Raw genomic sequence first — 55,275 nt, 5'->3', positions numbered from 1 at the left:
GTAGGTATGGTAAAAGAAGGGTATGCGATATTAAATATTTATGGTGAAAATCCTGATCTATTGCAAAATATTGATGGTAAACGGATGGCTGCCGTAACGAAAGCAAGCTCGATTGCGCTTAAAGAATATCGTGATTACTTGATGAACGATCGGGCACGTTGGTCGATTGTTGGTTATCCTACGACAGCGTGGGCACAAAAGATCTTTCCATATTTAAATGCAAAAGAAGCGAAGCAAAAACTATGGCAGGAAATTTACCGCATCGCCCGAGTTGATCAGGAAGATCCAATTGCGGAATGGAAAAAGCATAACGAATTATTACGAAACGCTCGTGAATACTTGAATGAAAGAAATTATACGAAACTCCACTTTCAAGCAGAAGGAACGGATTTAACAATTGAATTGCCGGAAGGACATATTTGGCATGGTGGAGCAGCAAAATCAACAGATGGAATTGCGTTTAACCCGAATATTCCGACAGAAGAAGTATTTACGATGCCACATAAATACGGAGTCAATGGTCATGTTGCAAGTACAAAACCGTTAAGTTTTCAAGGCCAGTTGATTGACAACTTCACGTTAACGTTTAAGGACGGTAAGGTGATTGATTATACATGCGAGACAGGGGAAGAGGCGTTAAAACAGCTATTAAAAGCGGATGATGATGGTGCATCTCGCTTAGGTGAAGTGGCATTAGTACCACACGAATCTCCTGTCTCACAAGCAGGGATTATTTTCTTTAATACACTTTTTGATGAAAATGCATCTTGTCATATTGCATTGGGTAAAGCATATCCAACAAATATAGAAGGCGGTTCTCATATGACAGAGAAGGAGATGGATCAACATGGTGTCAATGACAGTATTGTCCATGAAGACTTTATGATTGGTTCTGCAAATATGAATATTGATGGAATTACAAAAAATGGGCAAAAAGAAGCAATCTTCCGAGACGGTGCATGGGCCATTTCGTTTTAATTGCAATATTTTGACATAGCGATTACAAATTGTTAACAATAAACGGAATTACTTTTTGTTCTGCCTTAAAGAGGGTAATATGGAGTAAAAGCACAAAAAGGGAGAATAAAGAAGATGCAACGTGAAGCTTATTTTGATAATGCCAAGCTCTTGTTTATATTTTTAGTTGTGTTTGGTCATCTAATTCAACCTTTAAAAGAAAACATTGAATTAGTCAATGTATTATATCAATGGATTTATCTTTTTCATATGCCAGTATTTATTTTAGTAAGTGGCTTTTTCGCGAAAGGTGCAAGTGATAAAGGATACTTGCTAAAATTAGTGAAGCGGATCTTATTCCCATATTTCTTATTCCAGCTTTTTTATTCCGTTTATTACTTAGGAATTGGGAAAAGTAGCTGGGATGCCACGTTGTATGACCCACATTGGGGATTATGGTTCTTGCTAAGCTTATTCAGCTGGCACCTACTATTGATTGGTTTTAAAAGATTGAAACCTTTTTATGGAATATCAATTGCCTTTGGGATTGGTGTTTTGGTCGGTTATTTACCATTTATCGGCCCATCATTCAGTTTATCCAGGACACTAGTCTTCTTTCCGTTTTTCTTAATTGGTTACTGGTTGTCTAAGGAACAACTATTCAACTGGCAGACAGTGAATAAAAAGGCAATAGCAGTAGGCTTTTTAATAGCCGTGTTTGTGGTAAGTTATGTAACACCTAGTATCCCATCCCAATGGCTTTTTGGTTCCCATTCTTACCAGGCATTGGATGTAGCAGCTAGTGGAGGGTTCATCCGTGCCTTATTATACCTAGTAGCGACATTGATGGTTTTCTCGGTATTATTATTAATCCCGAATAAACATTATTCGTTTACCCCATTGGGACAAAATACCATGTACGTCTATTTACTGCATGGAGTGATTATTCAATACGGTCGTCAGCAGAATTTGTTGGCAGTTGACCAAAACCTTGATACATTGGGTATTGCTGTCATTGCAGCTGCGATCGTTTGGTTCTTGTCCTCCAAATGGGTTGTAACCTTTACCCAGCCAATTGTGGAAGTAAAAACTGATCACATACAACAATGGTGGAAAGAACGAAAAAACAAACAACAGCCACCAAAAAAAGTATATCAATACCAAGAAAAGTCATCATAGGATGGCTTTTTTTGGTATCCCCATAAACGGATAAAAATATACCTAAATGGAAGCTATATTCATATTTATTAGAATGGAGGAGGAAAAACACGATTATTCGCTTTGATAACGTGTAAGAATTTGGTCGACACTTTGGCCATAGCTTTCACCAAACATATTCAAATGGACCAGTAAATAAAACAACTGATATATTGGCTTTACTTCCTCATAGTAATCCTCCAATGGAAAGACTGATTGGTAACTTTGATAAAAATCAGCCGAGAATCCGCCAAACAGTTCCGTGAATGCTATTTCAAATAAATGATCTCCATATACGACAGAAGGATCGATTAAATAGGGCTCACCATTTTTGCCTGCAAGCCAGTTACCACCCCATAAATCACCATGTAACAGTGATACACGAGGAACTTTTGGAAGGTATTGATCCAAACGAGCTAATAAAGCTTCCATACGCTCCCGTCTTTTATCATTCATTCTTCCTTTTCTAATCGCAAGCTCTAATTGGGGAAGAAGGCGCTTCTCTTGGTAATAGTCGACCCAATTATCATACCAAGTATTATCCTGCGTCAACTCTCCGACAAAGGTAGTTTGGTCCAATCCATACAAAGTACCGGACGTAGCCAAATGTAAAGCAGCTAAGCCTTCTCCTAACCAACGACCTGTTAAAGTATTCTTTTCTCCTTCTATCCATTCCATTATCAAGGTAATTTCCTCATCCCCATTAGCGATATCATAATGATAAACTGTTGGAACAGCGATGGTATTGGTGGCACGAATTCGCTCCAAACCATCTGCTTCTATTTGAAAAAAGTCGGTTGGTACGCCTCGGTTCGTTTTGATAAAATAATTCCTTTCTTCTGTTTGGACATAGTAAGCCTGATTAATATCGCCACCAGCTACAGGTTGAACAAGCTGAACAGGAGAATGATTCCTGATTAATGCTAATTTTTCTTGCATAATGTTCCCTCCTTGTAAAACTACTATATCATCTAAAACTCATGGTAGAAAAGAGAAGGTGTATCGTGTACAATTAGGAAAGAATTTATTTATCTGTAATAGAGGTGAAAAGAGATGCAACGAGAAAACTGGGCATCAAGACTTGGTTTTATGTTAGCAGCAATGGGTTCTGCTGTTGGATTGGGAAATATATGGCGTTTCTCCTATGTAGCTGGTGAAAATGGTGGAGGCGCATTTTTAATTTTATATATTTTAAGTGTGTTAGTTATCGGTATCCCATTATTACTGGTAGAAGTAAGTATAGGAAGAAAGGCACAAAACGATATTGTCGGTTCATATAAAAAATTGGCACCTAAGCAACCATGGTTTGTCGTGGGCTATTTAGGAGTTGCGAGTGCTTTTCTGATTCTAAGCTTTTACAGCGTAGTAGCCGGCTGGTCACTATATTATTGGTGGAGCTATGTAACAGGTAAGATGACAGAAATGCCGGACATTGGGTTTGGTGGATCTTTTGAGGCATTTATCTCACAGGATTACGCTCCGTTATTCTGGCATGCCCTTTTTATGGGGATTACTATGTTTATTGTGTTGGTCGGCGTTAAAAAAGGTATCGAGCTTGCCAATAAAATATTAATGCCGATTTTAGCATTAATGATGATTGGATTGGCGATTTATAGTGTGACATTGCCAGGTGCAGGTGAGGGACTTGCCTTTCTTTTTCAACCAGATTGGTCAGTTTTAGACGATCCATCTGTTTATATCGCAGCATTAGGGCAAGCATTCTTCTCCCTTAGCTTAGGGGTTGGTACGATGATGACGTACGGTAGTTACTTAACGAAGCAACATCAGTTACCCGGTGCAACAGTTGGAATAGGGGTAATGGACACACTATTTGCTATTGTTTCTGGAATTGTGATCTTTCCGGCTGTATTTGCCTTTGGCATTGATCCTAGCTCTGGTCCGCCACTTGTTTTTATTACCTTGCCAGAAATCTTTTATCAAATGAATTTTGGTAATATTGTTGGCTTGATCTTCTTCACAGCATTAAGCTTAGCGGCCATTTCTTCCTCTATTTCCTTGCTGGAGGTACCAGTTGCTTATTTGATGCGCGCAGCTAAGATGTCGAGAAAATTAGCATCATTTATTGTTGGTATCATCATTTTTGCGTCTGGTGTGACTGTTTCCTTAGGAATGGGGAAATGGAGTGGTATCACCTTAATTGGAGATCGGAACATTTTAGATTCCATGGACTTCCTGTCGTCAAGTGTTTTCTTGCCGATTGGCGGTGTAACGATGGCATTATTCGTCGGCTGGTATTTTACTAAACAAGAGGCACTGGAAGCATCAGATTTAACGAACAATCGATTTGGCCCTTACTGGTATTTGCTCGTGAAATTTATTGCGCCAATCTTGATTGCTATCATTTTCTTAAATTCACTTGGAATTGTATAATAGCGTGAGAGAGGATGAGTCATTATGGCGGTTACTAACCAGCAGATCTTGCGAAAAATTATAACGGAATGCGAACAAGCATTGCAAAATGAAACGAAAGTAAGAGAACATGCGAAAGCCATTCAATCTTTAACAGATTTATTATTAGATCAAGACAGTAGCACGTCGACTGTATCTACCAGTTCGATCAACGAATTAGAGTGGCAGAAAATGGTTGGACAACCAGCACCAACACCAACCGTCAAACAAAATAAGAAGGTAGAAGATGATGGTGCTAATGGCGATTCACTACTAGACTTTTAATTAGGGAGTGGACAAACAGATGAAACTCTTTTTGTTATTAGGAATTCTCAATGGTTTTCTTGCCGTTGCATTAGGAGCCTTTGGTGCACATGGTTTAGAGGGGAAATTATCAGATAAGATGCTTGCTACTTGGGAAAAAGCAGTACAGTATCAAATGTTCCATACCGTTGCCTTACTTGTAACAGGTTTATTAATGCAAAAAATTACTGCTGGAAGTATTGTCTCTGCAGGCTGGTTCTTCTTCGCAGGTATCATTTTATTCTCAGGCAGTCTCTATATCTATTCGACAACACAGATCAAAACATTTGCTATGATTACGCCAATTGGTGGACTAGGATTTTTAATCGGCTGGGTGTTGTTAGGCTATGCAGTAATCAAGTATATGTAAGGTATTGGGGTGTCCAAAACGGACCCTTTTTGGCCACCCCTTTTTACATATAGAGAAGCAAGAGCGTCATTATCCCGATTATTCCAATACCTCGAAATAAAAATTGTGAAAAGAAAATAGCATGCCCTTTTTTCCGCTCCTTCCAAGCTTCTAAAAATAGATTGATACTTAAGCTTACTAAAGCAATTTTCCCTAATACAACTGATCCGTGTTGCCATGCTAGTACAATCAATACTAATGTTAAACTAAAACATGCAACTGTTATTTCATCGATGGTTGCTTTTTTCTTCATTACATAAACCTCCGCAAAAAAACGACACAAGTGCAAAACTTGTGTCTAAGCTGTTCATTTTCCTAAACATTGTCAAAGTAGGCTCTTTATTTATCTTGGAGAATAGGAAGCCAATCCAGGACTTTGGTTCACTGGATAATCATAAGCAATTTCTTCATCAAATGTAATATAATCTAAATAAACCATTAATAAAACATAACGTTTACCAGACTCAGGATCACTTAAAATGATGTGATCACGACCTGCTGCTTCGATATTTCCTTTAAATACCTTTGCATTCCAGCGTTCATTGTTTTCAAACGTCATATATACAGTAGCTTTTTTTCCTTTGTTTAGTCGGAGAATATTTTCGATATAAGATTCTTCAACGGGAAGCATACCAGGTACATCTGTTCCTGGTGGTTGAGGCTGCTGTTGACCGGTCTGTCCAGTCTGTCCAGTTGGTCCATTTTGTCCCATTTGACCGAATTGACCTAACTGATCCATGCGGGGCATCTGTGCATACGGATATTGATATCCCCCATAACCGCCATAATAACTTTGAGGAGTATATGGCTGCATATTCACAGGCTGCTGGTGGCTCTGGTTTTGATTTTGACTCATCAAAAAGACTCCTTTCTGTTCTATACTCGGAAATTTGCGCGTGCTTTTTTCCGCATTCCTACTAGCCATCTATATGCATCTGCCCCGAGAAACATGCATAAAGAAAAACAAAGGATTTTCCAAGTGTAAGAAAGCCTTTGTTTTTCTATATAAAAAACACACGGAAAAAAACCGTGTGTTTAGACTGCTAAATAAGCAGGGATTTCATCTGTTTTTAATATATTGCCGACATAGAATGGTCCGAATTCGCCATATCGTGCACTTACTACATCAAAACGCATTTCATAGACGATCTTTTTAATTTGCAGTACGTCTTTGGCGAATAAGGTAACACTCCATTCCCAATCATCAAAGCCCATGGAACCCGTAATAATTTGTTTAATTTCACCAGCATATTTTCTACCAGTTAGACTATGCTCGTACATCAATTGACGACGCTCATCTATCGGTAGCATATACCAATTATCGTTACCTTCACGACGCTTATCCATCGGGTAGAAGCAAATATGATCCCATTCTGGTAACTTTGGCTTCAGACGAGCACGAACACCAGGGTTCTCTTCTGGATTGTCATTCTCTTTGGACATATATTTGGATAGTTCTACAACAGAGACATAAGAATAGCTAGGAGTTGTATATTCAGCAAATTTTGATTTGTTAAAGCGCAATTCGATTTCTTCTAACTCCTTCATAGTAGGGCGAAGAATCATTAATATTAGATCTGCCTTTTGCCCCATTAATGAGTAAAACGCATGGCTGCCATCACGAGCTTCTGCAACCTCTTCCCATTCGCGAAGCATCACTTGTAATTCCGTAACAGCTTGTCTGCGTTCTTCTTCTGATGCCTTTTTCCATTTAGGCCAATCTATTTTACGTAAATCGTGTAAACAATACCAACCATCCATTGTTTCTACTGCTTCTGGCATCTTGATTCACTCCTTAGTAATCATTCTACGGTTTTAATATAACATATTTGGGGAAAAATACTTATTGAAATACTAGAGTGATATCCAATATTTTACAAAAATATGAACATTTTTAAAAAAAGTGATAATGAAACGCATTCATGTAAGTTCACACTTTCATTATTACACAAAAACGCGTATCATATAATACAGATAATAATTTGGAGGGTTAAAAAATGAGCGATTTATTTGCGGATATTAAAAGTAGATTAGAAGGAAATGCTAGAAAAATCGTGTTTCCTGAAGGATTGGATGAACGAATTCTAACAGCAGCCAGTCAATTGAAAAGGGACGGATTAGTAGAACCTGTACTAGTCGGATTACAGGAAAAAGTGGAACAGAAAGCAAAAGAGCTAAGTGTAGATATTGAAGGAGTAGAAATTCTAGATCCAAGCACTTATGCGGAATTCGACGACATGGTTGCAGCTTTCGTGGAACGCCGTAAAGGTAAAGCAACAGAAGAAGATGCACGTAACATGCTACTAGATGAAAACTATTTTGGTACAATGCTTGTCTACATGGGCAAAGCAGATGGTCTCGTAAGTGGTGCTGCTCATTCTACAGCAGATACAGTTCGTCCAGCATTACAAATTATTAAGACAAAAGAAGGTATTAAGAAAACTTCTGGTGTCTTCATTATGGTTCGTGACGATGAGAAATATGTGTTTGCAGACTGTGCCATTAACATTGCTCCAGACAGTCAGGACTTAGCGGAAATCGCAGTTGGCAGTGCCGAAACAGCAAAACTTTTTGATATTGACCCTCGCGTTGCAATGCTTAGCTTCTCAACAAAAGGCTCAGCCAAATCAGAAGAGACAGAGAAAGTGGCCGAAGCAGTTAACATCGCAAGAGAAAAAGCGCCAGAACTAACATTAGATGGTGAATTCCAATTTGATGCAGCATTCGTACCTTCAGTAGCAGAAAAAAAAGCACCAGGATCTGTATTGAAAGGTGATGCAAATGTATTTGTATTCCCTGGACTTGAGGCAGGGAATATTGGCTACAAAATTGCCCAACGTTTAGGCGGATTTGATGCAGTGGGGCCAATCCTTCAAGGGCTTAACAAACCAGTTAATGACCTATCACGCGGCTGTAGCAGTGACGATGCTTATAAATTAGCATTAATCACCGCAGCACAAGCATTAGATGCACAGTAGATTTCTACTGTGCTTTTTGCTATATTAAGGGGAGAAAGGAGAATAGATATGCTTCCCGACATACCAATTTTAACGCAACAATATCGGGCACTCCTAGAACTTCTTCCTGAACAACATCCTGAGTACCCCAACATTAGCAATTATTTCTGGCGGCAAGAAGCTGGACAAGCAGGAGAAGACAACCTCGCCTACTACCTCGATCAAGCACAGGCCCCATCTCTAACCTGTATCAAAAGGTTACGACTAGAACACTACAATTCTTTCCAACTCGATTGGCTCGTTCTCGGATTAGGGTTCCGAGTTATTTTCGAAGTAAAAAGTCACACAGGAGAGATCTATTTTGATGCAAAATCCTACCAATTAACACGTATAATAGACGGCATCAAAGAGGGTTTTGACGATCCTCTTTTGCAAGTCGATCGCCAATATGCTAATTTGCGCTCCTTTTTCACCGCACATAACATCGACCAATTACCAACTTATCGCTTCGCTGTCTTTGTCAATCCTAACGCCATCCTCCGCTTACATGATTACTCTGAATATAAACGTATATTGACATCTCAAAGAATCCCATCCATCCTAGAAAATTTAGCAGAAAAGCACCCCCCTATCATTTCCAAAGAAGTTAATCAAAGAATAGAACAATTTTTAGTGGAAAATCATCGTGAACGCGTGATTTCGATACTAGAAAAACACGCCATTTTGTGGGATGATTTACACAAAGGACTGCCATGTCCTTCTTGCAACAAGCGTTCTATGCGAAGAGAGCGATTGCGATGGCAATGCACATTTTGTGGAACGAGAAGCACAGATGCACATCATAAGCTGTTATATCAAATCGCATTATTATCGAATAATAGAGTGACAAAGCAGTTAACACAAGACATGTTGCAAATGTCGTCACCTGAAGCAACTCGAAAATTAATTGCTAGAGCGGGATATATAAAATTTGGAGTAAAAAAAGGGGCTTACTATTCACACCCTGATATACTAGCCTTAACGAAAAATAGAAGTGGCCATAAAACTCTGGAAAGTGGCCATAAAAATATCAAAAGTGGCCAAAAAACATAAAAAGCGGCCATAAAACTCAGAAAAGTGGCCATAAAAGTATCAAAAGTGGCCATAAAAAAGGAGCCACGCAAAATGATCTCATTTAAGAAACTAATTATCCATCGTTTCAAAATGCCTCTTAAGTTTCCTTTTACCAATAGTACTACTACGGTTAAAGAGAAGGATATCATCATCACTGAACTTCATGATAAGGACGGTTTCATAGGCTATGGGGAGTCAGTAGCCTTTGCTTCACCATGGTATACAGAGGAAACGACAGACACGGTGCAATACATGATCGAGCATCATCTCTGGCCGCTCATCAAAAATCAGCAGATCAATCATCCGACTGAGCTCCAGATCAACACAATTCGTAGAAATCAGATGGCAAAAGCAGCTATTGAAGGAGCAGTATGGGATCTTTATGCAAAGCGCAAAGGGCAACCGCTCTACCAAGCTATTGGAGGGACTTCTAACAAAATTCCAGTAGGAGCTGCCATTGGTCTGCAAGTCACTGACGAGCAGCTCCTAGAAAAAATCACCCAAGCACTTAATCAAGGCTATCAACGGATTAAATTAAAAATAAAGCCGGGAAACGATCTTCAAACTTTAGAAAAGGTGCGCGAGCATTTTCCGACAACACCACTTATGGTTGATGCCAATTCAGCCTATACGATCAAAGACATCGAGCATCTTAAAAAAATCGATCAGTACAAGCTCATGATGATCGAACAGCCGCTTGCACCTGATGATTTCATCGAACATGCTAAGCTCCAGCAGGAAATTAACACACCAATTTGTCTGGATGAAAGCATCCATACCCTAGCAGATGTCCAAACAGCGATCACACTTAGCAGCTGTAAAATCATCAGTATGAAATTAGCAAAAGTCGGTGGCTTCGCAAATGCGATCAAGATTCATGATTATTGCGAGCAGCACAATGTTCCCGTCTGGTGTGGAGGTATGCTCGAAGCGGGAGTAGGGCGGGCCCAGTCATTGGCATTAGCAACCTTGCCAAATTTCACACTCCCAGCAGACCCAGGAGCATCGAGCCGCTATTGGCATCAGGATATTATCACCCCAGAAGTGGAGGTCAACAATGGTTATGTCACTCTACCGCAAAAACCAGGTATTGGCTATCAGGTTAAGCTACCATCAACGGATCAAAAAGTGCTCACTTAAGTGCTTTTTGATTCCTTTCCACCATCTGTGTCATCCTTTTTTCAAAAACGGCTAACTCATCACCTGATAATTCCACATATTCCACATCACCTAGCAAACCTAAGACACGATTCATGCTATCCTCGACAGTTAATTCCATACCTACCAACTCTGCCAATGACCTCATTGTATCAGGCTCCACAACCGGATATTCAAATCGCTCATCATCTACCGAACGGCCCTTACGGTAAAATTCACGAACCAGCTCAGCGCGAGCTGATCCGCTCCCGCGAACACAAATATAAATTTGCACGGCAATCCCTTTTTTGACACGTCGCTGTGAGACTCCAGCAAATTTCTTGCCACCAATACTCAAATCATAATCACCCGGGCAATACGATCCAACCACCTCATACGCCTCAATCTCATCCGTCAGATCCGCGTACATATCCTGAACGAACGCCGTCATCAGCTCATAACCAGAATGAATCCCCATCTCCGGTAAATCCGGCACCACAAAAGAAAAGTTCAACACATCCCGATCAAGCACAACAGCAAGACCACCAGAATTCCTTACAACAACATCGAACCCTTTTTCCTTTAAAAAAACGACAGCATCATCCACAGCTGGCAATCGACTATCGATAATGCCAAGAACAACCGTGTTGTCATGGACCCAGAACCGGCACGCAACCTCGCCACTGCTTCGTCCTACCGATTCACACAACGTATCATCGACAGCAAAAGATGCCATCGCTGTCCCAAGCGTTTCCGGATCACTATGGTCGATTATTCTAATTTTTTTATCATTAAAAAATTGCTTCCAATCTTTCATTATTATCCACCAAACCTTTTCGTTCACTTGAAACTATATTATACTAATAGTATAAAATAACTGACATTAAAAAGCTTGTCGGATTAGGGGATAGGGAGGATTAATCCCTAATTAGCCCCAATTTTAGCCCCAGAAAGAGTTTCACTAAATAGAGATACTGCTTTATCCTCCATCTCTTTTAACGAGTGAACGTATACTCGGTTGACCAAATCTGTGGTATCACCAAGTCGGTCTGCAATAATTTTATCAGGTATCCCTTTATTAATTAATATCGTGGCGTGAGTATGTCTTAATCCGTGCGGTGTGATCCGTTTTAACTTGATACCCTCATCTTCCAAGTGCTTGTAGACTCGGTCAAACACTTGATTAATTACCATGTTTGATATTGGAGTACCGTATGGAGATAAGAAAACATGGTCATTTTCTTTGTCCAATGACTCTCCTTTTTTCAGTTTTGCTTGCATACACCATTTTTGATATGATTTAAGGTGATCAATGATAAAATCATCAATAGGTATTGTACGATAACTGTTTTTAGTCTTAGGAGGTCTTTCTCCAAAGTGGTCTCTTGTGCAATTAACGGTTATCGTTTTATTCTTGAAATTGACATCTTTCCACTTCAAACCTAATGATTCACCTTTACGTAATCCAGTGTACGCTATAAGTAATATATTTAGGTAATTCGTGATAGACTCTGTCTTTTTCGTGGCATCTAAGAGTATATTGAGTTCCTCAGCTGTTAAAAAATTATCCAGTTTAGTTTCTTTTTCGAAAGTAATCTTGTTAAATCTGTTATGTGATAGTAATTCATCATCCACTGCTGCATTGATCGCTATTTTAAATAGACGGTGGTATAACTGTACGGTGCTGGGTGCATATGTCTTTAGTAACTTATTAATGTACATTCGTTGGTATGTGGTCTTGTCTAGCTTGGTAAGTTTGTAATTTCCTAGCAATGGTTTCATAATATCTTTTATAACATCTCTTCGCTGTCTACAAGTTGATTCTTCCCAATGCACGTGGTACGTTTCATACCAAATATCTAACCACTGAGACACTGTCATTTTATCTTGTTCCACTTGTTTGACTTGACCATTTAAAATAGCAGACTTAACTTCCAATAAAGCTTTTAAAGTCTCTTTTTCGGTTTTGAAACCACTTTTCTTCTTCTCTTTCCTCTTACCAAGTGCATCATGGTATTTATGACGGTACATGAATCGCTTCTCGCCATTCTTTAGAAAGTAATAGTAAATTTCATCATCAATCTTTGATTTATATAATTTCATATTTATCCTTCCCTTTCCTTACGTGGGTAGACGCATTCAGGGGATAAATATTTGTTACATCACCTCCTTAAAATGAGAATGTTTGTTCTGTTTTAAGCGTAAAATTTTTTAACAAGAAGCTGTTCAGGAATCCCATACTGTTCTGTAGCTTCGTGAATAGTTATGGAATTACCACCTTCTTGAGAAAACAATAATTCGACCGCAAATTCATTCGCTTCTTGTTCGATCTTATCATTAGAAAAATAAGTGCTTGATTTTAGAAAAGGTGTATTAACTTCTGGGTGAAGAATAGCGTGTCCTAATTCATGACAACAAGTGAATATTTGTTGCTCTATAGATGCGGTTTCGTTGATGTGGATTATAGAGACACGACATTGTCGAGTGTGATAACCTAATATCTTTCCTAAAGGCACATGGCGAACGACTATATTCATTCGTTCAGCAATTTCAAAAGGATCATTTGTACTAAATTTTTTAACTAATTGACCTACTACCTTTTTAATATCCACAAAACACCACTCCTAGTCTCTATATTTTTTAGGGGTGAATTTTTGTTTTGCAATTCTTTTTGCTATTCGGAGTGATTGCTCTAAGGATGCAATTAATAATTCTCTATCTTCTTCGTCCAGCTCATCAGGTGAACTTCCATCTGCCATAGCGAAACCACTATTGCTAAAATCGTTTAATATCTTTTCTAATTCTTTTTGTATATCTCGTTCATCTTTATCTGTTAATTCATAGTAGCGTTTTTTATCTGTTCTACCTAGTAGGTAATCTGTAGATACATCGAAGTAGTCTGCTACTTTTTGCAAAGCTTCTGATTTAGGGCTTTGTTTCTTCCATTTGTAAAAAGCATTTTCACTGAAACCAAGATTTGATGCTACTGTTTTTAAATTTTCTCCACGTTCTTCTGATAATTTTTTTACCCTATCGAATAGCATAATATCAACCTTTCTGGCAACTTAAAGGAAAAATAATTATACTTTTGGATAATTTATAGTTGACGTTGGTATCCAAATGTATTATTATATTCACATAAGCTATTTGATTAGCAAAAAAGACAATAAAAAATACGACCTACTTAAATGCAATTTTTGACGCTGGGGAGCTGATGAAATGCATAATTACAGGCTTTTAATAGTCTTATTTAGCTATGTCTAAATAGTATACTATTGGATAATTTTTGTCAACATTTTTAGCTAATTTTATAGCTTTATTTAAAAAAAACACTCACACCTAAGCACCATTATTCGAAAGAGCGGAGTACGCCACAACCTATCAATTAAGATAGTGAGCGACACCAATAGGTCACGCAAAGACTTCGAATTTTGGTTCTTGGGTGTGAGTGGATATAAGGAGGGGTGAGAAGTGAGTGGTAAAAAAGATCTGATCAAGGAACAAACAAAAGAAGACATGTTGAAGTGGGTAAACGAAGCAATCCAACACGCTGATAATGAAAAGGAACTTGTTGAATTGCTCGTTTTAAAAAGTGATATTCTTGAAAGTTTCGTTACCGGAAAGAGATTAACTATCTAAATTTGGCTTTGATTCTTTGATCTCTTTCATAATTTTCTATGACGTCTTCCCAGATTCTTTTAGCTAAACGTCTGGAGTCCAATGTCTGCTCAAGAATATCGGTAATTGCATTTTCTAATTCTTTGTTTTCGACACCGTGTTTTTGAAAAGTATTACTAACTATTTCTTGGAAATTGGTTCTGTCCATACCTGTTTCACCTCCCTCATAGGGAGATTATACCAAAAGAGAGGAGAAAGGTAATGTCAGATTTAAATGTATTTCAAAATGATTTATTTAAAGTATCAGCGAAGATAGAAAATGATCAAGTGATGTTTGATCTAGAAGAAGTTGCAAAGAATCTAGGTTTTACTACCGTTGCCAAAAGTGGCAACGATACTGTCCGGTGGAGTCGTGTTAACAAGTATCTAGATAAATATGTTTCCCAGGAAGTTGGGAAAGGCGATTTAATACCAGAACCATTGGTTTATAAATTAGCTTTCAAGGCTTCTAATGAATTAGCTGAAAAATTTCAAGATTGGTTAGCAATCGAGGTTATTCCGTCCATCCGTAAGACTGGTTCTTACACCGCGAAAACCGATAAAGATCCAACAGAATTGTTACTTGAAACGTCTTTAGAACACCATAGAGAAATTAAAACCATCAAATCAGATGTGAAGTATTTGAAAGGCAGTATGCGAATAGATTCCTTGCAACAACAAGAAATTCAACAAGCGGCTAAATATTCAGTAGTACAAGCACTAGGCGGAAGTGAATCAATTGCTTATGAAGAATTAAGCAAGAAAGTATTTTCAGCCTTTTGGAGAGAATTCAAGCAACATTTTGGAGTACCACGTTACGGAGATATTCCAAAAATTAAGTTTGATGAAGCTATACGATTTATTGAATTGTGGCGACCATCAACTTCATTACAAATAGAAATTGATCAATCTAATAGTCAGATGACTATGTCATAAGGAGGGTAACTATCATGTCAGAGGATTTAAGCATTCGAGTTCGATCTGAACTTTATAAAAAGAAAATGAAGCATAGTGAGCTTGCCGAACTGCTCGGAATATCTGGTGCATATCTATCAGATATCTTAAACGGAAAACGCACAGGTCCTAAAGCGCAGGAACATGTAAAGCATATTCGTAAGATATTAAACATTTAGGGAGGTCTTTAAATGCTTCCTTCAGCAGAAGTGTCAATAAATATAAACGAACAATCAGTAAAGGAATTTATTGAACAGGAATTGAGTAAGCAAGTACATCAACAACTTTTATTCGTGGATATTAAAAAGTTATCAGAGATAACTTGTATGTCACAAAGATTTTTAGAAGAGGAAATTTTACATGATCCTCGGATTAGAATTCATGAAAGAAGAAAAAATCGTAAACGTTGGTGGGTTGCACAACCAACTTTTCAAGCGATAGAAGAAATTGTTTCAGAGTGGTAAATAAAAAGCGTGGGTAGACGCTCGGGAGAGGTGAAATCTAAATGCCAAAAAACTTAGCGGTAGTGATAGCCGCCGCAAAACATCTAGCTAGCAATGAAATCGAGATGTTTATGAATACCTATAATAAACATATGAAAGCTTTAGGTAAAGAAGAGAAAGAGAAATACTTGCCAGGTAACATCAAGAAGGTTAAACGCAACATCCCAGAACGTTGCTTTGAAGTCCACTTTTAAATGGCGAATGGTTTAAATACTTTACGAACGGGACTTGGGGGTGAAATTAATGCGAATTGGCTACATGATCGATCTTATTCACCGTTTCAATAATATTAAACGAAGCAGTATCAACCAGGTTGAAAAGATAGATTCATTAAATAGATTGATTGCAGATATAGAAGAAGCGTTCGAGATTCCAACTGATGATTCTTTTGCAATGAAGGAATTCAAGAAAAATAATGACTTCTTATTTAACTTCTATACCGAGGTTAAAGACGAAAGGGAGGCAACAGCTGATGCAATGGGTGCTTATTAGTTTCTTAGTAATTGCGTTGATATCAGGCTTATATAATCTTGCGCTTGGAAAAATGCAGTCAGAGATTGCTGATAGATCGGAGGATAAGGAATGAATAGAGAAATTAAGTTTCGTGGATATTCTGTAGAAGAAATGATTGGAAGTCAGTGGATGCATGGAACAGGTATTTTTAAAAGGACATTCACTGATGAATTCGCAAAACTAAAAGGGAAAAAGCATGAGTATTTCTTATTTACTGAATCCGGTTGGGTTGAGGTTTATGAAGAATCAATTGCTCAATACACAGGCTTAAAAGACAAGAACGGAAAAGAGATTTATGAAGGGGACATCCTTTCTATCACCTCGGAGTTATTAACCAACTTCGGAAGAGTTAAAACAGGTAAATATAGCACAACTGTAAAAGAAGTATTATGGAAAGAAGATGGTTGGGCAACCAAAGTGTTAGAAAGTGATGTAAGAGTTATCGGTTCGGAAAGAAAAGGATTGACAGTTGCTTCGAAATATGGCGTTGTTATCGGCAACACATACGAAAATCCTGATTTGTTAGAGAAGGTGAACTAAATGCCATTCACTGATCATTTTAAAGAATCGGACAAGCAGAAGGCTCTCCAGTATCGCAAAGAATGGGGCGTTAACTTAGAGTTAGCAACAGAGTATCACAACAAAGGCGAATTTGATAAAGCAGAAATGCACCTGGCACATGCAATGCGGTTACTAGGTGAAATACGAATCATGAACTTGCAACATCAAAACCATGAAAAGATGCTAAGTGATCACGCAATGCAGACCAGGTATAACTGGTGAAATTGAGAGGAGGTGAATTAAGTGGAAAAACCTGAAGGATTATCTTATAAAAATAATGCCATCTACGCCGTCTACAAAGGCGAAGAAATGTTGGCCACAGGAACTGCAACAGAATGTGCAAAAGAATTGGGAGTAACTGCTGATTACATTCACTTTATGGTAACACCAACAGGGAAAAGAAGGTTAGCTTCGAGAAAAAATCCAAATAAAGCTACTACTGCAGATATTATAGATTTTGAAAGGAGGTGAGAAAATTGACAGAACACCAAGCGGTTTATCGTACACAACAAACAGGTTATCCAGAAAAAGAACCTGAGGTGTATGGATCAGATTACAAAGGTAATGAAGTCTATGTTGGTGATGAGATTTACATCTATGAAGAAGAATTTTGGCTTGTAGATCAGACATCTAATGATGAAAAAGAGTTGCTTGAGTTCTTTGGAGCAACCAAAGTTAAAGCTGAATTCGAAGCAAAAGAAAATGACCAACTGCTGCAACAGAAGGTCACTAAATAAATAACTATTCAAGTGGATCATACCACGAAGGGAGAGAAATGACAAGATGGATATAAATGTTCGCACACAAGTACAGCAGTCTGAGATCAACGGTTTATTCCAGGAAGTAGAAAAATTAAAAAAAGATCGCATTAAATTAAAAGAGCAGATAGATGCTAAAACCGAAAAAATCATATCTCACATTTTAAAGCACGGTAATGTGCTTGCTTATAAAGATAATATGCCTCATGTATTAACAGTGAAAAATGGTGAAACCAAAAAGTTTGATAAAGCAGCGCTAGCAACTGATTTAGATATTTCAACCAAAGAATTGAACTTAATTGGTGTAGCTGAATTAGTAGAAAACAATCGTATCACAGCTGAAAGATTAAAAGAATATGAGTTTTATGAAAATACACAAAAATTAAAGGCACGAAAAGCCAAAAAGTCAGATATTGAATTGATTTTAGGTGGTCGATCTTAATGGCACAAGGACCTGAAAAGCGCATCGAGAATAAAATCAAACGATACTTAGATAGTATAGGTGCCTGGCATATCAAAACACATGGTTCTATGTTCAGTAAAGCTGGTACTCCAGATATTATTGCTTGTGTGAAAGGAAAATTTGTAGCTATCGAAGTGAAAAGGCCTGAGGGTGGAAGAGTTAGCGAACTACAGAGATTTCATATAGAAGCAATCAACAAGGCAGGTGGATATGCATTTGTTAGTAGATCCGTTGAAGAAACGCAGCGTTATTTTGAAACAAACAATCTTGTATGACTATCAAAAAAAATTACTTAACAGCATTGAGAAAGACTACATCATTGCAGCTGATACTGGTACTGGTAAGACGATCATGGCTATTTACCATTACTTACGGTTTATGAAAGGCGAACCTCTTTTAGTAGTCGCCCCGCCAACCAAAATAACTGAAGGCGGTTGGGATCGTGATATTGAACTGGTGTCCAAAACACACGGTATCAACATAGATTATGAAATGTTGTCCTATGGAGTGCTAGCGAAACGTTGGAAAGAATTTAAGGGATTCTTTGTTGTATTTGATGAGTGCCATTACATTAAGACATCCACTTCACAAAGAGGTAAAGCAGGTAAGTTTTTAGCCTTAAACAGTACGCATTTCCTATTGTTATCGGCAACTCCTGCCAGTAATGGATGGGGAGATACCATTAATTACTTCATTATGTTTGGTTATGAGAAGAACAAAACACAATTTGAAAAAGAATATGCCATAAAAGAGCCATTATATCGTGCTGGTAAACCGGTCATGTATGGTGGGCGACAAATGGAGAAAGTAGTTGGATGGCAAAAAGAAGATGTACTGAAGAAACGATTCGAATCATTTTCTATCAAACTATCGAAAGATGAAGCACTAGACTTGCCACCATTGGTCTTTGAGGATGTATATTTCAAAAAGTCAACGGAGTATAACAAAATCAAAAAAGATCGCGTACTGGAGATTGATGGCCAATTAGAAGCATTCGATACACTTCCAAAACTGCAGCATGGATTACGTTATTATGCCAATCAGTTGGACAAGCTGAAATATACCGAAATGTTGGCAGAAGGTACTAAAGAAAATATGGTGATCTTCTATTATTACCAGGAAGAAAAAGAGCAATTGATCAAGAGCATGAAAAAGCTAAAAAAGAAAGTGTTTGAAGTGAGTGGACAATCTACGAATCTACCAAAGAAAGATACCTGGGAGGGATTGTCCAATTCCATCACCTTAGTTCAATATATGGCCGGTTCAGCAGGTATAGAACTGCAATACGCTAATTTGGTTGTTTTTTATACACCGACGTATAGCTATCAAGACTATGAACAGGCTCTTGGTCGCGCTTATCGTAACGGGCAAGAGAAGAAAGTTACGGTGTATCGATTTATTACAAAAGGCACCATTGAGAAAGACATTTATGACCGATTGAAGCAGAAGAAAGACTTTACGGAAGATTTATTTAGGAAGGAGTTTGGTGTATGAATGAAATTTATTTAGTTATTGATATCAGTGACGAATCAGGATCGGAAGCAATTAAAGGTATTTTTGATGATAAACAGAAAGCTAAAATATTCCTTGCTGATTATGTATTAGAGAATAACGGTATTGATTCTAGCGATCTGGAATTAGTGAAAAAGAAAGTTGAGGTGAATAAATCGTGACCAACTTATTAACCCAAGCCGGTGACAACGTTACAAAGAACCGGAACATGTATGTTGGTGGTTCAGACGTTGCTACTATCTTTGGCTTAAATAAATACAAAACACAGTTTGAATTAGCTCAGGAGAAAGTAGGCATTAAAGAATCAATATTCAAAGGCAATGAATATACACAGTTTGGCAATGCTATGGAGCCACAGATCAGAGATTATATTAATGCAGTGAATGCTGTTCATGATGTGCACTTTAAAGAAAAAACAATTATTGATGATGAAAGAAATATAAGGTCAAATGTGGATGGATTTGATGCTGAATATGGATTACTGCTTGAAATTAAAACACATGGTAAGAATTTAGATACCAAACCTTACAAAGCACAAATGCAATTATATATGTGGCATCTAGGGATTGATGAGGGTTGGTTAGCACTTTATGAAAGACCTGATAACTTCGATACTGAATTTGATCCAAATCGATTAAAGATTGAAGTCATTCAGCGTGATGATGTTTTTGTTGAAAAGATATTAGATGCCATTGAAACCTTTTGGATCCGGTGCGAATTCTTGAAAGAAAATCCCAATGCTACCGAACAAGAATTCATAGATTTTGGTCAAAATGAAGTGATGATTTTTGCACGAGAAGTATCGAAATTAGAAGTACAACTGGCAGGTTTTAAGGAATTAGAAAAACAATACAAAGAAGCCAAGCAACAGTTGCATGATGCGATGGAAGCTTACGACATTAAAAAATATGAAACGGATGTCGTAACGATCACAAGGGTGCTACCAGGTGAACGCAAGTCATTCGACAGTAAGAGATTTAAAGAAGATCATCCGGAGCTTGCAGAAGAATATCAAAAAGTGAGTAAGACAAAAGGATCTGTAAGGATAAAAGTGAAGGAGGAGAAATAGATGGACGTTAATTTCAAAGGGTACGACTGCCAAGTTGTATTTGGTCAATACGGGGGAACTAGGAACACAGCTATTCAACTTGTCGATAACATGGACGATTCATTAGTAGCTACAGCTACAGTAAATGGAGAACTAGAAAATTCTGAGGAAATTGTTGGTGTCAAAAATTGGTCCGAGAACGAAGGGATGATTGAAGCGTTAATTAAAGCAAATGTAATTGAAGATGAATTACTGTTTATTGAACCCACGGGTTTTGTAGCGATTGAATATTACAAGTTAACTGATGCAGCATATCAGGAATTACAAATTTTTAAGGAGGCTAACTAATGAGTCTATTACCTGAAAACAAACGAAAAGTAGCAAAAGAAACACCACGTAACTTTGTAATCTACGGAGGAACTATGCACGGTAAAACATACTTTGCAGATGAGTTTCCCAATCCATTGAACTTAAATACAGATGGTAATGCAGAAATGATCGAAACTCCAAGTCTAAATATCGCAAATAAGCGAAATGCCAAAGGTGATATCGTAAAGCCTGCATCTCAGTATTTATCTGACATTATTCTGGAACTTGAAACAACCAAACATTCCTACGAAACAGTAGTTATTGATGTGATTGATGACATCATTACACAATTTGAACAGGAAATTACGGAAGAACATAACGTAAAATCTGTTGGTGATATCAGCTGGGGAAAAGGGCATCAAATGCTAGAAATGATGGTACGAGTGCTAGTGATGCGATTAAAAGAATTGAGCATGAAAAAACAAATCAATATCCTGTACCTTTCTCGATTGAACATCATTGAAGAAAACGACGTGGAACAATATGTACCATCCTTAAAATTGAAATGGCTAAATATTGTTAATGGTAACTCAGATTACACTATTCTTTGCCGCAAGATCGGTAAGAAATATATTCGTAAAGTGGAATCCAAACGGAAAAATTACACTCGTGACAAAGTAGATGATGAGCGAATTGCTAGCTTACTAGATACCGTAATTGGTGCTTATGATAAATCGAAAAAAACATCTACTGGAGAAGCGAAAAAATTGGTTGAGGAGCAAGAAAAACAACAAGAAGCAGAGCGCAAAGCGAAACAAAAAGAGCGTGAACAAGCTGAAAAAGCAGATAGTTCAGCACCTAAAGCAGATTCAAATAGTGGTGAAACTGAACCGCCGAAACGCAGACCACCAAGACCAGTAACTAAATAAATAAACTACTAACTATAAAAGGAGACTGATGAACGATGAATTTAAAAGATATGGCAGCAGAAATTTTAGGACAAGGGTTTGATCCAAAGAAAGATGCAGTAGGTGGAGATTTCGAGGAATTACCTGATGGTTTATATGATGTGATTCTTACGGATGTGAAATGGCAAGGTCCAAACGATAATGGTACGGAATGGTTATCATTTGAGTTCGAGGTTCTTAATGAAGGATACGAAAACCGAAAGTATTTTGGTAATATCTTTTTCTCCAATGAAAAAATGCTACAACTAAATCTTAAACGAGCAATGAAAACCGCAGCAATTCTAGACGTAGAACTTTCTATTGATGATTTCGATGACGAAGAGGCATTGGTAGAGAAGCTAAAAGAAGGTGTGGGTAACCAGTGTATGGTTCAACTGAAAACCAATAAAAAAGGCACCTTCCAAAACTGGGAAGCGAAAGAAGAAGGCGAATTTGAGGTTAGTGATGATCAAATGCCGTTTTAAGGATGATAGCCTATGTTTAGCTTTTACGATTGTGAAGTATATAAGCACGACTGGCTATATGTCTTCATAGATGACAATAACAACGTAACAAGGATACACAATGATGCAGGTGCTCTTCGTGAGCATCTCGCATCAATCAACTACCTGGTAGGCTATAACAATTATGCGTATGATGACAAAATTACTGCAGCTATTTTACGCGAAATCGATGCTTATGAAACATCTCAAAAGATCATCACTGGAAAGAAGTTTAGGTTATCGTTACAAAATCCTATCACACTTGATGTGATGCAGGAATTGAAAGGTTTGTCGTTAAAAGAAGCACAAGCCAACCTTGGTCAATCCATAATCGAGACTCCGATTGATTTTAATATCGATCGCCCATTAACTAATAAAGAAATCGAGCAAGTGTTTTTCTATTGTGAGAATGATGTGAAGGTTACTAAGCGATTGTTTCAGGAAAGGGAAAGTTATTTTGCAACAAAGTTTGAAATGGTAAAAGAGTTTGGTTTACCAGCTACATCGATTAAGAAAACGCAAGCTACTTTAGCCAGTGAAGTATTAAAAGCAAAGCCTGGTAGTGATAAAGATCGATTGGTTATTCAATATGATGAGAGGATTTCCAAGTTTGAATTACCGGAACCTGTCTTAAACTTTTACCATGATGTCGAAAAGGAATACAAGCAAGGTGTTGATTATCACCTATTAGAAAAAAGAAAACTGACTTATAACTTAGCTGGTCTGGAACACATATATGGTTTTGGCGGTTTACATGCTGCTAAAGAAAAGTACAGAGGAGAAGGAAACTATATGCAGATTGATATATCTAGCTATTATCCTTCTCTTATTATTAACAATCAGTTTTTGCAATACATGGATGAGTTCAAAAAGATCTATCATACTCGGCAACAATTAAAGTTATCCAATGATCCAAAGGAGAAAGTGTACAAAGTGATCTTAACTAGTACGTATGGAGCCATGAAAAGTAAGTGGAGTAAGCTATTTCATCCACAAATGGCTAATAGCATCGTCGTAAATGGTCAGCTAATCATGACACATCTCATTTGTTTGTTAGAAGGACATTGTGAACTAATTCAAACGAACACAGACGGAATTATCATTAAGTACGAAAAAGGGTTTGAAAAGAACATTATCAAGTTATTAGAGCTGTTTGAAAAGGTATATGAATTGTCTTTTGATGTGCATCTCATATCCAAAATAGCACAGCGTGATGTAAATAATTATGTGATCCAGTACAAAGATGGAAAGATCAAAGCAAAAGGTCGTTTTGCTAACTATCAAGGTGGAGATTTTGAACGTAACAGCTTGACTGTTATTGATAAGGCGTTGGTCAATTATTACATGAAAGGAATTAAACCAAATAAAACAGTGGTAGACCTATGGAAAGAAAAGAAATTAGCATACTTTCAACTGGTGGCGAAAGCAGGGAAATATGATGGTATGGCTCAGGAAGTGAAAGAGGATACATTACTGGCAGGAAACTATAGTAGTAGATTTGTAGATTTACAGAAAACTAATCGTATTTTTGCCTGTAAAAATCAATATGCTGGTGCGGTCTATAAAACTAAAAACGGGAAAGAAACCAAGTACAGTAAAGTACCTTACACCAGTGAAAATTGTATCGTTTGGAATGACGATATAAAGAAACTGGACAAGCGTCAGTTAGACCTCAATTGGTATATCAAACAGATTGAGGGGTGGCTCTTCTAATGAGTAGACGAAAATACAAGGCAGGATTTTATTTGCTATATCGAATAGAAGGCCGTGACAAAGTGTGGTTATATGAATACCTGCAAAATCATGAAGTGAAAGCAAGGATAAAAGATGGATGGCAGATACAGTGAGGTGATCACCTATGAAACTAGGAAAAAACTATTACATGTATTTGAAAAGAGCAAGAAAGAATGGGATCCCAACTGCTGAATTTTATGCAAGAGTGAAATACCGAGGGTGGAAGATGGAGGATGCTGCAAAACTTCCACCTGGTAGCAGAAAGCCTAAATATGATGAAGAAGGGAAATAGGATAAATGAGCAAATCTATTAATCAACTATGCCAGGAAGCTTATGAAACTGCTAAAAGCAAAGGCTGGCATGATAAAGAAAGAGAAACTGGCACATTATTAGCATTAGTCCACAGTGAAGTATCCGAAGCACTGGAAGCGGATCGGAAAGGTAATCAGGAAGAATTTGAAATAGAGTTGGCAGATGTATGTATCAGAATTTTTGATTTATGTGGTTCAAGAGGGATTGATCTTGAAGGATGGGTTAACGCAAAAATGAAATACAATAAAGACAGATCATATAAGCATGGAAATAAGGCATATTGAGGTGTACCCATGTACAACAAACACAACTTCAACATGCAATGGAAAATAGACAAGAATCGTAAAGATAAACGGACTGGTGTAATTGGCAAGCCAGTGAAGCCAAGTAGGTATTATGTTTATTTATGTAATAAATACACCAATCAGTAACAAGTATACTCACCAAAGATTGGAGGTGAACCTCTTTTGCTTAAATATATTGAGTTAGAAGGCAAGGTACCAAAACATGATTTTAATACTTTTAGTACAGATCATAAAAATTATAAAGATGCAGCTATCTTATTAGATAACAGAACCGTTGTAGTGGATTTTGACGATCCGGAATCTGTTAAGGTCGGCAATTTAATTTACAACCAACACCCAACCCTAAAAGTATACACGAACCGTGGTTTTCACCTCTACTATCGAAAACCAAAGCATGTGTATTTAAAAAACTGGGTGAAGAAGTTAACTAATGCAGGTATCCAGGTGGATTATAAACATACTAGGAAACAGCCGATTATCGTTAAGCAAGACGGTAAAATGCGTAAGATGGAGAATGACCAACTACTCGGGCGGTTTGACCAACTGCCTGAGTTACCTTTTCTTTTGTTTCCTTCCAAGTTATCGGAAGTATTAGTTAGATTAAAAGACGGTCAAGGTCGAAACAGTAATTTGTATACACACTTACTTACCATGCGTGAAATGTATCCAGAGTATAGTAAGAACAACATTGAACAAGCGACTCAATTTATTAACGACCACGTATTTGCTGAACCTTTACATGATCGAGAATTGAAAGCAGTCTTAGAAAGCGCCAAATCCAAAACCGTAACAGAAAACGAAAACAAGTTTTTAAATAAGAAAGATATGATCATGACCAGTGAAGTATTGGTCGATAAATTAGATATTCATTATTTTCGTGGCAAGATCTTTTTCAAGCAGGACCAACATTACTTATCGGATGAAAATTTATTGTTGCGAGCTATTGATCAACAAATCAAGTTAAAACCAAGTCAGCATAAAGAACTAAAAGAACTATTCAAGATCAAAGCACACTTACAAGAAGATGACGATCTCCCTGTGCAATTTAACAACGGTTACTGTCTGTATGATAATGAGGTAGTAGAAATAGATCCAGGCTTCACCCCATTTTATATGGATGTTGCCTATGATGAAAATGCGTATGACGAGCATGTAGACAAGTTTCTAGATTGGTTCACCTGTAACAGATCTGATTTACGCAAATTTGTAGAAGAAGTGTTTGGTCATATCATCATGACAAAGGGATTCCCTCATCGCTCTTTTTTCTTTTGGGGCGAGAGTGGGGATAACGGAAAGTCAACATTAATAAAAATGATACAATCTTTCGCTGATGGCTTACATACCAATGTGCCATTAGATAAATTCGATGATGACACAACGGTTTATAGTTTGCTAGGTAAATTGTTAAATGTGGCCGATGATATTAATGCCAGTTACTTGGATAAGTCTAGTAATTACAAAACCATCGTATCTGGAGATCCGGTGATGATCCGGCCTATTTATTCTCCAGCTACTACGTTAAATAATAAAGCAACTCTTGTATTTACATGTAATGAAATTCCTGTCTTTAAAGATAAATCCGGCGGTATTAAGAAACGGATGCGAGTCATCCCATGCGATGCGAGAGTAGTAGAAAGAGATATGGACATTGATGCGAAATTATCAACGGATAATGCGAAAAGTTACCTTCTTAAATTGGCAATTGAAGGTATGCAGCGTATTATTGATCAAGGTGATTTGACAGAATGTAAGGCGGTATCTGATATCACGAAAGAATATTTTGTGCAGTCGGATAGTGTTTTAGGTTTTCTAGAAAATTATAGTGTTAATGGAAAAGAAACAAAGAATGCCTATATGCAGTATACACTGTATTGTGAAGAATCTGGTCTAAAAGCTGTTGGTTCGACAGAGTTTGGTAGAAGGTTGGCAAAAGAGGGGTATGACTGGAAACAAGTACGTAAAAACGGAAAAAGAGTAAGGGTATTTTATAATTCATTGTCACAAGATGTGTCACAAAAATAGAGCAATCATCTTGTGACACCCTTTAAGACTTAGAGCATCAAGGGATTGTTAGTATTTTTGTCCTTGGAACCGTCACAAGATCAAAAATACATCTTGTGACACCTCCAATCCCTTATTATATATACATTTATACTATATTTTTTTCTTTTGTCACAAGATAAATTAATAATATTTATATAAAAATAAAGAAGAAGTAAAAGAGAAGGAGTTAAAAAATAAAAAAGAATGTCACACCTATCTTGTGACAATTGAATAAAACCATACGGTCGTAAGGGGCGAACGTGATTTTAATCTTGTGACAGTATCTTGTGACACTAATCAATACGAGGTGATTCAAAGTGAATTGTGAGGAAGAACGAAAAAGATTAATTGAAGAAGATCAAGAGTTTACTAGCTTTCCTCCTCCGGATTATTCAAAAATGACAAATGAACAAATTAGATTCAGAACTAAATTAATGAAAGAGGCATTTAAAAAGGCTTTTGATGAATCAGATCAAGACGACGAAGAAGATGAGTATCTTTAAAGGGGCGGTAACATGACAATCATTGAATTACAAAAATCCACTTTTAAAAAAATCGAAGCAGAATGGTTTAATTATCATCATACATTGAGAGAAATTGCTACATTGAGAGAAGCAATTGAAAATCCATTTGATGAAGATCCAGAAGAAGTTAATATAGTTAAAGGAGCTAATTCTGTTCGAGAGCCAGGAGATCCGACAGGTCGAATTGCTACAAGGCTATCAACTAATAAACAATTAAAATACCTAACTGAAATTACAGACGTGATTAAACAGGTTTATGATGCACTGCCAGATGATTATCGAAAGATGGTGGAGTTGAGATATTGGTCCAAACAAAAAATCACATGGGAATCTATTGCTAGTGAAGTAGGCGTGAGTGAGCGTCAAGCACGTCGTTGGAGAAATGAAATCGTGAAAATAACGGCTGATCAATTAGGTTGGCGTTAAAATGTCCGAAAGATGTCCGTTTTGAGACTAAAAATCATGTTATTATGATAGTGTGAAAAAAATTATGAATAGAGTAAAAAGCATTTGTCCGAATTGGATGAGTGCTTTTTTTATAAATTTTTATCGGTTATATTGGAGTAGGTATTTTGTCATTTTTATTGTGGACCAGCAGGAATTTTTACCCCTTTTGTCGAAATAAATAACTAGTAAAATATATTATTGTTTCAGTGGAGGGGATAATTATGGCAAAAATAAAAAAAGTAGGCTTTAATTTTTTTCGACCTATAATTGGAGATGAAGATGAGTTGTTCAATTTCAGAGAAATATTTGAAGTTATTAGAAGAGATTATTTAGATGCGAAGAGTGAATTAGATAACGGAGATGACCCAGGTGATTACAAGTTAATCTATCAGTATAATGGAGAACCAGCTAGGTTGTCAGAAATAAGTATTGATCAAGATACACAATATTATCATCTAGTATTTGAAAGGTTAGATTATCAAGTGCCGGCACGAACCACGTTACATGGAGAGTCAAGGCCTTTGGAATTACAAGATGATGAATATATTGGTGTCGATGTAAGTGTTCTGTATGATCCATTTGATCATATATTTATGTTACAAAGGAATAGAAGTTCTTTGGGTCCATCTGGTATAGAGAAATTCTTAAAAACCATTATTCATAATTACACGACATTAGACGAATTTAATTTTGAGCTTGCTATTGTATCAGATTCTAGTGCTAGGAGAAGAGCTTTTAGGCAATCAGCATATAGGAAAGTACATTTAAAAGTTGTTGGTGCTAAAGCAAATGGTATAGTTGAGAAGTTTACAACCAACAGAACAGAGGTGGATTCTGTTGAGATTGTTTTTAATTCTAAGCAAGCGAAACATGGAAAAATAGATGAGGACTTTGCTAAAAATTTATTAGAGGAATATGTGGAGAGTGAAGATGTAAAGAAGCTAACTATACGAGCTAGAGAACAAGAGGATGGAGAGGTAGAACCGATAGATTTAATTGATCATAAATTACAGACGTTTACACAATTTGATTTTAGAGAAAATAGAAGATTAAATCCTATAAGCGTCTTTGAAAGAATGGTATACAAGTTTGATCAGGAAGATGGGGGTTTTAAAAATAAAGTTTTAAGGATGGGATAATATATGAATTTCAGAATTTCGTATATTTTTATCATCAGTGCTTTAATTGTATCAATTATAATAGGTATGTTAACTTATTTTTTTACATCATTTTACAATTTTAAAGGGTTTGAAAAAGCTCTAGAAGGAGTTTTATTATTTTCGAGTATAAGTCTAGGGTTTTACGGTGCTTGTTTAAGTGTTATAGCCTCTATTTTTAATAGTAAGGTAGTAAAAGAGATAATGGGTGAAAAAGAGGATAAGATTGAATTTGTTGTTTTAGTTGTGACAACTCTAATTACAGGTTTCTTAACAGTAGTATTAACAATTATATACCAAGTACTCATAGAAAATGGTAGCGTAAAAGTTGAGGTACTGGGAGTAATCAACGGATTTTGGGCAGGTTTAGGAATTATGTTTGTAGCAATGAACATAATATTCGTATTAGTTTCCTTTATGATTTTCTTCAATAACGATAAAGAATCTGGTTCAAATAAAGTTTATAATCCAAAGATGAAAAATAGAGCTAAATAAATATAACTCGAGTATTTTAAAAGACATCTCAAATGAGGTGTCTTTTTATTATGCAGAAAAGGAGCGTGTAGATCATGGCAGACAATAAGTCGTGCGTAGATAATGAGTGTATTAGATGTGGTAAAACATATAAAAAATCGAGCGACAAGCCATCCTTTAGAAAGCTTTGTGATACTTGTAAGAGCGAAGAAAACAATAAACATTATGACGACCCTAAAAACATAAACGCAGGAACCATCACAATAGATATTGATTGCCAAGATGCACTAAAAGGATTGAAAGCAATACAACGTGAAGCGAAGAAAGCTACTGCTGCCTTAAAAGAATTAGAAGGGCAACAGAGAGAAAATCAACTGTTAGTCATTGAATTAGATGATGAAGAAAGTGTTCCTAGAGTCTTTCATGAAGGGAAAGAGATAACAAATAAAGTACGAGTTCATTTTGACTGGAAAACTAGGACAGATCATCCTGGTAAGTTAGAAGTCAATGTTGATCATTATGAAATAAATGATAATGGTGAACCAAACTTAACTGGTATCGAGATAGAAAGGTTAACGTGAGGTGATCCATCATGAAACTCCAATGTGATAAATGTAATAACACATTCAAAGTCAATCAAATTAAAAATATCAAACAGGAACAAGTGAAGAATGATATCATCCGTCATTTTATTGAGTGTCCTAGGTGCAAAGAAAAGTATACTACCCATTATGAGAATGACGCTATTAGAAAAGTGACCGCTGAAATTAAAGCCCTGCAGAAAAAGGCACCCCTAAAAATTAAGCAGAGAAATAAACTTAACAAGTTAAGGGGTAAGGTGAGGTTCATGGCTGATACGCTGAAAATGGAAGTGGAAAAAGGTGAAGGTTAATCCGTTTGCTTGGACAAGTACTACCATCTTAACGAAAAAAATGAGGGATGCCTTTTATAAAAGTTATACCTGGCAACAAAAGAGAAGTACTATCCTAGAAAGGGATGAGTATCTTTGTCAGGTATGTCTAGACCGTGATGATCCTATTCCAGCTGATACGGTTCATCACATTGTACATCTTAAGGATGATCCTAGTCTAGCGCTGGTAGATGATAACCTTCAAAGTGTTTGCTTTGATTGTCATAACCAACTTCATCCAGAGAAAGGTTTTGGGCAAAAGAAAGAGAAAAAGAATTCAAATAAAATTAAAGTTTTTGAAGTGAATCAAAATCCAGAACAGACTTGGTAAGGTACCCCCCTACCATTAAAAGTACGAACGAACATTTGCCCAGAGCGACTCGCCCCTTCGCGTACACCACGGATAATTTTTCATGAAAGGGGGGTAACGTCAAAAATGATGAGAGGAGGATTTACAAAATGGCTGTTCCAACTGCGAAATTACTGAGGGAGTACTTAGGTGATAATTATCAAGAATCAGATGAAGAACTGATAAAATTATATGTTGAAACACATCAATTTTATAGAAAAATGAAATCAGAATTGAAGAAATCCGATTTGTTAATGGAGCATACCAATAAAGCTGGTGCCACAAATCTTGTGAAAAATCCTCTCGCTATCGAATTAACGAAAACCGTTCAAACACTTAATAACTTGTTGAAATCACTTGGTCTTACTCCTACACAACGAAAGAAAGTAGTGAATGGAGAAGATGACGACGACTTCGACAGATTCTAATATAAAAAAAGCAAAGCAAAGTTTTAGTTTTACTACATGGAAAAAAGACCAGGTAAAAAAGGGCAATATTCGTGAAAAACCATCCGACAAGTTATTAACAACCTGGTACGCTAAACAAGTTGTTAAAGGAAAGATTGTAGCAAGTAAAAATAACATTTTAGCAGCAAAAAGACACCTGAATGATTTAAAAAGACAAGGAACAGAGGAATTTCCTTGGATTTTTGTTGAGGAAGAAGGTCACCGCCCAATTCGGTTTATAGAAAAGTTTTGTAAACCATCTAAAGGTGACTTTGATAAATTAGTTGCTCAACCATGGCAGCACTTTGTTATTGGTTCATTATACGGTTGGATTCATAAAGACACAGGTATAAGGCGCTTTCGTGAGGGTCTTATTTTTATTGGTCGTAAAAATGGTAAATCGACATTGATTAGTGGCTTATCGCTCTATTCTTTTAGTAAAGATGGGGAAAATGGAGCGGATGTATTTTTATTGGCCAATACCAAACAACAAGCAAGCATTATCTTCGATGAAGCGAAAGCAATGGTAAAAAAATCACCGAAGCTGAGAAGACAGTTTAGACCAACTCGAGATGCGATTTATTATGATAAAACCATATCTAAAATTGAACCGAGGGCTTCTGACAGTGAAAAGTTAGATGGTTTAAACACTCATCTTGGTATATTTGATGAAATTCACGAATTTAAAGACTATAAATTAATTAATGTTATTAAAAAGTCGCGTGGATCTCGTAAGCAACCGTTAATTTTATATATTACAACAGCTGGCTATCAATTAGATGGTCCACTGGTTAAATATTACGGCGATGGTGCTCAAGTCTTAGAAGGTGCTATTCGAGATGAGCGTACTTTCTATTATCTAGCTGAGTTGGATGACGAAAAAGAATTTGAACAACCCGAAACGTGGATTAAAGCTAATCCCAACATGGGTGTGTCACTAGATTTAGATGTACTCATTGATGATTGGGATAAGGATAAGCGGAATCCAGAAGAAAGAGCAGATTTTATCACCAAGCAGTTTAATATTTTTGCTAACGGCAGTAAGGTTCCATTTATTGATTTCAAGACACTGCAGAAGAATAACAAACATCATGATATTAAAGCTCTTGAAGGTGCTATTGCTGTTGGAGGTTATGATTTATCTGATTCAGAAGACTTTACGAGTGCTTGTTTAGAATTTCCGTTAGAAACTGGTGAAATATTTGTATTGTCTCACTCCTGGCTTCCCCTCAAAAAGGTTATTGATGATAATGAGAAAATACCTTATCGAGAGTGGGAAAAACAAGGTTATCTTACTATCGTTGATGAAGATTACATCAATAAGGACCTAGTTGAGGAATGGTTTGAGGACCAAACGAAAAAATACAATATTGACTTAATAACCTATGATCCTGCCAAAGCATTTAGATTAAATAAATCGTTGGAAGACAAAGGATATGTAACAGAAAAAGTGAGACAAGGTTTCGTTACACTTGGTCCAGCGTTGGATGATTTAAAAGAAATGTTTTTAGATGGAAAGGTTATCTTCAACGAAAACCCACTATTACGTTGGTATATCAACAATGTAGAACTAGTCAAAGATAGGAATAAAAATAGATTGCCTACAAAAGCAGGAAAGTATCGTAAAATTGATGGATTCGCAGCCTTACTAAATGCTCACACTAGAGTAATGGAAATGTTAGTTGTGCCTACTGGTGATGGAGATATTGGTGTTGTTAGTATGGCTGATTTGATGAAGTAGAGGAAAAGCGCGGTAGCGGAGGCGTAGAGATGGATAAAAAGTATGGCGAATTAGAGTTTTTACCAGGAAGCACCATAGATCATGTTGTTAATGAATTATTAAGTTATCGAGAAAAAGGGAAGTTGGCTGCTGCTAAATTTAATGGAGTTACCTTGTACTCAGACACAGTAACATTAGACTTAGCATACCTAGAGATAACTGGTATGACTAAGGCAGAGTTTGACACGCAATACCGATCTTTGGATAAGTAATGTCACATTACGAACCTAAATTCCTTGAAAGGTGGTGAAACATTGAAAATATTTCAACGAGTAAAAAACGCTGCCTTTGGTGCCTATATGGCATGGAAAGGGGTAACCTATGATTTTTCTTCCTGGGCAGGTAGGACATTTTGGGGTATTGATAATTCCACCTTAGCAACCAATGAAACAATTTTCAGTGCCGTAACGAGACTATCCAATAGTATGGCCACATTGCCATTAAAGCTGTATCAAAACTATGAAATAAAGCAAAACAGTGCCTCTGATGTGCTAATTAACAACCCAAATCCTAACATGACTGGTTTTGAATTCATCCGTAATTTAGAAACCGCTAGAGATGAAAAGGGAAATGGTTATGCTCTTATCGAGCGTGATATCAGGTTACAGCCGTCAAGATTAACTTTAATTAATCCTGATTATGTGGAACCAGTTACCGAAAATAACACAAAAGAATTATGGTACCAAGTATTAGGCGAAGATGGAAACCGATATTACGTTCACAATATGGAGATGTTGCATGTTAAACACATTGTTGGCTCCAGTAGCTTGAAAGGTATCAATCCTATTAAAGTTTTGCAGAATGCCAATGACTTTGATAAGGCAGTTCGAGAGTTCAGCTTGAAGGAAATGCAATCAGCGCCTAATTCTTTTATTTTGAAATATGCAGGAAACTTAGATGAAGATAAAAGACAACGAGTGATTGACGATTTCAAGCGATTTTATAAGGATAACGGTGGTATTTTATTTCAAGAGCAAGGTGTAGAGATTAAGGAATTGGAAAGAAAATACGTAGCTGCTGATACCTTTGCATCTGAACGAATTACACGTTCGAGGGTAGCGAATGTTTTTAATATGCCAGTCACTATGTTAAATGATACAGAAGGTCAAAGCTATTCCAGTAATGAACAGTTAATGCGAATGTTTGTGGATCTCACATTAATGCCAATCGTTAGGCAGTATGAACAAGAATTTAATAGAAAGTTACTTACCCCAGACGAAAGAACGTCTGGTTTTTATTTTAAATTTAATACGAAAGCATTATTGAGAGCAGACACACAAACACAAGCGGATTATTATACAAAGGCAATCCGGAGTGGTTGGATGAAACAAGATGAAGTTAGGCAATATGAGGACTTACCACCAGAAGGTGGGAATGCTTCTAAGCTCTGGGTAAGTGGTGATCTTTATCCGATTGATTTAGACCCGTCAGAAAGAAAATCATCACAAAACAATAAAAATGAGGAATAACACGTCAATGGCGTGTTTTTATTATGCTTTGAAAGGTGGTGAGAACAAAATTGGGAGCAAAAAAGAAAAAATTCTGGGAAATGAAGATGTCTGCTGATGGATCAGGAGATATTTTTATTTATGGTGACATTGTTAGGTTTACATGGGATGAATTCCCTGAAGATCATAACGCCACTAGCTTTAAAGAAGATCTAGATGCTTTAGGAGATGTATCTACTATAAATCTATATATCAACTCTCCTGGAGGCTCTGTTTTTGAAGGTATAGCAATTCACAACATGTTAAAACGTCATCCAGCGACAGTGAATGTGTACGTAGATGCTTTAGCAGCATCCATTGCTAGCGTGATCGCAATGGCCGGTGACACTATTCACATGTATAAAAACTCTATGCTTATGATTCACAACCCTTGGACAGTTGCTATGGGTAATGCAGCAGAATTAAGAAAGCAAGCTGATGATTTAGATCGAATTGGAGAATCAGCTGTTCAGAGTTATCTTCAAAAGGCAGGTGAGAAGTTAAATGAAGACGACCTAAAGCAAATGTTAGATAACGAAACATGGTTATCTGCAGACGAAGCTCAACAATACGGTTTAGCCGATGTAGTTCTAGAAGAAAATCAGGCTGTTGCATCCGTAAGCGAAGATCTATTCAAGCAATATAAAAATGTGCCAAAAGTTCTTCAAAAGAAAATAGATAAGCAAGAGCCAGGTATCTCTGAAGAAGAGATGGCACAAAGAAGAAAAATCGCTGAACAATCTAAGCAAAATTCAGCATTAATAAACGATATTTTAGGAGGAATTTAACATGAAAAACAAAAAACAATTAAGATTAAACATTCAATTTTTTAGTGACAAAACACTTTTTGAGTTGAAGCAAAATATGGCTACTGTTGGACAACAACTAGCTAAAACGGAAAACGAGCTTGCTCAAGCAGCGATTGATACGACAAAAACAACAGAGGATATCCAAGTATTACAAAAATCACGTGATGATTTAAAAATGCGTTTTGATGTGATCAAGCAGCAACATGACAAGTTAGAAGAAGAACAACAACAAGCATTTCAAAGAAAGAAAAATGTTCTAGCTGAAGATCCAGAACAAAAGATTGTTGATGCAAAAGCAGAAATGATTAAAGCTGTAATGGCTAACAAACCTGTTGATAAAGAAGTATTTCAAGCGTTAGGTGATGACACTGATACTGGTGGAGGTAAATTCCTACCTAAAACAGTATCAAACGATATCATCACTGAGCCACTTGTGAAAAACCCATTACGTGGACTTTCTGCATTTACTCAGATTACAAACCTAGAAATTCCTAAAATTAGTTTCACTCTTGATGATGATGATTTTATTGCAGATAAAGAAACAGCCAAAGAATTAAAAGCGAAAGGCGATACAGTTTCGTTTGGTCGAAATAAATTTAAAGTATATGCAGGAGTTTCTGAAACGGTATTACTTGGAACAAATGCTAATATTGTTTCTACAGTGGAAAATGCTTTGCAATCTGGTGTGGCTGCTAAAGAGAAAAAAGTTGCATTTGCTACAACACCTAAGACTGGTGAAGAGCACATGTCATTCTACTCTGAAGAAGTAGGAATCAAAGCAGTAAGCGGTACTGATTTGTTTGATGCTATCACGAATGCACTTGATGACTTACACGAAGATTATCGAGACAATGCAACAATCGTTATGCGAAAAACAGATTATACAAAAATCATTAAGGAGCTAGCTAACGATAGCACTACACTTTATGGTGCACAACCAGAGCAAGTTCTTGGTTATCCAGTTGTCTTTGTAGATGCAGCAGAAAAACCTATTGTCGGTGATTTCAAGTACTCTCATTACAATTACGATATTGCTACTACGCAATATGAACGCGATAAAGATGTTAAAACTGGTATCGAGCAATTTGTTGTAACAGCTTGGTTCGATCACCAAATCAAACTTGCATCTGCATTCCGTATTGCTGAGGTTGAAGTTCCTACTCCCTAATGCACCCTCAGGCTTGACTGCATCCAATATTACAGACACAAGCCTTACATTGACCTGGGATGCAGTAAGCTATAATGAGGGAATCGAAGAATATGAAATATATCGTAACGGTAACTCAATTGGAACTAGAAAAGGGACATCTTTAACTGATAGTGGATTAACTGCAGAGACAACGTATGAATATCAAGTTAAAGCTATTGGTAGTAATGGGGTGGAATCTCCTTTAAGTGATGCATTGTCTGTTACAACAGATTCAGAACCAGAACCGGATCCGGAACCAGAAGATCCACCTGAGGAACCGGATAACGAATAGGAGGTAATGTACTATGTCATTGCCAACTGTTGAAGAAGTAGCAAGATATCTTCGTATTGAGGATATTGTTGAGGAAGAACTGGAAGAAAAGGTTTTTCTCGAAGAACTCATAGAAGTTGCTGTTGAAGATCTAGAAGACTCTGGGATTAAAGATCAAACAACCAAAAGGTATGGAATGGCCATCAAGTTATTGGTGGCCAATCTTTACGAGGAACGTAGACCTCAAGTTGTCGGTACGATTACAACAAACTTGCAATACAGCTTAGAACGAATCATCTTGCAATTAAAAGCAAGAGAACTACCGGCAGGTGATGAAGAGTGAACGCAGGAGAGCAAAGACACCGACTAATCTTTAAAGAAATGGATGCTGTTGATGATGACGGCTATCCTATTCCTGATGGAAAAATATACACAAAAGCTTGGGGAAGTCTGAAAACATTGAAAGGTACAACACGTTTTCTTGCAGCACAATCTCAAATGGAGCACAACAGAGAGTTCACCATACGTTACCAAAAGAAGCTACTAGATGAAGTAAGACCTAAAAAATTAATTGTTTATTGGCGAAATCAAAAGCATGAAATTGAATCTATCGAGGATGTAGATGGATTAAGAAAAGAAATGCTTGTTGTATTGAAGGCGGTGACTTGATTGGAAGTAACGTTTCAAGGATTAGAGGAGTTAGCCACCCAAATGCAACAAATGGAACATAACGTAGAAAAAGACAAAGAAAAAGCATTAGAAGCAGGCGCTAAAGTTATGCAAGAAGGTGCTCAGTCATTAGTTCGTGTCCGTACTGGAAACTTAAAAGATCACATTGAAATCTCTGATGTGGAAAATGGAGAGATTGAAATTTATGTAGATAATCAAGGGCGAGCTTATTATGGTTACATGATTGAATTTGGTACTTCTAAAATGCAAGCTATTCCGTTTATGGGACCAGCTTTTATGCAAAAACAACTACAAATAGAACAAGCAATGGCTAACAGTTTACGTCAAAGTTTGGGGTTACTAGCATGAACAAATTGATAATAGACACGTTAGAACAAACAGGATTACCAGTTGCATATCAGGTGTACAACGGAAGCGAATCAGAATACATTCGCTTTTTTTATTTGCCACAAGTTGATTTTCAAGCAGATGATGGCGAATTATATAACACGATTTACATTCAAGTGGATATTTTCACACCTGGTAATCCAAAAAGTTATGCAAGCCAAGCAAAACAGTTGATGAGGGAAGTTGGATTTAAGAAAAATTTTGAGCATGAGTTATATGAAGAAGATACTAAGCTTTTTCATTATGTGCTGAGATTTTACAAAATAGAGGAGGAACAATAGATGGCAACTGTAGGTTTAAGGGATATTTACTATGCATTGATCGAAGAAGATGTTGAAGGAAGCACTACTTACAAAACACCAAAACGTATGGGTAAGGCTATGACTGCGAATGTGCAACCTACTTATAATAATGCAGAGCTGCGTGCTGACGATGGTGTCGCTGAAACAGCCGAAGCAAGAGGAGTAACAACATTATCTGTACAGACTGATGACTTATCCAAGGAAGTTCAAGCAGATATTTTTGGCAAAAAAATTAATTCTGATGGAGTGTTAATTGATAGTGAGGATGATAGACCGCCATATTTAGCTATCATGTTTCGATCTGAAAAAGCTAATGGCGCTTATCGGTATACAGTCTTGTATAAAGGGAAATTTACTCCACCTGCTTTGAACTATGAAACAAAACAAGAAACACCTGCATTTCAAACTCCTACAGCTGAAGGTCGTTTTTTAAGACGACAGTCTGATAATAAGATTGGCGCACAAGTGGATGAGGATGATAGTGACGTAGATCAGTCAATTATCGATAATTGGTTTAAAGAAGTCTATGAAGAAAGTGTTGATGAAGGTGGAGATGATATTCAAAGCGGGGGAGAATTTTAATGCAATTAACACTTTATATTAATGAAAAAGAAAAAATATACGATATTGGTTTTGTCTCAGGTCTACACTTTCGCAAGGTTAATGAATTTGATGAAACGATTGATTATTCAGATATCAGTATAGAAGAAATGGACAAACTTGTTGGGTTTGTTTGTGATGTTTACGGTAATCAATTTGACATTAATGAATTTTACGAAGGTATTCCGTCACATCAAGTTATTTCGACTATAACTGATGTATTTGTCCGAGTTCGAACTGGAAAAACACCGGAGGAACTAGAAAAAGAAAGCAAGGAAAATGAAGAGGGAAACGAAGAGGGGAAGTAATGACACCTGAAGAGGTGCGTGCTTCCGTAAGAGAAAAAGCAATAGAAACGAAAAACAATATCATAAAACCTTTGTATAGACAGCTTTTAAAAAATGGATGGACACTCAGTCAGATCGACGAGATGGACATCCATTTTTATTTGGATTTATTTAAAGAAGAAGTCTCCAAAGAAGAGAAAGTATACATCGATCAAATTAATTTAATCTAGGGAGGTGATCGCGTTGGCAAATGTAGGTGCATTAAGAACTACCATAAGTTTAGACTCAGCACAATTTACGCAATCTATGGCAGGTGTTAACCGTCAGTTAAAAAGTCTGCAACAAGAGCAAAAAGCGGTCACCTCTAGTGGTACTGGTTTTGCACGTGGTGTAGATGAACTAAGAAAAAAATCAGATGTACTAAGCAGAACATTGCAATTGCAACAAGCAAAGGTTAATGAATTAAGACGTCGATATGAAGATAGCAGAAAAGCTACTGGTGAAAACTCGAAAGAAACACAAAAGGCTATGACTGCCTATCAAAAAGCAACTGCAGAAATGAACAAAACCGAGAATGCTTTAAAGGGGATTAATGAAGAGCTAAATCGCCAAACTAACCCTTGGCTACAACTTGAACAGAACATGACCAATGCCGGCGAAAAGCTAACTTCTACCGGAGAAAAAATGACTACCTTCGGAAGAAATATGAGCATGAGAGTTACTGCGCCTATTTTAGGTTTGGGTGGTGCCATGCTTAGGACTGGTATGGAATTTGAATCTTCCATGTCTAACGTTCAGGCAATTAGTGGTGCAACTGGATCAGATCTTGAAAAATTAGAAGGTAGAGCAAGAGAATTAGGAGCTACCACATCTAAAAGCTCAAGTGAAGCAGCAGATGCGCTAGGTTATATGGCTTTGGCAGGTTGGGATACAACTCAGATGATGGAAGGATTAGAGCCTGTCCTTCGATTATCTGAAGCAGGTAATATCGATCTTGCTCGTGCGTCTGACTTAGTTACAGACTCTATGTCAGCATTGCAGATTGAAGTGAAAGACTTACCACAATATTTAGATAATGTTGCTGAAGCGTCGAGAAGTTCTAACACTTCCATTGATCAGCTTATGCAAGCCTATGTTACTGCAGGAGGTAACTTAGCACAGTTTAATGTACCACTTGACGAATCCACAGCACTTTTAGGTCTATTAGCCAACAGAGGTTTAAAAGGTAGCGAAGCGGGCCGAGCATTAAATGCTATCATGGTTAATTTAACAAGTGGTGCTGGACAAGCTGGAGCAGCATTAGAAGAGTTAGAGATAAGTGCATTTGATGCAGACGGTCAGTTTATTGGTTTAGAAGAAACTTTACGTCTTGTAAAAGATCGAACCAAAGATATGACAGACGAGCAAAAGGCACAATATATATCTATGATTGCTGGTAAAGAACATTTGAAATCATTCCAGGGGTTACTTGCTGGTCTTGATGATGAATACGGCGAGTTAAAAGATAGTGTATCTGATGCAGATGGTGCTTTAGATAACATGGCCAAAACTATGCAAGATAATGCACAAGGTAATATTGAACGTTTAAAATCGTCATTTGGTGAGCTATCCATCCAGTTCTCAGAACACGTACTACCTGTATTTACAAGAGGTGTAGAAAAGGTAACAGAACTAGTGGATTGGTTTGGAAGTCTCGATAAATCTACACAGGATAACATCATTAAGATGGGTGCTTTTGCGGCTGCTATAGGTCCCGTCTCTTTAATGTTAGGTGGAATCACTAAAACTGCAGGTGGAACAGTTACTGTATTAGGTCGGTTAGCTGGTGTTATTGGTAGATCTGGTGGGGGTGGTGCTACAGGCGGTGTGGCAGGTAAAGCTACACTTGCAGGCGGTTTAGGTTTGCTAGGCGCAAGCGGTGGCCCTGTTGCGTTAGCTACCTTAGCTATTGCAGGATTAACTGCAGGTGGAATTGCTCTTCACAATCATATGAAGAAAGATGTGATTCCAGAGATTGATCTCTTTGGTGATTCAGTTTCAGAATCTACTCAAAAAGCTGTTGGTGGATTTATGGAATTGAATGATCAAGCTACTGGGCAATTGAATGAATTAGTTTGGGGCGGTAAAGAGATCACGGAAGAGATGGCTGAGTCATTGACTGGAAACTTCGAACAAATGGGAGATCAGATTGTAGAAGGTCTAGAAAAACACAAACAAGAAGGAATAGCAACACTTGAGAATTTATTTGCAGAATCCGAAACACTGAGTGCAGAGAGTAATGCCAATTTATTAAATGATATTATCAACAGTTATGATGAGCGAATTAAAGTAGAGGAAGAAAGAACAGCTAGAATGATAGAAATTGTTCAGACAGAAAAAGATGAAAACGGGAAAATAAACAAAGAGGCAAATGAGGAGCTACAGCGACTGCTTAATGAAAGAAAAAACGATGCTATAGAAATTTTAAGTGAAAATGAAGAAGAACAGCGAATCATCTTGGAAAGAATGAAAGATCAAGCAGATGATATTGGAAAGAGGCAAATGGCAGACACTATCAAGAATTCTATCGATACTAAAGATGCTGTTATTGCTGAAGCTGAAGAACAATACTATTCAGAAAAACTAATTTTAGAAAAAGCGAAAGAAAACCTACCGCCAGAACGAAGGAAAATGGTTGACGAGTTAATCAAAGAAGCCGAACGCCAAAAAGACGAAACAATAAAAAACGCAGAAGCTATGCATCAAAGTGTAATTGATACAGCGAAAGAACAAAATCCTAAACTGTTAGAGCAAATAGACATAACTACAGGTAAAGTTCTTAGCAGGTGGGAACGATTAGCATATGATTCGGGAGTTGAATTCGCAAAAATATACACTAAAGGTAAAGAAGTATATGAGAATGTGAAAGAAGTATTTAAAAAAGCAATTACTATGCCTTCACCTAATTTGGGTGATACTGCATCACTAATAAATGATGCTCGGAAAGCTTGGAATAAAGTAAGTAACATATTTACTAAGAAAATCACTATGCCGGCTCCTAGTGCGCGAGAACCGAATTTGCAGCATAAGCAATACCCAAACCACTACAACGGTACTGATCATTTTGAGGGTGGTCTGACTTGGATTGGTGAAAAAGGCTTCGAGTTAGCTAGATATGGTGATAATTGGGGATTATATGATTTTGGTTTAGCAAACCTTCCCCGTGGAACTCAAATATTTACACATGAAGAATCTAAGAAAATCCTAAACTCATTGAACAATATACCTGCTTATGCTGGTGGTATTAGTCCTAGTGGTGAAGCGGATAGAATAGCATCTAGACTTAGTCAACCACAACAAGTACAAGGTGAAGCTGTGATTTATACAACGGTAATTAATCAAATGGATGGCCGAGAAATTGGAAGACACACCTATAAAAGTGTGACTGAGTTCCAGGAACGAGATCAGAAAATAAAAGAGTTATTTGGGGGTGGATCTGCTTGAAATCCTTAACTTTTAATGGTCAGAAAAAATCTTGGCTTTATCTTTTAGAAGGTAGACAAAAAGCCCCCTTTGCACCAAGACGTAATAACTTAGTCTATGCACCAGGAATGCCAGGCGCATATTATAAAGACGAAACGATTGATGTACTTTATATTACACAACCAGTAGGCTTTGTTGTAAAAGATGATGCAGATGCATTGGCTAAAAAAGATGAGTTAACTGAATGGCTATTAACCGGTGAAGTAGTAGAATTACAATTTGATGATGAACCAGACCGAACTTATTTTGCCAAGCTAGAAGGTACAATAGAAGATTTCAGCAAGTTTGTGGATCAGCGTAGAGGAACGCTGACTTTTTTATGTCCGGATCCATATAGTTACGGACCTGAAAAAACATTTAATGCTACAGGTGATTATTTTAATGTAAAAAATGAAGGATCAGCTGAAGCAGAGCCGATATTTGAATTTGAAGTGCAAGCTCCTATTACGTTTGTGATGATACAGAATCAACTAGGTGAATACAACATGATTGGTCAACCAGTAGATGCCGATTCTGTTGCTTTTGAGAGAGAAGAAAAAATAAAAGATGATGGCATGAGTTCTACAACTGGATGGACCGAAGGAACTCAAGTAGATAACGGCATTGTATCTGGAAGCATGTCTTCAGATGGCAGTGCTTTTGTCGTATCTAATTTTGGTACTCAAGGACAAGCAAAATGGTATGGCCCGGCATTAAAGACAAGTCTATCTGATACATTACAAGATTTTAAAGTAGATGTATTGGTGGAGAATATGAACAGTGCTGAAGGTGTTGGTCGTGTTGAAATTGCTTTACTTGATGTAAATAACAATGAAATAGCCAATATGAAAATGACAGATGCATGGGAAAACTTGAAGCGTAATCGGCCATCTGGATTTATTCGAAATGGTGATACAACTAGACAACTTATAAGTATTTATGAGCAACGAGAATACGAGTACTGGAATGACTTCAATGGAATGTTGCGCTTTCAACGAATCGGAAAAGAATGGATGTTATATGTTGCGATTATTCGTCCAGATGGAACACATCATGGTAGACGTATTGCGAGATTTAAAGATAATCAGGAATTATTTCAACAGCGTGTGGCTCAAATCCAAGTTCACATGGGTATCTTTGATCAACACCCAGCAACAAATATGAAAGTGAAAGATCTAAAAGTATGGAAGATTAATAATCCCAGTGATTTTGAAATTCCGTACATTGCCTATCCAGGAGACAAGATCGTTTTTGATCATACAAACAATGGTGAGGTCAGAATAAACGGAGAACCATATGAAGCTAGTATTTTAGGTGCTGATTATTTCACACTTGAAAAAGGCGAGAATCAATTGGTGACTATGCCAGATGGTGCATTAAAAACAACTGGTAAATATAGAGAAAGATATGGTTGATAAGGAGGTGAGAATTTGAGCCAATTATTTATTGCAAATGGTCAAACGGATGAAGCGTTAGGGCATATACGATACAGAAATGTTATATCTAATAGCCATAAAAAATCACTTGAAGATGGCAGTGAAACATTTGAGTTCACTACTTTTGCCGATCAATCGTATTCGGAGCACTTGACTGGTAATAATCGAATGATTGTTCCAGGAGAAGACGGCGAGTTTTTAGAATTTATCATTGTAGATGTGCAAGAGGATCGTATTGAACGGCAAAAAGAAGTATTTGCTTATGCTAGTTATGCAGAATTAAGCACTGCTAGGGTGATACAACCACATAGAACACAAGCTTTGTCAGCTGAAGCACATGTTAATCAAGCTTTGCTAAGTACTGAATGGCAAGTTGGTAATGTGGTCTTTGACGGCGTTAGGACGATCACTTTCGAGAGTCACACCAATCCTCTTGCTTATTTAAAACGTGTCGCATCTGTATTTAACTTAGAATTAAGATTCCGCATTGAACACGACAGCGGAAAAATTACAGGTCGTTATGTTGATCTAGTTGAAAAGGTAGGAGAATGGCGAGGGCGAAGAGTTGAATTTGGCAAGGATTTAATAGGTCTTAGACGTGTGGAAAACACAGAGGATATAGTGACAGCCTTAGAGGTGTTAGGCCCTATTGATGAAGATGGAAACCGTCTATCTGTAATTGTAGAAGACGAGGAAGCTACCCAACGTTGGGGAAGAGATGGCAAGCATATTATTAAAACATATGAGCCGACTTTTGAAGCAGAAGAAAATGCAACTGAAGCACGGTTAATAGAGCTAGGTGAACAAGAATTAGCTAAACGTGTTAATGCTATTGTTAGCTATGAAGGAACGATTGCTGACCTTGAAAATGTTCCTGGTCTCGAAAATAAGAAAATACGATTTGGAGACACCATTCAAATTAAAGATACTAGGTATGAGCCTGCACTCTATTTAGAAGCACGTATCTTTTATCAAGATCGAGATATAAAAGATCAATCAGAAAAACAAATACGACTTGGTGATTTTATCGAGTATACAGAGGAAGAAGTTAATTCCATATGGAAACAACTTGAACAACAAATCAATAGTAAAATTAATGCCGCTCAAGCACATGAGCAACTTAGACAGTATACGTATGAAAAAGCAACTATCGACAATAAAGACCATCAAGTAAAAACAGATGTAGAATCTTATGCTAATACAGTATCTAGTGCAGCGAAAGATGAGGCTATAACATACACCAACAATACGGTTGAGCCGATTGTGACTAACGTAAATAATCTTGATAAAAAAGTAGCCGATTTATCTTTAAACGTGGATGGCAACAATACTAGATTAGCTAATGCCGAATCTAGTATCCGTCAAGCAATGGACGAGATTAGTTTTAAAGTTGATGCCACTTATGTACAAGGTGCTATTGCGGATATTGAGATTGGTGCTACAAACCTGCAAGTTGGAACAAGTGACGAATATGAAGTTTATAATCAAACGTCAACATGGGGAGATTATAGTCCTTACCCATTAGTAGAAGGTGTTCCGGGGCAAGTCTATACAGCAAGGGTATACTTAAAATCGGATGCCAATAACATTAAGGATGTTGGCTTACGTGTACGGACACAAGACGACGACGGTAGTTGGTCAACTGATACAGATTTTACTGGGAATTGGATTAGTCCCGGTGAAGAAGGGTATTCTACCGTTACTTTTACCATGCCTGAAAATAGAACGCAGATGAGGTTAATGGTTGTCAGATTTAGAACAAATGAGAGTAGCAGAAGTATTGTAGGATACAAAGAAGCTAAATTAGAAAAAGGCGACAAAGCAACAGATTGGTCACCAGCTCCTGCAGACACAGACGCACTTATCGCAGACGTGCAAGGAGAAATTTCCATCATGGGTGGTATCATCCAACAAAAAGCGGATGCAATTGTTGTTGATGATGTGTCAGCTAGAGTGACATCCGCAGAGCAATCAATTAATGCATTAGAGGGAGAAATTACCTCAAAAGTGAGCGAAACAGAGTTTAATACTTTAGAAGGGCGTGTTGACACTGCTGAATCGGAAATATCGCAACAAGCCAATTTAATATCGCAAAAAGTCGAAGAAAACGACGTACGCTCCATATTCACGCAGGAAGCAGATTCCTTCACATTTGATGCGGATCAAATTAATTTTGATGGCCATGTATTTGGTCAAGATGCTACTTTTAACGGAACGATTGAGGGTGCAGAGATTAATGGTTCTACATTTAATTCTCGGTTAAACAGTAGAAATTACACCACCATTTCGGATAATCACTTTCATAGCGAAGGGGATTACTGGGATGATTGGGGTGGTAGTGGTGATGGAACCAATAACTTATATGGTATTTTTGATATAAACGATGGAAAATTCACTTTGAGGACTGGTCAAATTAGCTCCAATGGTTCACGTGAAGCGTGGTCGACAGGGGTAGAGTTCAATCATCTCGGTATGATTGTCAGCAATTCAGCTGGTGCAGGTGCTTATATCAGTAATGGCGGTACGATTAGTTTTGGTGATTGGTATGGAGGAAGCGAACGATCATCTATATTCCCATTTGGAAACAGCTTATTAATAGATGCCCGATATTTAGTTAAAATACAAACTGGATTAGAGGTATCTAATGCTAGTGGTTACGATAATGATAGTGGTTTGCTTTTTCCTGACAATAATGCGATTAGTATGAGTGGTAGTGATTTAACTGTTTATCCTAATCGTGCCAATGGAATAGCTTTTCAAGTTAGATCACATAACAATAGAAGTTCATTTAGAAGTGACTTTATCGTTACTGGATTAGGAAATGTCCAAGCTCCTGGCGCTTATTCTAACACAACAGGTTCAAGTGCAAATGTGCAAATAAACAGTAATGGTACATTGGCGAGATCAACTTCTGCGCGGAAGTATAAACATGATATCCAATTAGCAACTGATATTGATCCCAAAAAGATATTACAACTAGAAGTAAAAAGTTGGTATGACAAGCCGGAATTAGAGCGAAATGGTGGATCTACAGAAGGTCTCAAACGATATTACGGTCTCATTGCCAATGAATTTGAAGAAGTAGGACTATCGGAGTTTTGTGTTTATGAGAACGGCGAAATTGAGAATTTCAATGATCGAGCATGGACGTTGTTAATTCCGATTATTAAAGAATTAAAAGAAGAAATAGAATTATTAAAGGAGCGATAAAATGCAACAAAATACTGACACAATATTAAACATTTTGAATAACGAATGGGCGAATGATTTAAAAATAGCAAAAAGTAAAATAGCTATACTTGCAGCAGAGAACGAACAACTAAAACGGGAAAATGAAACGTTGAGAAAGGGAAGAGAAAAGCTAGAAGAAGAAAACGCTGAATAGGCTTATTTTTTATGCAGGAATTCCCCCCTTTTTGTCGAATATTGATAAGAAGGGGGAATATTACTATTAAAACTTCATTAAAAAATTTCAGTTTAGCTTGTTTATTAGGTGCAGTTTTTGTATTACTTATAGCTGGCGTAATCATAGCGATTAGACAAATTCCAGTTTCACTTAAAAGCTATGAGATAGGTTTAATATCAGCGATTCTAGGGGGAATAGTTAGTGGTGGATTAACATTAATAGGTGTAAAAGCAACTTTAAATAATCAGTATAATAAAGATTTTAAAGATCTATATCCTAGAAGGAAAATGATACTAGATGAAGAAATTGAGGTCATGGGTAAAATAATATCTTTTATTGAAAACGAAATTATTAACTCTATTAATAATAGTCAGCGATTAGATGACAGAATAAAGCTGATGGAATCACTTATTGAGAATGCAACTATTGTAAACGGAGAAACCTATGAGAATACTAAAAAATTCATACAAGAATGTAAAAAGATAGAAAACTTATTATATAACTTCTATCAAGATGCAAAGTATGATCCTATTAAAGGGAATTATAATGAGTTAGATCCGAGTATTCTTCAATCTAATAAACAGTTTATCGAGAGTACCAAACAATTGAATTTGTATAAAGACAATCTAGTTAGTCAATTGAAAAAGATGGATAAGAAGTATAAAGAACTGACTGGAATGTAAGCATCTCAATTGAGGTGCTTTATTTATGTCGGAAAAGTTAAGAGGTGATACCAGATGGGCAAGCAAGGTCAATCTAAGACTAAGCAAGCTAATCAAAAAAATGGCCACAAAGGGAAATATGCCAAAGGAAACAAGAAAGGGAAGAAGTAAATGATGGGAGGGCGCATATTGCGCTCTCTTTTTTATACCCAAAATAAAAAGAGGGGGTCTTACTTATTATGAAAAATGAGGAGATGACAAGATGGGAGCTGTTAACTTGGAACATTTAGAAGCTGCACGAATGTATCTTTTCGGAGATGTTAAGTTTTTGCATTTATTATTGTTGTTGATGGCATTGGACATTGTCACAGGAGTTTTTAAAGCAATAAAGAATGGGCGATTATGGTCAAGGAAGTCTCTATTCGGCTACGCTAGAAAGTTGCTTATTCTAGTAGTGATTATTCTGGCTAACGTGGTAGATCAAATACTTGGATTAAACGGTGCAGTCACTTATGCGACTGTGCTTTTTTATATTGCCAATGAAGGTCTAAGTATAATTGAGAACCTTGCTGAAGTAGGAGTCCTAGTGCCAGCTGGACTAGCTGAGAAATTGAAGTCTATTGATCAAGAGAATAGTCAAAGCATTACGGAAGAAATTCGCAATGAATTTAATGATAAGGAGGAAAAATAAGATGGTAAACATTAAAAAATGGATTGTTCCAGATGATGTTGCTGCAAAAGTAACTTATGGCAATAACAACGGTAAAAAAACCGTTACGGTACATCAAACAGGCAATACTAATAAAGGCGCTAATGCTGTCGCTCATGCTAAGATTCAATTAAAGGGTAATCCACGTGATGCGTCTTGGCATTACCAAGTTGATGATATTCAAGTTATCCAGTCGTTTGAAGATGATGCACAATGTTGGCATGCAACAGATGGTCGTGGTCCAGGTAACTTAGATTCCATTGCAGTTGAACTTTGTATTAATTCTGATGGTGATTATAAAAAGACATTAGAAAATGGCGCGGAATTAGTTAGACATTTATTAAAAAGACACAATTTATCTATCAATGATGTAAAACAGCATAATGACTGGTATCCTAAGAACTGTCCGGCACAATTAAGAGCAGGTAAAGACGGTATTTCATGGAATGACTTTTTAAGCATGGTGGAAGGTAAAGTTATTAAACCACCTAAGAAAAAGGTTAAGTCTGAATCAACTAAGAAAAGTACATCTTCTAAGCCAAAAGCTAATTTAAAGATAGATGGGAAATGGGGTAATGCTACTACTAGAGCATTGCAGCAATATCTTGATACAGTTGTAGATGGTATTATCAGTGACCAATTACGTAATTCCATCACCGAAGCTTTTTACGGATCCACTATTGATTTTGGAAATGGTCGTAAAGGTAGTCTAGTCATTAAGGCGCTACAGAGCAAGATAGGTGCAAAAGTTGATGGTTTGCTAGGTCCTGAAACTATTGGAAAGTTACAACAGTATTTAGGTACTGTTTATGATAAGAAATTAAGTAGGCCGTCACTGGTAGTAGAGGAAATGCAAAGAAGATTGAATGCTGGTACGTTTTAGATAAATAGAAAGGACCACCCTCAAAAGTGGTCCTTAGATTGCTTAGAGGTGAAAACAATCAACTTAACCCAAGGTTAATTATTAATAAAGTATTGGTGGTTATGGTCTATCATATTTTTATTTTTTGTTATAGTTAGGTATAAATGAACATACCAAGGATTAAGAGATTATTAAAGCGACTATTGATGCGACTACTACGGCTGATATTCCTATAATAGTTGCAATACCGGACCATTTGTTAGTGTTTGCGATACTCTCATTATGCTTGACGAGGTTTGAAATTATTTCTTGTGTTTGTTGGAAATCCTGCTTTAAGTTTTGGAACTCTTGTTTCATATCAGATTTGAACTCTTTATTATCTTCTTTTATTTCATTTTTAAAATCTTTAGTATCATCTTTGATTTCGGTAATTAACTGATGAATACGCTCTTCACGTTCTTTGTTTTCTTGGTGGTATTTATCAAGAGAGCGTTCAAATCGTTCTTCGCGTGCATTTATTTCTTCTCGGGTTCGACTTTCTCTTTCACGCATATCATCTTTTAACTCTTTGAAAAACGTATCGAAATTTTGGTTTTCCATATTATCACCTACCTCAAAGGATGATTTTAATTCATTTTCGTCTAATGGTTCATCATTATTTTCCATAGTATTTACTAAATTTTTTAAAATGAAACTGTTATTAGTTATCATTTTATTCGCTACTTTTGGATTCCTCATATTATTATCGAGTTGTTCGAGTAGCTTATCTGGTATTTTACTTGGGTGTTCCACTTGGGCTCCGTTCACTTCAATATTATCGTTGTTTAATACTATGATATGATCATCTGCCATTTTGATCACCTTTATATTGTTTCACAGGAAATTTAAGCTCTTTTGAGTTTTCTTCTTCATCCCATAATATCCGGACATTTACTTTGTATATACCTTCTTCTTTTAAAAGGATATTTTTAAAAGGAATGTTAATAAGAGTGTGGGTTGCATTTGTTACTCCAGGCTTTGTAGAAAAATTAATATCTGCATCCCATATTTTTTCATGTGGAGATGATAAATCAATTATAATACGATACTCCTTAGTTGGGTCAATTTCAAAAATAGAAAAAGATAATGAGAATGAAAATTGACCTGGAATTACCATAGGTGTAATTTGAGCGTAAGGGTTATTTATTGTGAAACCTCTATTATTGTTATCGAAAACTTCATCACATATAATAACATATCCAATTTGAGCCATATAAATCATCCTTTGCGACGCTAGTAATAATATTATGTATTTAAATAGTAAGTATTAATAGCATACCATAAAATATATTTGGTGTAATACTGTAACTTTATATAATACTTCTACACACCTTTACAAAATTCCTGCAAAAACATCATAATTTTTATCATTTTATCCATACTAAAAAGCAGTGCCGTAATGCTAACACTAACACTGCATTCCCCTCAACACCCATCACTAACAAGTGGTGGGATTCTTTCTAATGCCTTATTCTAATACCGCTATTTTTGATAATTGTGTTCGGAGCATAATTATCTAAAATCTTCTTTAACTCAATTTTTCCGGATTCCGACATTTTAGGACCGCATAGTATTTCTAAGTCTTCAAAAACATCATCCTTTAATGGTAAATCAACATACCCAAGATCTTCTCTTGTTCTTATTTTATCAATTAGCTCTTCGGGTGCTTCTGAGTGTTCGAAAAAAAATATTTCATTTGCATTTAGGGGGATTGAGGACAGTCTATATCTCCATTCTTGTTGATCTTGCCACTCAACTTTTTTAAAAATACCGAGATCTTGAGTTAAAATTGTATAACTACCATCATTATGTTTTGTGTAAACTTTTGGTCTTAATAATCTATCTAGGTCTGTGTAAGTAACTCTAAATAGTTCTGCTTGAGTAGGTTGAAACAAAACATTTTCATTTTGCATTAAATCTAGCAACCCAATATTAAATTCATTATTAACATGGCCGCTTTTACCATGTAACGAAACTTTTCTATTTATTTTTTCTGTTTTAAAAATGTTAGGTTTCATTCTAATCCTAACCCCTTCATTTCCTCTAGAATAATTCCAAAGGAGCAAAGATTCGTTAGGATTACTTGTCCAACTACTAATATATATGAACCTTCCTAATTTTTGAAAATCTTTTGTATCTCCTTCTTCTAAGTCATCCATTCTACTTAAACTTGATAGTCTAAAAGTTTTGTTTTGTAGTATTAGTCTTAAAGTATCTAAATTTGTATAATGGTATAGATAATCAACCATAACGTAACCCTCGTTTCAAATTTATTTTTCATCCCAATTATAGTCAATATTATACAACCTGTCATTATTTTACCTGTAACTTATTTGATTCCATTAACTCCTCCAAAATCACCAACACCTTTTTCCTTATAGCCGGATTAAAATAGTTCCGTTTTTCCTCTTTGCGTTTAGAGTAGAAAGTATACTCCGTGAATTGATTATCTCTATTCGTTTGCAACACCTTTAAATTCTTTATGTGCATTTCCTGTTTTAATTCTCGTCGTTCTTCAATAGCTTTTTTCTCAATCGATTCTAACAATTTTAAATATGGCTCGTTGATCTTAAATATACTGTTATTTTGTAAAGTGTCCTTATCTTTTTGAATTACTTCGATGGCCATACTTAAAAATAGATAACGACTTAATATCTTGAATTCTTCATCGGTTATATAGCGCATAAATATCACCTCGAAATAAGAACGTTTGTTCTCATTATACGTCAAAACATTAATTTTATGCAATGGATAAAAAATGGAAGGAATTTAACAGTTAATGTCGAATCTATAGTGTAAAAGACATAGGAAGGTGGATGAACACGGTTTATGAGGAAGAGATGCAGCAAAGATCTATACATATATTGGATAGGGACAATGGCCAGACCTTTGTTTACTATGAGGATGAAGTGGAGAACTTAACCAACAGAGATTTACACCCTCTTAAACATCATTTACGTAAAAGAATGCATTTGATTAAACATGGAGCCTATGACAAAGCACCTACAATATAGTAGGTGTTTTTTCTCATGGAAATGTTGTAGAATAATGGAAGAAAGGGGAGAAGTTAGTGTGAAAAAATACATATTTTTCTTATTATTGTTTTTTGTAGTTGCTTGTTCTAATGATGGTGCAAGCAACGAATTAGAAGCGGATGATCAAGAACAAGCGGTCGAAGTAACAACTGATGAAGAAGATGTACAGAAGGATGAAGAGAAAGATACTGAAGATGATAGAAGTGAGGAAGAGATTGAAAGAGAAGGTGAATTGATCGATATAGGTCAGACAATCGACCGCGGAGATCATAAAGTTGAATTGTTAAATATTAAAGAATTAAATGATCAAATAACTGCAGGTCCTTTAGAAATAGATTTTGTGAATGCAAAAATAATTAAAATGTCTGCTATGTCAGAGGATATAAAATATATACTGGATAATTACGTTCCTATGAGTGATCGAGAAGAACTCGACTATATTCAATTAAGGTTAGATGTTGAAAATACAAGTGATCAAGATATTGTTTGGGATGGAGTTTCGGATTTAGTAACAGATAAAAAAGAACAAGTAGATGGTATTAAAAGAGAATTTATATCAGATGAAAACAATAAATATTTAGGTAACGTAAAAAAAGAATTGGTTCTTGGTTTTATTGTGGATGATTCTGATATAAATGATTTAAGAATCTTATTTAATAGAATTTATAAAGATACCTTTGAAGAAATAGAAGATACGTTTGAATATAAATTAACGTTTGATTGATGTATAAGCACCTACCGAATAAGTAGGTGCTTATAGTTTATCCCTTATTGTCTACCCACATATTTTTGTCCCAAATTAGCCCCAAAAGTTGCCCCAAAAACATTCATTTGTATTCATTATTTTGCGTTTGCGTTTTAAACTGATTAGTAGTAAAGTATTGATATAACAAGGTTTAGAAGTAGTTGTTTCGGTAATTTACTATTAGATAATGATACTAATAGTAAGAAAAAAGAGGAAGGTATTTGCTATGGCTTATAAAGATGATCAGTTACATGAGGAGAAAGTATTCAAGGATCCTGTCCATCGCTATGTCCATGTTAGGGACCGGGTAATATGGGATTTGATCGGCACAAGAGAATTCCAGCGACTGAGACGGATCAAGCAATTAGGCACATCTTTTTTAACCTTTCACGGAGCAGAGCACAGTCGTTTTAACCATTCACTAGGAGTTTATGAAATTGTCCGTCGTATTTTGATCAATTTTGAGGACAGGCCGAATTGGAATCGTGAAGAACGATTACTATGTTTATGTGCTGCATTACTCCATGATTTAGGACATGGGCCCTTTTCCCATTCATTTGAAAAAGTGTTTAAGTTAGATCACGAAGAATTTACTCGATCGATTATCTTAGGGGATACGGAAGTCAATCAAGTTTTAACAAATGTCGGAATTGAATTTCCGCAAAAAGTTGCCGATGTTATTAATAAGACCTATCATGATAAATTAGTCGTTAGTCTGATCTCTAGTCAGATTGATGCTGATCGGATGGATTACTTGCAGCGTGATGCTTATTTTACCGGTGTAAGCTATGGTCACTTTGATATGGAGCGGATATTGCGTGTGATGCGCCCCGTAGAAGATCAAGTCGTTATTAAGGATTCGGGAATGCATGCGGTAGAAGATTACATTATGAGCCGATACCAGATGTATTGGCAAGTCTATTTTCATCCTGTTACCCGCAGCGCTGAAGTGATTCTGACAAAAATTCTCCACCGTGTCAAAGCGTTATATAATAAGGGCTATACGTTTAAAGTAGAACCAGCCCCATTTGTTTCTTTCTTTAAGAAACAAGTGTCACTTGATGATTACATAAAGTTGGATGAAGCAGTAGTATTATATTATTTCCAAATGTGGGCGGAAGAAGATGACGCTATTTTAAGTGATTTAGCATATCGCTTTATGAATCGTCGTTTATTTAAATATGTTGAATTTAATCCGAATTTACAAATGAATGAGTGGATGCAGCTTTATCAACTATTCCGTGATATTGATCTTGACCCGGATTATTATTTAGTAGTGGATTCCTCATCCGATTTACCATATGATTTTTACCGGCCGGGAGAGGAAGAGGAAAGGTTGCCGATTCATTTATTAATGCCAAATAAAGAACTTCGTGAGTTATCACGTCAATCAGATATTGTGGAGGCAATTTCAGGTAAAAGACGGACGGATCATAAGTTATATTATCCCAAAGACTTTATTGAACAGTTGTCAGAGGATAGACCGGAGAAACAAAAAATAAAAAATATATTAAATAACAAACAAGAAAGCTAAAGAAACTGGGGTGTTTTCATTGCTAGATAATCATGCAAAGCTTGTTAAAGTAATTGCAGCATCGGAAGGAATAGTAGGGCGCAAAAAATTACAAAAAATCATCTACATCATGAAAAAATTAGGTTTACCTTTTGAGGAGAAGTATACCTTTTACTTTTATGGACCTTATTCAGAGGAGTTAAGCTTACGAATCGAGGAGATTACCAATCTAGGTTTTGTCTCAGAGGTAAAAGAGAAGAAGAGTAATTATTATCAATATCGCTATCAAGTAACCGAGCAGGGAGAGGAATTTCTTGAGCATTCCAAGACAGATCTTCCTTTAGTAGAGTCGATTGTACAGGAAATGAAGGAGCAGAGCTCACGCTTTCTAGAACTTGTGGCAACCGTACTTTATTTTGATCACTTGCCGAAGCCTGAGATCGAAAAAAAAATACAGGAAGTCAAGAAAAAATCGAACTATACACGAGAAGATATCGAAGAAGCTTGGGCATTTATTGATAAATTGCAAAAATAACCCATTAAGGTGGTTACCCCTAAAAGTTAGAGTTTTATTATGAAGCTGATTGGCTGGATTGAGTTCGGTATTCAACTGGACTCAATCCAGCTAATTTTTTCTTTGATCGTTCATGGTT

At 36.6% G+C, this 55,275-nt stretch carries 78 protein-coding genes (1 of these 78 only partly in view); 64 read left to right on the top strand and 14 right to left on the bottom strand.

What is annotated here, in order from left to right:
- Window positions 1-978 carry the 3' portion of an aminopeptidase gene (locus ACTNEP_RS17895; RefSeq protein ID WP_441163341.1) on the top strand. 255 nt of this gene lie to the left of the window's left edge, so the window shows 978 of its 1,233 coding nt (coding positions 256-1,233); its start codon lies beyond the left edge, outside the window; the stop codon is at window positions 976-978.
- Between the two features lie 114 nt (window positions 979-1,092).
- Window positions 1,093-2,136: an acyltransferase family protein gene (locus ACTNEP_RS17890; RefSeq protein WP_441163340.1), complete on the top strand. Its 1,044-nt coding sequence runs from the start codon at window positions 1,093-1,095 to the stop codon at window positions 2,134-2,136.
- 93 nt (window positions 2,137-2,229) lie between these two features.
- On the opposite strand, the gene ACTNEP_RS17885 is transcribed toward ACTNEP_RS17890, so the two are convergent.
- Window positions 2,230-3,093 carry a fructosamine kinase family protein gene (locus ACTNEP_RS17885; RefSeq protein WP_441163339.1) on the bottom strand — a complete coding sequence of 288 codons (864 nt, stop codon included), beginning with the start codon at window positions 3,091-3,093 and terminating at the stop codon, window positions 2,230-2,232.
- 114 nt (window positions 3,094-3,207) lie between these two features.
- Between ACTNEP_RS17885 and ACTNEP_RS17880 the strand changes: the two genes are divergently transcribed.
- The 3 genes from ACTNEP_RS17880 to ACTNEP_RS17870 are packed head-to-tail and all read left to right on the top strand — an operon-like array spanning window position 3,208 to window position 5,236.
- Window positions 3,208-4,545, top strand: a complete 1,338-nt coding sequence (locus ACTNEP_RS17880; protein ID WP_441163338.1) for a sodium-dependent transporter — start codon at window positions 3,208-3,210, stop codon at window positions 4,543-4,545.
- Window positions 4,546-4,569: 24 nt separating this feature from the next.
- Entirely contained in the window at window positions 4,570-4,848 is a 279-nt protein-coding gene (locus ACTNEP_RS17875; RefSeq protein ID WP_441163337.1) for a YwdI family protein, read from the top strand.
- A gap of 19 nt (window positions 4,849-4,867) precedes the next feature.
- The gene (locus tag ACTNEP_RS17870; protein ID WP_441163336.1) at window positions 4,868-5,236 is read left to right on the top strand and encodes a DUF423 domain-containing protein; all 369 of its coding nucleotides are present in this window, start codon (window positions 4,868-4,870) and stop codon (window positions 5,234-5,236) included.
- 43 nt (window positions 5,237-5,279) lie between these two features.
- Here ACTNEP_RS17870 and ACTNEP_RS17865 read toward each other — a convergent pair whose 3' ends face one another.
- The 3 genes from ACTNEP_RS17865 to hemQ all read right to left on the bottom strand — a co-directional run bounded on the left by ACTNEP_RS17865 (window position 5,280) and on the right by hemQ (window position 7,057).
- Window positions 5,280-5,528: a hypothetical protein gene (locus ACTNEP_RS17865; RefSeq protein ID WP_441163335.1), complete on the bottom strand. Its 249-nt coding sequence runs from the start codon at window positions 5,526-5,528 to the stop codon at window positions 5,280-5,282.
- Between the two features lie 90 nt (window positions 5,529-5,618).
- A complete protein-coding gene (gerQ, locus tag ACTNEP_RS17860) occupies window positions 5,619-6,131 on the bottom strand; it encodes a spore coat protein GerQ (RefSeq protein ID WP_441163334.1) in 513 nt (170 codons plus the stop codon).
- 179 nt (window positions 6,132-6,310) lie between these two features.
- Window positions 6,311-7,057: a hydrogen peroxide-dependent heme synthase gene (hemQ, locus tag ACTNEP_RS17855; protein WP_441163333.1), complete on the bottom strand. Its 747-nt coding sequence runs from the start codon at window positions 7,055-7,057 to the stop codon at window positions 6,311-6,313.
- Between the two features lie 215 nt (window positions 7,058-7,272).
- On the opposite strand from hemQ, the gene pta reads away from it, so the two are divergent.
- The 3 genes from pta to menC all read left to right on the top strand — a co-directional run bounded on the left by pta (window position 7,273) and on the right by menC (window position 10,485).
- Entirely contained in the window at window positions 7,273-8,253 is a 981-nt protein-coding gene (pta, locus tag ACTNEP_RS17850; protein ID WP_441163332.1) for a phosphate acetyltransferase, read from the top strand.
- A gap of 48 nt (window positions 8,254-8,301) precedes the next feature.
- Window positions 8,302-9,324, top strand: coding sequence for a nuclease-related domain-containing protein (locus ACTNEP_RS17845; protein WP_441163331.1), 1,023 nt, complete (start codon window positions 8,302-8,304; stop codon window positions 9,322-9,324).
- A gap of 72 nt (window positions 9,325-9,396) precedes the next feature.
- A complete protein-coding gene (menC, locus tag ACTNEP_RS17840; RefSeq protein WP_441163330.1) occupies window positions 9,397-10,485 on the top strand; it encodes an o-succinylbenzoate synthase in 1,089 nt (362 codons plus the stop codon).
- Here menC and ACTNEP_RS17835 read toward each other — a convergent pair.
- From ACTNEP_RS17835 to ACTNEP_RS17820, 4 genes are all read right to left on the bottom strand, one after another.
- A complete protein-coding gene (locus tag ACTNEP_RS17835; protein ID WP_441163329.1) occupies window positions 10,478-11,299 on the bottom strand; it encodes a lipoate--protein ligase family protein in 822 nt (273 codons plus the stop codon). The two genes, menC and ACTNEP_RS17835, sit on opposite strands and share 8 nt — an antisense overlap.
- A 107-nt stretch (window positions 11,300-11,406) precedes the next feature.
- A complete protein-coding gene (locus tag ACTNEP_RS17830; protein WP_441163328.1) occupies window positions 11,407-12,585 on the bottom strand; it encodes a tyrosine-type recombinase/integrase in 1,179 nt (392 codons plus the stop codon).
- Window positions 12,586-12,677: 92 nt separating this feature from the next.
- Complete coding sequence (locus ACTNEP_RS17825) at window positions 12,678-13,094, bottom strand: ImmA/IrrE family metallo-endopeptidase (protein ID WP_441163327.1); 417 nt, start codon at window positions 13,092-13,094, stop codon at window positions 12,678-12,680.
- Window positions 13,095-13,106: 12 nt separating this feature from the next.
- Window positions 13,107-13,526 carry a helix-turn-helix domain-containing protein gene (locus ACTNEP_RS17820; RefSeq protein ID WP_441163326.1) on the bottom strand — a complete coding sequence of 140 codons (420 nt, stop codon included), beginning with the start codon at window positions 13,524-13,526 and terminating at the stop codon, window positions 13,107-13,109.
- A 427-nt stretch (window positions 13,527-13,953) separates the two neighbouring features.
- On the opposite strand from ACTNEP_RS17820, the gene ACTNEP_RS17815 reads away from it, so the two are divergent.
- Window positions 13,954-14,121, top strand: a complete 168-nt coding sequence (locus ACTNEP_RS17815) for a hypothetical protein (RefSeq protein WP_441163325.1) — start codon at window positions 13,954-13,956, stop codon at window positions 14,119-14,121.
- Here ACTNEP_RS17815 and ACTNEP_RS17810 read toward each other — a convergent pair.
- The gene (locus tag ACTNEP_RS17810) at window positions 14,114-14,308 is read right to left on the bottom strand and encodes a hypothetical protein (RefSeq protein WP_441163324.1); all 195 of its coding nucleotides are present in this window, start codon (window positions 14,306-14,308) and stop codon (window positions 14,114-14,116) included. The two genes, ACTNEP_RS17815 and ACTNEP_RS17810, sit on opposite strands and share 8 nt — an antisense overlap.
- 53 nt (window positions 14,309-14,361) lie before the next feature.
- Here ACTNEP_RS17810 and ACTNEP_RS17805 point away from each other — a divergent pair, with 53 nt between their 5' ends.
- From ACTNEP_RS17805 to ACTNEP_RS17555, 51 genes are all read left to right on the top strand, one after another.
- Entirely contained in the window at window positions 14,362-15,075 is a 714-nt protein-coding gene (locus ACTNEP_RS17805) for an ORF6C domain-containing protein (RefSeq protein WP_441163323.1), read from the top strand.
- Window positions 15,076-15,089: 14 nt separating this feature from the next.
- Window positions 15,090-15,272, top strand: a complete 183-nt coding sequence (locus ACTNEP_RS17800) for a helix-turn-helix domain-containing protein (protein WP_441163322.1) — start codon at window positions 15,090-15,092, stop codon at window positions 15,270-15,272.
- Between the two features lie 12 nt (window positions 15,273-15,284).
- The gene (locus ACTNEP_RS17795) at window positions 15,285-15,557 is read left to right on the top strand and encodes a hypothetical protein (protein WP_441163321.1); all 273 of its coding nucleotides are present in this window, start codon (window positions 15,285-15,287) and stop codon (window positions 15,555-15,557) included.
- 41 nt (window positions 15,558-15,598) lie between these two features.
- Window positions 15,599-15,790: a hypothetical protein gene (locus tag ACTNEP_RS17790; RefSeq protein ID WP_441163320.1), complete on the top strand. Its 192-nt coding sequence runs from the start codon at window positions 15,599-15,601 to the stop codon at window positions 15,788-15,790.
- A gap of 49 nt (window positions 15,791-15,839) precedes the next feature.
- Window positions 15,840-16,088, top strand: a complete 249-nt coding sequence (locus ACTNEP_RS17785) for a hypothetical protein (protein ID WP_441163319.1) — start codon at window positions 15,840-15,842, stop codon at window positions 16,086-16,088.
- Window positions 16,089-16,178: 90 nt separating this feature from the next.
- A complete protein-coding gene (locus ACTNEP_RS17780; RefSeq protein WP_441163318.1) occupies window positions 16,179-16,649 on the top strand; it encodes a YopX family protein in 471 nt (156 codons plus the stop codon).
- Window positions 16,650-16,892, top strand: coding sequence for a hypothetical protein (locus ACTNEP_RS17775; protein ID WP_441163317.1), 243 nt, complete (start codon window positions 16,650-16,652; stop codon window positions 16,890-16,892).
- A gap of 21 nt (window positions 16,893-16,913) precedes the next feature.
- Window positions 16,914-17,141: a hypothetical protein gene (locus ACTNEP_RS17770; RefSeq protein ID WP_441163316.1), complete on the top strand. Its 228-nt coding sequence runs from the start codon at window positions 16,914-16,916 to the stop codon at window positions 17,139-17,141.
- A gap of 5 nt (window positions 17,142-17,146) precedes the next feature.
- A complete protein-coding gene (locus ACTNEP_RS17765) occupies window positions 17,147-17,407 on the top strand; it encodes a hypothetical protein (RefSeq protein ID WP_441163315.1) in 261 nt (86 codons plus the stop codon).
- 46 nt (window positions 17,408-17,453) lie between these two features.
- A complete protein-coding gene (locus ACTNEP_RS17760; protein ID WP_441163314.1) occupies window positions 17,454-17,870 on the top strand; it encodes a hypothetical protein in 417 nt (138 codons plus the stop codon).
- Window positions 17,870-18,166: a VRR-NUC domain-containing protein gene (locus ACTNEP_RS17755; RefSeq protein ID WP_441163313.1), complete on the top strand. Its 297-nt coding sequence runs from the start codon at window positions 17,870-17,872 to the stop codon at window positions 18,164-18,166. The genes ACTNEP_RS17760 and ACTNEP_RS17755 overlap by 1 nt, the downstream gene beginning before the upstream one ends.
- Entirely contained in the window at window positions 18,108-19,385 is a 1,278-nt protein-coding gene (locus ACTNEP_RS17750) for a helicase-related protein (RefSeq protein WP_441163312.1), read from the top strand. Before ACTNEP_RS17755 ends, ACTNEP_RS17750 begins: the two co-directional genes overlap by 59 nt.
- Window positions 19,382-19,564 (top strand): hypothetical protein, encoded by a 183-nt coding sequence (locus ACTNEP_RS17745; RefSeq protein ID WP_441163311.1) that lies wholly within the window; start codon window positions 19,382-19,384, stop codon window positions 19,562-19,564. Before ACTNEP_RS17750 ends, ACTNEP_RS17745 begins: the two co-directional genes overlap by 4 nt.
- A complete protein-coding gene (locus ACTNEP_RS17740; protein ID WP_441163310.1) occupies window positions 19,561-20,472 on the top strand; it encodes a YqaJ viral recombinase family protein in 912 nt (303 codons plus the stop codon). Before ACTNEP_RS17745 ends, ACTNEP_RS17740 begins: the two co-directional genes overlap by 4 nt.
- Window positions 20,473-20,799, top strand: a complete 327-nt coding sequence (locus ACTNEP_RS17735; RefSeq protein ID WP_441163309.1) for a hypothetical protein — start codon at window positions 20,473-20,475, stop codon at window positions 20,797-20,799.
- Window positions 20,799-21,689, top strand: coding sequence for an AAA family ATPase (locus ACTNEP_RS17730; RefSeq protein ID WP_441163308.1), 891 nt, complete (start codon window positions 20,799-20,801; stop codon window positions 21,687-21,689). Before ACTNEP_RS17735 ends, ACTNEP_RS17730 begins: the two co-directional genes overlap by 1 nt.
- 35 nt (window positions 21,690-21,724) lie before the next feature.
- Window positions 21,725-22,192: a DUF669 domain-containing protein gene (locus ACTNEP_RS17725; protein ID WP_441163307.1), complete on the top strand. Its 468-nt coding sequence runs from the start codon at window positions 21,725-21,727 to the stop codon at window positions 22,190-22,192.
- A 12-nt stretch (window positions 22,193-22,204) separates the two neighbouring features.
- Entirely contained in the window at window positions 22,205-23,923 is a 1,719-nt protein-coding gene (locus tag ACTNEP_RS17720) for a DNA polymerase B (protein WP_441163306.1), read from the top strand.
- Window positions 23,923-24,057: a hypothetical protein gene (locus ACTNEP_RS17715; protein WP_441163305.1), complete on the top strand. Its 135-nt coding sequence runs from the start codon at window positions 23,923-23,925 to the stop codon at window positions 24,055-24,057. Before ACTNEP_RS17720 ends, ACTNEP_RS17715 begins: the two co-directional genes overlap by 1 nt.
- A gap of 11 nt (window positions 24,058-24,068) precedes the next feature.
- A complete protein-coding gene (locus tag ACTNEP_RS17710) occupies window positions 24,069-24,236 on the top strand; it encodes a hypothetical protein (protein WP_441163304.1) in 168 nt (55 codons plus the stop codon).
- Between the two features lie 5 nt (window positions 24,237-24,241).
- Complete coding sequence (locus ACTNEP_RS17705) at window positions 24,242-24,541, top strand: hypothetical protein (RefSeq protein WP_441163303.1); 300 nt, start codon at window positions 24,242-24,244, stop codon at window positions 24,539-24,541.
- Between the two features lie 9 nt (window positions 24,542-24,550).
- A complete protein-coding gene (locus ACTNEP_RS17700) occupies window positions 24,551-24,688 on the top strand; it encodes a hypothetical protein (protein ID WP_441163302.1) in 138 nt (45 codons plus the stop codon).
- 36 nt (window positions 24,689-24,724) lie between these two features.
- The gene (locus ACTNEP_RS17695) at window positions 24,725-26,584 is read left to right on the top strand and encodes a phage/plasmid primase, P4 family (RefSeq protein WP_441163301.1); all 1,860 of its coding nucleotides are present in this window, start codon (window positions 24,725-24,727) and stop codon (window positions 26,582-26,584) included.
- Between the two features lie 338 nt (window positions 26,585-26,922).
- Entirely contained in the window at window positions 26,923-27,108 is a 186-nt protein-coding gene (locus ACTNEP_RS17690; RefSeq protein WP_441163300.1) for a hypothetical protein, read from the top strand.
- A gap of 12 nt (window positions 27,109-27,120) precedes the next feature.
- Window positions 27,121-27,555 carry a transcriptional regulator gene (locus ACTNEP_RS17685; RefSeq protein ID WP_441163299.1) on the top strand — a complete coding sequence of 145 codons (435 nt, stop codon included), beginning with the start codon at window positions 27,121-27,123 and terminating at the stop codon, window positions 27,553-27,555.
- Between the two features lie 242 nt (window positions 27,556-27,797).
- Complete coding sequence (locus tag ACTNEP_RS17680) at window positions 27,798-28,715, top strand: DUF6731 family protein (RefSeq protein WP_441163298.1); 918 nt, start codon at window positions 27,798-27,800, stop codon at window positions 28,713-28,715.
- A 3-nt stretch (window positions 28,716-28,718) separates the two neighbouring features.
- Entirely contained in the window at window positions 28,719-29,228 is a 510-nt protein-coding gene (locus ACTNEP_RS17675) for a hypothetical protein (protein WP_441163297.1), read from the top strand.
- Window positions 29,229-29,302: 74 nt separating this feature from the next.
- A complete protein-coding gene (locus tag ACTNEP_RS17670) occupies window positions 29,303-29,788 on the top strand; it encodes a hypothetical protein (protein WP_441163296.1) in 486 nt (161 codons plus the stop codon).
- Between the two features lie 11 nt (window positions 29,789-29,799).
- The gene (locus tag ACTNEP_RS17665; protein ID WP_441163295.1) at window positions 29,800-30,099 is read left to right on the top strand and encodes a hypothetical protein; all 300 of its coding nucleotides are present in this window, start codon (window positions 29,800-29,802) and stop codon (window positions 30,097-30,099) included.
- The gene (locus ACTNEP_RS17660) at window positions 30,089-30,448 is read left to right on the top strand and encodes an HNH endonuclease (RefSeq protein WP_441163294.1); all 360 of its coding nucleotides are present in this window, start codon (window positions 30,089-30,091) and stop codon (window positions 30,446-30,448) included. Before ACTNEP_RS17665 ends, ACTNEP_RS17660 begins: the two co-directional genes overlap by 11 nt.
- Window positions 30,449-30,576: 128 nt before the next feature.
- The gene (locus tag ACTNEP_RS17655) at window positions 30,577-30,894 is read left to right on the top strand and encodes a phage terminase small subunit P27 family (protein WP_441163293.1); all 318 of its coding nucleotides are present in this window, start codon (window positions 30,577-30,579) and stop codon (window positions 30,892-30,894) included.
- Window positions 30,869-32,653, top strand: coding sequence for a terminase large subunit (locus ACTNEP_RS17650; protein ID WP_441163365.1), 1,785 nt, complete (start codon window positions 30,869-30,871; stop codon window positions 32,651-32,653). Before ACTNEP_RS17655 ends, ACTNEP_RS17650 begins: the two co-directional genes overlap by 26 nt.
- Before the next feature lie 29 nt (window positions 32,654-32,682).
- Window positions 32,683-32,904: a hypothetical protein gene (locus ACTNEP_RS17645; RefSeq protein ID WP_441163292.1), complete on the top strand. Its 222-nt coding sequence runs from the start codon at window positions 32,683-32,685 to the stop codon at window positions 32,902-32,904.
- 42 nt (window positions 32,905-32,946) lie between these two features.
- Window positions 32,947-34,161, top strand: a complete 1,215-nt coding sequence (locus tag ACTNEP_RS17640; protein WP_441163291.1) for a phage portal protein — start codon at window positions 32,947-32,949, stop codon at window positions 34,159-34,161.
- A 50-nt stretch (window positions 34,162-34,211) separates the two neighbouring features.
- Complete coding sequence (locus tag ACTNEP_RS17635) at window positions 34,212-34,967, top strand: head maturation protease, ClpP-related (protein ID WP_441163290.1); 756 nt, start codon at window positions 34,212-34,214, stop codon at window positions 34,965-34,967.
- A 1-nt stretch (window position 34,968) separates the two neighbouring features.
- Window positions 34,969-36,156 (top strand): phage major capsid protein, encoded by a 1,188-nt coding sequence (locus ACTNEP_RS17630; RefSeq protein ID WP_441163289.1) that lies wholly within the window; start codon window positions 34,969-34,971, stop codon window positions 36,154-36,156.
- 13 nt (window positions 36,157-36,169) lie between these two features.
- Window positions 36,170-36,469, top strand: a complete 300-nt coding sequence (locus ACTNEP_RS17625; RefSeq protein ID WP_441163288.1) for a fibronectin type III domain-containing protein — start codon at window positions 36,170-36,172, stop codon at window positions 36,467-36,469.
- A gap of 13 nt (window positions 36,470-36,482) precedes the next feature.
- Entirely contained in the window at window positions 36,483-36,791 is a 309-nt protein-coding gene (locus ACTNEP_RS17620; protein ID WP_441163287.1) for a head-tail connector protein, read from the top strand.
- Window positions 36,788-37,117 (top strand): phage head closure protein, encoded by a 330-nt coding sequence (locus tag ACTNEP_RS17615; protein WP_441163286.1) that lies wholly within the window; start codon window positions 36,788-36,790, stop codon window positions 37,115-37,117. Before ACTNEP_RS17620 ends, ACTNEP_RS17615 begins: the two co-directional genes overlap by 4 nt.
- Window positions 37,118-37,486 (top strand): HK97-gp10 family putative phage morphogenesis protein, encoded by a 369-nt coding sequence (locus ACTNEP_RS17610; protein ID WP_441163285.1) that lies wholly within the window; start codon window positions 37,118-37,120, stop codon window positions 37,484-37,486.
- Window positions 37,483-37,806, top strand: a complete 324-nt coding sequence (locus ACTNEP_RS17605; protein WP_441163284.1) for a hypothetical protein — start codon at window positions 37,483-37,485, stop codon at window positions 37,804-37,806. Before ACTNEP_RS17610 ends, ACTNEP_RS17605 begins: the two co-directional genes overlap by 4 nt.
- Window positions 37,807-38,409, top strand: coding sequence for a major tail protein (locus ACTNEP_RS17600; protein ID WP_441163283.1), 603 nt, complete (start codon window positions 37,807-37,809; stop codon window positions 38,407-38,409).
- Window positions 38,409-38,735, top strand: coding sequence for a phage tail assembly chaperone G (gpG, locus tag ACTNEP_RS17595; RefSeq protein WP_441163282.1), 327 nt, complete (start codon window positions 38,409-38,411; stop codon window positions 38,733-38,735). The genes ACTNEP_RS17600 and gpG overlap by 1 nt, the downstream gene beginning before the upstream one ends.
- Window positions 38,735-38,944 carry a hypothetical protein gene (locus tag ACTNEP_RS17590; protein ID WP_441163281.1) on the top strand — a complete coding sequence of 70 codons (210 nt, stop codon included), beginning with the start codon at window positions 38,735-38,737 and terminating at the stop codon, window positions 38,942-38,944. Before gpG ends, ACTNEP_RS17590 begins: the two co-directional genes overlap by 1 nt.
- Window positions 38,945-38,957: 13 nt before the next feature.
- On the top strand, window positions 38,958-42,197 hold the full coding sequence (locus tag ACTNEP_RS17585) for a phage tail tape measure protein (protein WP_441163280.1): 3,240 nt from the start codon (window positions 38,958-38,960) through the stop codon (window positions 42,195-42,197).
- Window positions 42,194-43,630: a distal tail protein Dit gene (locus ACTNEP_RS17580; RefSeq protein ID WP_441163279.1), complete on the top strand. Its 1,437-nt coding sequence runs from the start codon at window positions 42,194-42,196 to the stop codon at window positions 43,628-43,630. The genes ACTNEP_RS17585 and ACTNEP_RS17580 overlap by 4 nt, the downstream gene beginning before the upstream one ends.
- A gap of 15 nt (window positions 43,631-43,645) precedes the next feature.
- Window positions 43,646-46,861, top strand: a complete 3,216-nt coding sequence (locus tag ACTNEP_RS17575; protein ID WP_441163278.1) for a phage tail spike protein — start codon at window positions 43,646-43,648, stop codon at window positions 46,859-46,861.
- 1 nt (window position 46,862) lies between these two features.
- On the top strand, window positions 46,863-47,036 hold the full coding sequence (locus tag ACTNEP_RS17570) for a hypothetical protein (protein ID WP_441163277.1): 174 nt from the start codon (window positions 46,863-46,865) through the stop codon (window positions 47,034-47,036).
- Window positions 47,037-47,047: 11 nt separating this feature from the next.
- Window positions 47,048-47,740: a hypothetical protein gene (locus tag ACTNEP_RS17565; protein ID WP_441163276.1), complete on the top strand. Its 693-nt coding sequence runs from the start codon at window positions 47,048-47,050 to the stop codon at window positions 47,738-47,740.
- A 241-nt stretch (window positions 47,741-47,981) separates the two neighbouring features.
- Window positions 47,982-48,410 (top strand): phage holin family protein, encoded by a 429-nt coding sequence (locus tag ACTNEP_RS17560; RefSeq protein WP_441163275.1) that lies wholly within the window; start codon window positions 47,982-47,984, stop codon window positions 48,408-48,410.
- 1 nt (window position 48,411) lies between these two features.
- Window positions 48,412-49,311 (top strand): peptidoglycan recognition protein family protein, encoded by a 900-nt coding sequence (locus ACTNEP_RS17555; RefSeq protein ID WP_441163274.1) that lies wholly within the window; start codon window positions 48,412-48,414, stop codon window positions 49,309-49,311.
- A gap of 159 nt (window positions 49,312-49,470) precedes the next feature.
- Here the strand turns inward: ACTNEP_RS17555 and ACTNEP_RS17550 are convergent, their stop codons facing one another.
- From ACTNEP_RS17550 to ACTNEP_RS17535, 4 genes are all read right to left on the bottom strand, one after another.
- The gene (locus ACTNEP_RS17550; protein WP_441163273.1) at window positions 49,471-50,142 is read right to left on the bottom strand and encodes a hypothetical protein; all 672 of its coding nucleotides are present in this window, start codon (window positions 50,140-50,142) and stop codon (window positions 49,471-49,473) included.
- Window positions 50,132-50,542, bottom strand: a complete 411-nt coding sequence (locus ACTNEP_RS17545) for a DUF6941 family protein (RefSeq protein WP_441163272.1) — start codon at window positions 50,540-50,542, stop codon at window positions 50,132-50,134. Before ACTNEP_RS17545 ends, ACTNEP_RS17550 begins: the two co-directional genes overlap by 11 nt.
- A gap of 247 nt (window positions 50,543-50,789) precedes the next feature.
- Window positions 50,790-51,578, bottom strand: coding sequence for a hypothetical protein (locus tag ACTNEP_RS17540; protein ID WP_441163271.1), 789 nt, complete (start codon window positions 51,576-51,578; stop codon window positions 50,790-50,792).
- A gap of 64 nt (window positions 51,579-51,642) precedes the next feature.
- Window positions 51,643-52,014, bottom strand: coding sequence for a hypothetical protein (locus tag ACTNEP_RS17535; RefSeq protein ID WP_441163270.1), 372 nt, complete (start codon window positions 52,012-52,014; stop codon window positions 51,643-51,645).
- A gap of 131 nt (window positions 52,015-52,145) precedes the next feature.
- On the opposite strand from ACTNEP_RS17535, the gene ACTNEP_RS17530 reads away from it, so the two are divergent.
- The 4 genes from ACTNEP_RS17530 to ACTNEP_RS17515 all read left to right on the top strand — a co-directional run bounded on the left by ACTNEP_RS17530 (window position 52,146) and on the right by ACTNEP_RS17515 (window position 55,157).
- Window positions 52,146-52,343, top strand: coding sequence for a hypothetical protein (locus tag ACTNEP_RS17530; RefSeq protein WP_441163269.1), 198 nt, complete (start codon window positions 52,146-52,148; stop codon window positions 52,341-52,343).
- 58 nt (window positions 52,344-52,401) lie between these two features.
- Window positions 52,402-53,088: a hypothetical protein gene (locus ACTNEP_RS17525; protein WP_441163268.1), complete on the top strand. Its 687-nt coding sequence runs from the start codon at window positions 52,402-52,404 to the stop codon at window positions 53,086-53,088.
- 247 nt (window positions 53,089-53,335) lie between these two features.
- On the top strand, window positions 53,336-54,643 hold the full coding sequence (locus ACTNEP_RS17520; RefSeq protein WP_441163267.1) for an HD domain-containing protein: 1,308 nt from the start codon (window positions 53,336-53,338) through the stop codon (window positions 54,641-54,643).
- A gap of 19 nt (window positions 54,644-54,662) precedes the next feature.
- The gene (locus ACTNEP_RS17515) at window positions 54,663-55,157 is read left to right on the top strand and encodes a YwgA family protein (RefSeq protein ID WP_441163266.1); all 495 of its coding nucleotides are present in this window, start codon (window positions 54,663-54,665) and stop codon (window positions 55,155-55,157) included.
- Between the two features lie 37 nt (window positions 55,158-55,194).
- Here the strand turns inward: ACTNEP_RS17515 and ACTNEP_RS17510 are convergent.
- Window positions 55,195-55,275, bottom strand: an 81-nt coding sequence (locus ACTNEP_RS17510) for an IS3 family transposase (RefSeq protein WP_441160601.1), incomplete at its 5' end; no start/stop codon positions are given.

This window comes from Gracilibacillus sp. HCP3S3_G5_2 (assembly GCF_052063305.1).
In the GTDB taxonomy this organism is placed as follows: domain Bacteria; phylum Bacillota; class Bacilli; order Bacillales; family Amphibacillaceae; genus Gracilibacillus.
This window is presented reverse-complemented; position numbering and strand designations above follow the sequence as displayed.

What these genes read in the sequence shown, in the direction of transcription:
- ACTNEP_RS17890 (WP_441163340.1), top strand. Translation starts at nt 1,093, where the DNA reads ATGCAACGTGAAGCTTATTTTGATAATGCCAAGCTCTTGTTTATATTT.
- ACTNEP_RS17885 (WP_441163339.1), bottom strand. Translation starts at nt 3,093, where the DNA reads ATGCAAGAAAAATTAGCATTAATCAGGAATCATTCTCCTGTTCAGCTT.
- ACTNEP_RS17880 (WP_441163338.1), top strand. Translation starts at nt 3,208, where the DNA reads ATGCAACGAGAAAACTGGGCATCAAGACTTGGTTTTATGTTAGCAGCA.
- ACTNEP_RS17875 (WP_441163337.1), top strand. Translation starts at nt 4,570, where the DNA reads ATGGCGGTTACTAACCAGCAGATCTTGCGAAAAATTATAACGGAATGC.
- ACTNEP_RS17870 (WP_441163336.1), top strand. Translation starts at nt 4,868, where the DNA reads ATGAAACTCTTTTTGTTATTAGGAATTCTCAATGGTTTTCTTGCCGTT.
- ACTNEP_RS17865 (WP_441163335.1), bottom strand. Translation starts at nt 5,528, where the DNA reads ATGAAGAAAAAAGCAACCATCGATGAAATAACAGTTGCATGTTTTAGT.
- gerQ (WP_441163334.1), bottom strand. Translation starts at nt 6,131, where the DNA reads ATGAGTCAAAATCAAAACCAGAGCCACCAGCAGCCTGTGAATATGCAG.
- hemQ (WP_441163333.1), bottom strand. Translation starts at nt 7,057, where the DNA reads ATGCCAGAAGCAGTAGAAACAATGGATGGTTGGTATTGTTTACACGAT.
- pta (WP_441163332.1), top strand. Translation starts at nt 7,273, where the DNA reads ATGAGCGATTTATTTGCGGATATTAAAAGTAGATTAGAAGGAAATGCT.
- ACTNEP_RS17845 (WP_441163331.1), top strand. Translation starts at nt 8,302, where the DNA reads ATGCTTCCCGACATACCAATTTTAACGCAACAATATCGGGCACTCCTA.
- menC (WP_441163330.1), top strand. Translation starts at nt 9,397, where the DNA reads ATGATCTCATTTAAGAAACTAATTATCCATCGTTTCAAAATGCCTCTT.
- ACTNEP_RS17835 (WP_441163329.1), bottom strand. Translation starts at nt 11,299, where the DNA reads ATGAAAGATTGGAAGCAATTTTTTAATGATAAAAAAATTAGAATAATC.
- ACTNEP_RS17830 (WP_441163328.1), bottom strand. Translation starts at nt 12,585, where the DNA reads ATGAAATTATATAAATCAAAGATTGATGATGAAATTTACTATTACTTT.
- ACTNEP_RS17820 (WP_441163326.1), bottom strand. Translation starts at nt 13,526, where the DNA reads ATGCTATTCGATAGGGTAAAAAAATTATCAGAAGAACGTGGAGAAAAT.
- ACTNEP_RS17810 (WP_441163324.1), bottom strand. Translation starts at nt 14,308, where the DNA reads ATGGACAGAACCAATTTCCAAGAAATAGTTAGTAATACTTTTCAAAAA.
- ACTNEP_RS17805 (WP_441163323.1), top strand. Translation starts at nt 14,362, where the DNA reads ATGTCAGATTTAAATGTATTTCAAAATGATTTATTTAAAGTATCAGCG.
- ACTNEP_RS17800 (WP_441163322.1), top strand. Translation starts at nt 15,090, where the DNA reads ATGTCAGAGGATTTAAGCATTCGAGTTCGATCTGAACTTTATAAAAAG.
- ACTNEP_RS17795 (WP_441163321.1), top strand. Translation starts at nt 15,285, where the DNA reads ATGCTTCCTTCAGCAGAAGTGTCAATAAATATAAACGAACAATCAGTA.
- ACTNEP_RS17790 (WP_441163320.1), top strand. Translation starts at nt 15,599, where the DNA reads ATGCCAAAAAACTTAGCGGTAGTGATAGCCGCCGCAAAACATCTAGCT.
- ACTNEP_RS17785 (WP_441163319.1), top strand. Translation starts at nt 15,840, where the DNA reads ATGCGAATTGGCTACATGATCGATCTTATTCACCGTTTCAATAATATT.
- ACTNEP_RS17780 (WP_441163318.1), top strand. Translation starts at nt 16,179, where the DNA reads ATGAATAGAGAAATTAAGTTTCGTGGATATTCTGTAGAAGAAATGATT.
- ACTNEP_RS17775 (WP_441163317.1), top strand. Translation starts at nt 16,650, where the DNA reads ATGCCATTCACTGATCATTTTAAAGAATCGGACAAGCAGAAGGCTCTC.
- ACTNEP_RS17760 (WP_441163314.1), top strand. Translation starts at nt 17,454, where the DNA reads ATGGATATAAATGTTCGCACACAAGTACAGCAGTCTGAGATCAACGGT.
- ACTNEP_RS17755 (WP_441163313.1), top strand. Translation starts at nt 17,870, where the DNA reads ATGGCACAAGGACCTGAAAAGCGCATCGAGAATAAAATCAAACGATAC.
- ACTNEP_RS17745 (WP_441163311.1), top strand. Translation starts at nt 19,382, where the DNA reads ATGAATGAAATTTATTTAGTTATTGATATCAGTGACGAATCAGGATCG.
- ACTNEP_RS17735 (WP_441163309.1), top strand. Translation starts at nt 20,473, where the DNA reads ATGGACGTTAATTTCAAAGGGTACGACTGCCAAGTTGTATTTGGTCAA.
- ACTNEP_RS17730 (WP_441163308.1), top strand. Translation starts at nt 20,799, where the DNA reads ATGAGTCTATTACCTGAAAACAAACGAAAAGTAGCAAAAGAAACACCA.
- ACTNEP_RS17725 (WP_441163307.1), top strand. Translation starts at nt 21,725, where the DNA reads ATGAATTTAAAAGATATGGCAGCAGAAATTTTAGGACAAGGGTTTGAT.
- ACTNEP_RS17720 (WP_441163306.1), top strand. Translation starts at nt 22,205, where the DNA reads ATGTTTAGCTTTTACGATTGTGAAGTATATAAGCACGACTGGCTATAT.
- ACTNEP_RS17715 (WP_441163305.1), top strand. Translation starts at nt 23,923, where the DNA reads ATGAGTAGACGAAAATACAAGGCAGGATTTTATTTGCTATATCGAATA.
- ACTNEP_RS17710 (WP_441163304.1), top strand. Translation starts at nt 24,069, where the DNA reads ATGAAACTAGGAAAAAACTATTACATGTATTTGAAAAGAGCAAGAAAG.
- ACTNEP_RS17705 (WP_441163303.1), top strand. Translation starts at nt 24,242, where the DNA reads ATGAGCAAATCTATTAATCAACTATGCCAGGAAGCTTATGAAACTGCT.
- ACTNEP_RS17700 (WP_441163302.1), top strand. Translation starts at nt 24,551, where the DNA reads ATGTACAACAAACACAACTTCAACATGCAATGGAAAATAGACAAGAAT.
- ACTNEP_RS17685 (WP_441163299.1), top strand. Translation starts at nt 27,121, where the DNA reads ATGACAATCATTGAATTACAAAAATCCACTTTTAAAAAAATCGAAGCA.
- ACTNEP_RS17680 (WP_441163298.1), top strand. Translation starts at nt 27,798, where the DNA reads ATGGCAAAAATAAAAAAAGTAGGCTTTAATTTTTTTCGACCTATAATT.
- ACTNEP_RS17675 (WP_441163297.1), top strand. Translation starts at nt 28,719, where the DNA reads ATGAATTTCAGAATTTCGTATATTTTTATCATCAGTGCTTTAATTGTA.
- ACTNEP_RS17670 (WP_441163296.1), top strand. Translation starts at nt 29,303, where the DNA reads ATGGCAGACAATAAGTCGTGCGTAGATAATGAGTGTATTAGATGTGGT.
- ACTNEP_RS17665 (WP_441163295.1), top strand. Translation starts at nt 29,800, where the DNA reads ATGAAACTCCAATGTGATAAATGTAATAACACATTCAAAGTCAATCAA.
- ACTNEP_RS17655 (WP_441163293.1), top strand. Translation starts at nt 30,577, where the DNA reads ATGGCTGTTCCAACTGCGAAATTACTGAGGGAGTACTTAGGTGATAAT.
- ACTNEP_RS17650 (WP_441163365.1), top strand. Translation starts at nt 30,869, where the DNA reads ATGACGACGACTTCGACAGATTCTAATATAAAAAAAGCAAAGCAAAGT.
- ACTNEP_RS17645 (WP_441163292.1), top strand. Translation starts at nt 32,683, where the DNA reads ATGGATAAAAAGTATGGCGAATTAGAGTTTTTACCAGGAAGCACCATA.
- ACTNEP_RS17630 (WP_441163289.1), top strand. Translation starts at nt 34,969, where the DNA reads ATGAAAAACAAAAAACAATTAAGATTAAACATTCAATTTTTTAGTGAC.
- ACTNEP_RS17620 (WP_441163287.1), top strand. Translation starts at nt 36,483, where the DNA reads ATGTCATTGCCAACTGTTGAAGAAGTAGCAAGATATCTTCGTATTGAG.
- ACTNEP_RS17605 (WP_441163284.1), top strand. Translation starts at nt 37,483, where the DNA reads ATGAACAAATTGATAATAGACACGTTAGAACAAACAGGATTACCAGTT.
- ACTNEP_RS17600 (WP_441163283.1), top strand. Translation starts at nt 37,807, where the DNA reads ATGGCAACTGTAGGTTTAAGGGATATTTACTATGCATTGATCGAAGAA.
- gpG (WP_441163282.1), top strand. Translation starts at nt 38,409, where the DNA reads ATGCAATTAACACTTTATATTAATGAAAAAGAAAAAATATACGATATT.
- ACTNEP_RS17590 (WP_441163281.1), top strand. Translation starts at nt 38,735, where the DNA reads ATGACACCTGAAGAGGTGCGTGCTTCCGTAAGAGAAAAAGCAATAGAA.
- ACTNEP_RS17570 (WP_441163277.1), top strand. Translation starts at nt 46,863, where the DNA reads ATGCAACAAAATACTGACACAATATTAAACATTTTGAATAACGAATGG.
- ACTNEP_RS17565 (WP_441163276.1), top strand. Translation starts at nt 47,048, where the DNA reads ATGCAGGAATTCCCCCCTTTTTGTCGAATATTGATAAGAAGGGGGAAT.
- ACTNEP_RS17560 (WP_441163275.1), top strand. Translation starts at nt 47,982, where the DNA reads ATGGGAGCTGTTAACTTGGAACATTTAGAAGCTGCACGAATGTATCTT.
- ACTNEP_RS17555 (WP_441163274.1), top strand. Translation starts at nt 48,412, where the DNA reads ATGGTAAACATTAAAAAATGGATTGTTCCAGATGATGTTGCTGCAAAA.
- ACTNEP_RS17550 (WP_441163273.1), bottom strand. Translation starts at nt 50,142, where the DNA reads ATGGCAGATGATCATATCATAGTATTAAACAACGATAATATTGAAGTG.
- ACTNEP_RS17545 (WP_441163272.1), bottom strand. Translation starts at nt 50,542, where the DNA reads ATGGCTCAAATTGGATATGTTATTATATGTGATGAAGTTTTCGATAAC.
- ACTNEP_RS17540 (WP_441163271.1), bottom strand. Translation starts at nt 51,578, where the DNA reads ATGGTTGATTATCTATACCATTATACAAATTTAGATACTTTAAGACTA.
- ACTNEP_RS17535 (WP_441163270.1), bottom strand. Translation starts at nt 52,014, where the DNA reads ATGCGCTATATAACCGATGAAGAATTCAAGATATTAAGTCGTTATCTA.
- ACTNEP_RS17530 (WP_441163269.1), top strand. Translation starts at nt 52,146, where the DNA reads ATGAACACGGTTTATGAGGAAGAGATGCAGCAAAGATCTATACATATA.
- ACTNEP_RS17520 (WP_441163267.1), top strand. Translation starts at nt 53,336, where the DNA reads ATGGCTTATAAAGATGATCAGTTACATGAGGAGAAAGTATTCAAGGAT.